Below are 57,671 nucleotides of genomic sequence, written 5' to 3'. Positions count from 1 at the left end.
AGCCCACGCGGGATATTGGGTTTGCAGAAATAATAAATCGCATTTTTCGGGAGCAAAGACAAGATTTCGTCAAGATCTTTGTCGTTGACTACACCTAAAACGATATGCAGTCGGTCACATTTTTCTTCTTGAACCTGCTGCATCACTAAAGCCAAACCTGCGGCGTTGTGTGCGGTATCAGCCACTACTTTTGGGCTGGTTTTCAAGATTTGCCATCGGCCATGCAATCCGGTGTTTTCAATCACATTTAAAAAGCCATCTTTGATCTGTTTTTCGGTAATTTTAAATTTCGATTGCAGCACGCGAATGGTTTGTAGTACAGTTTTCTTGTTGTGTTGCTGATAGTTTCCTTCTAATGCAGATGGATAATCTTCTTGAATTAAATCCGAGGCGTAGAAAATTCCCGCTTGCATTTCTTTGGCCTTAGCGTCAAAAACCATTTTGGTTTCTGGGTTGTATTCGCCAATAACCACCGGAATTTTTTTCTTGATTATTCCGGCTTTTTCTCTGGCAATTAGAGTCAAAGTATTTCCAAGAAAAGCAGTGTGGTCAAATGCGATGTTAGTGATCACCGAAATCAGAGGCGTTACAATATTGGTCGAATCCAAACGGCCGCCCATGCCGACTTCCATGATTGCGATATCGACTTTCATTTTCCGAAAATAGTCTAGAGCCAAACCTACTGTCATCTCAAAAAAACTCAAATCGTGACTTTCAAAAAACGTGCGGTGTTGCGTCATGAAGCTCACGACGAATACCTCTGAAATCATCTCACCATTGATTTTGATGCGCTCGCGAAAATCCTTCAAATGCGGTGAAGTGTACAACCCGACGGTATAACCGGCTTCTTGCAAAATGGAAGCGAGTAGGTGCGAAGTGGAACCTTTTCCGTTGGTGCCGGCTACATGAATGCAAGACAAATTTCGTTCGGGATTTCCCAGATAATCAGCCAGTAACAAAGTATTTGTCAAGTCTTTTTTATAGGCGGTGGCACCTTGCGTTTGATACATTGGCAACTGTGCAAACATCCAATTGACGGTTTCTTGATAGTTCATTACTTTTTTGATAAGTATTTATAGGGCAAAATATTTTCGATTTTTTTTAGTTTAATATTGTGGCATCGCGTGAGCCGATACAAAATTGACAATTATTTATCACAAAAACGAAAAACAAATCATGATGATGACTGCATTCTTACAGATTCCGGCCGATACTTTAGCCCAAGCTGCCCAAACGGCTGAAGTAGCCAACAATCCTTTGACCCACGAGATTTCTGTACTGGAATTTATTTTCAAAGGCGGATTTTTCCTGATCCCGATTGTGATTCTTTGCTGCTATACCATTTACTTGATCTTCGAGAGAATGTTTGTGATTAACAAAGCGGCCAAAATTGACAACCATTTGATGAAAGATGTTCGTGCAAATCTCAACGCAGGGAATCTCAATATGGCCATTACAGCGGCAGAAAGAGCGGGCAACGCGCAAGGGAATGTCATAAAAGAAGGAATTCACACCATCGGTCGTCCGATTTCAGAGATCGAATCCAACATGGAACGCGCTGCCAACATCGAAATCGGTGAAATGGAACGTAAACTAGGGCAACTTGGGCTTATTGCCGGAATAGCACCGACGCTGGGATTCATCGGAACTATTTCCGGGGTAATTAAAATTTTCTACAGCATTTCGGTCACCGAAGACATCAGCATCGGGAATATTTCCGGTGGTTTGTATGAAAAAATGATTTCCTCAGGAGCCGGTCTGATTGTCGGAATCTTGGCTTATACTGCTTACCACTTGTTCAACGGTCGCATTGATGCATTCACGTTGTCGATTCAAAAACAGGTTCTCGAATTTGTAAGTATCATCCAAAGACCAAACAATGATTAAGCGCAACAAACGATTTCATGCAGAGGTAGCGACCTCGTCATTGAGCGACATCATGTTCTTCTTGCTGTTGTTCTTTTTGATTATCTCGACTTTGGCCAACCCCAACGTAATTAGAATGACATTGCCCAAATCGAAAACCAACGAAAAAACCAATAAGCAACTCATTACGCTTTCGGTTACCGAGGAAAAACGATTTTTTGTTGACAAGCAAGAAGTCGCTTTTGAAGAATTGGAAACTACCTTGCTCTCCAAAATGGATCCGGCCAAAGAGCAAACAGTTGTGGTGCGGATTCCGTTTAATATGCAAGTACAGGATTTGGTCGATGTGCTGCAGATTGGCGTGAAGAACAAGCTCAAATTTGTTATCGCCACTAGTCCGAAATAAAGAAATTAACCATGGATTTATCACTCAATAAAGACCAACAGAAATCAGTAGGCTTGACCATTTTAGTGATGGGCTTGCTGATTCTGATTTTGTTTTTCGTTCGGTTCTGGCCACCATCCAATTTAAAGGAATTGCTCGGAGGCGGTGGCGGAGGTGGCGTTGAAATGAACTTCGGCGACAGCGATTACGGACTCGGCGAAGACTTTAAAAGCGAAGTGCTCAACGTGAAAGACCAGCCGCAACAAGCAGCGCCTGCGCCAACTTCCAAAGAAGATAATGTCATTACTGACGATGATGATGCGAGCGATGCCGTAGCGATGACCAAAAACGAAAAAGTCAAAAAACCTACGCCGGTGATTGAAAAAACCGTGACCAAACCGGTGGTGGAGAAACCTAAAGTATCAAAAAACACCAATGACGCCTTGGCCAATTTATTGAACTCTAATAAAGGCGGTGATGGCAATGACAAAACCGGAGGCAACAAAGGAAGGCCCGATGGGAGTTTGTCTTCTAGCGGTTACAGTGGTTCTGGTTCGGGAACCGGCTCGGGAACCGGTTCAGGTTCTGGAAGCGGCAGCGGCTCAGGCAGCGGGAGTGGCTCCGGAAATGGTAGCGGCAACGGTAGTGGTAATGGTTCGGGTTATTTTTTGGGCAATAGAAAGGCATTGAGTAAACCTGTTCCAAATTATACTTGCAACGAAGAAGGAAAAGTTGCCGTCCAAATCGCCGTAGATCAATCAGGCAATGTGATTGATGCCAAACCTGGAGTTCGCGGCACTACCAACGCAGCGAAATGTTTGTTAGATGAAGCTAAAAACGCCGCGATGCGCACCAAATGGCAGGCCGACGGCAATGCACCTGACAAACAAATTGGAATGATTATTTACAATTTCAGTTTGAATTGATATAACTTCATAATTAAACACGAATTTCACGAATTATCACGAATTATCTATTCGTGTCAATTAGTGGAATTCGTGTTAGTTTTTTTAATAGTTTGAAACTGTTTTGTCTCTTGCAGCGAAGCGGTCTTCTTTCTAAACCAACTGTTTCAACGCAATCTCAAAAGCCGTCGCGCTAATATTGGTTTTCGAAGGATTCAGATTGTGCGCTTTCTGGATTGCGTTTTTAATCGTATTTGACGTGTCGGCGAAAATGGCTTCGTCGGTCATTTGTACTTTCTTTTCCATGAAATAGGCGAAAACGCGCGCCATTCCACAGTTCGAGATAAAATCTGGAATCAAGCTGATTTTCTGATCGACTTGTTCCATTATCGGGCCGAAGAAAATTTCTTTATCGGCAAAAGGAACATTCGCACCGCAGGAAATCACTTCTAATCCCGCCGAAGCCATCGCGTCAATCTGATCTTGCGTGACCAACCTTGAAGCGGCACATGGCGTAAAAATATGAGCGCCCAACGACCATATTTTAGCGTTAATTTCTTCGAATGGAATCATGTTAAAAGCCACCAATTTATTGCCGTCTTTGTTCAGGAATAAAGTCCTGATTTGCTCGAAAGTAAAACCGTTTTCGTTGATGACACCACCGTCACGGTCAATGATTCCGACAATCTTAACGCCCATTTCTGCGAGATAGAAAGCTGCCGCAGAACCGACATTTCCAAAACCTTGAACAATGGCCTTCTTGCCTTTAACTCCGTTCAGTTCGCCTTTGGCTCGGGTAGCGGTTCCGCCATAAATCTCGTAATAATGACGAACAGCTTCTGCCACGCCATAGCCGGTAATCATATCGGCAACAGTATATTTTCGGGAAACGTCGGGCGAGAACTTTGGGTTTTCGATTACTTTCACAACGCCTTGACGCAATTGCCCGATGCGATTGATTTTGTCAGCTTCTGTCGGTTTGAAATGCCCGTTGAAGACGCCTTCTTGCGGATGCCAAACCCCACATTCCTCGGTCATGGGAATCACTTCATGGATTTCGTCTACGTTGAGGTCGCCGCCAGTTCCGTAATAGCTTTTTAATAGCGGTGAAACAGCTTTGTACCAACGTTGCAAAACGCCCTTTTTACGTGGATCATTCGGGTCAAAGTTGATGCCCGACTTGGCGCCTCCAATGGCTGGTCCAGAAACCGAAAATTTGACTTCCATGGTTTTGGCGAGCGATAAAACTTCGTTCACGTCTAGGCCTTTGCGCATTCGGGTTCCACCGCCGGCAGCACCACCGCGTAAGGAATTGATGACGGTCCAGCCTTCCGCTTCAGTTTCGGCATCTTTCCAGTTGAAGATAATTTCAGGGGTTTTATTTTCGAATTTGTGGAGTAATTCTTTCATAAGTAATGAGGCTTTTGGGCGCGGCAAATATAGTAAATGCCATGAGAGAATTGGCAATAAACCATCCATTTAAAATAATTGGTACTATAGTGTGAGCAATATCTAAATGTTATTAAATTGTGATTTAGATTTAAAATTATTTTCAATTGCGTGTTAAATTTATAAGAAGTTTTCAACAACAGATGAATAGCAATAAGAAATCAATATATTTGGCTCAGCATCTAATTAACCAAAATCTAACTAATTTTTATAAGTATGAAAAATAAATTACTCCTGATTGCTGCTCTGGCAATCTCAGGTTTTTCTTTTGCCCAAAACGGAAGAATTGCCTTTACAGCGACTACGTCAAAAGCAGGTGAGGTCGTGGTGGCTAACAAAAGCAATTTGCTTACTCCAAAATTATTTTTGCTAGACACGAATTCGTTGCTTCAATCGTTGCGCAATGCCCCGAATCGAGCTGTTGCCGGGAAATCAAATGTTATTGTTTCTTTTCCCAATGCAGATGGTCAAATGGAGCAATATAGGATTAAGGAATCCTCCAATATGGATCCGGCGCTGGCAGCCAGATATCCTGAAATCAAATCGTATATCGGTCAGGGTGTAGCTTCGCCAAGTTCAACCATCTATTTTAGTTTATCACCGTTGGGTTTGCAAACGATGGTCATTAGAGCAGACGAATCGACAGAGTTCATCGAGCCTTACACCACCAATTTAAGTACTTACGTTGTATATCGCAGAACAGATAGGGCTGCTTCGCTTAATCGTTTTGAATGTAAAGTGATCAAGGATGTAAAGAATGATTTGGGCGATGTTATAGCCGCAAGACCTAACGCCGATGATGCAACGCTCAGGACGTACCGTTTGGCGATGTCTGTAACCGGAGAATATACTGCTTATTTTGGCGGGACAAAAGCCTTGGCATTAGCAGCAATCAACAATACGATGACACGGGTCAATGGCATTTTTGAAAAAGACTTTGCCGTTCATTTAAATTTAATTGCCAATACTGATTCGGTCATTTATACCAGCGCATCAACAGATCCGTATTCACCGGCATCGGGCTTAGATAATTGGAACTATCAATTGATGAACACCTTGAGTTCATTGATTGGAAACGCCAATTTCGACATAGGTCACCTTTTTGGTGCTACGGGCGGTGGCGGAAATGCTGGTTGTATTGGTTGCGTTTGCAGCAATGATATGTCCACTTTCGTAGATACGGGTGTTACTTATCCAAATAATTACAAAGGCAGTGGCTACACTTCTCCTTCCGATGGTATTCCTTCAGGAGATAATTTCGATATTGATTATGTTGCGCATGAAATGGGGCATCAATTCGGCGCCAACCATACCTGGACGCACGGCGGGAATGAAGGGACAGGAGTTCAAGTAGAACCGGGTTCTGGCTCAACCATCATGGGCTATGCCGGTATTACAACGCTTGATGTTCAGCCTCATTCCGATGCTTATTTTCATGCTGTGAGCATTCAGCAGGTGACAAATTTTATTAAAACTACCACTTGTCAAGTCAATTCGGCTACAGGAAATTCTATTCCTACAGCCAATGCCGGCTTAGATTACACCATTCCCAAAAGCACTCCGTTTATGTTGACCGGAACCGGAACCGATGCCAATGGAGACGCACTTACTTACAACTGGGAGCAGATGAATTCACAAACTACTGCTACTGCACCGAGTGCTACCAAAACAACCGGAGTGAATTTCCGTTCGTATACACCTACCACTTCGCCAACGCGTTATTTTCCGAAAATGTCTTCAGTATTAACCGGAGCAACCACAACAGCAGGAAGCGAAATCACGGTAGAAGCTTTGCCATCTGTTGCCAGAACCTTCAACTTTAGATTCACCGTTCGCGACAACAGAGCAGGTGGAGCAGGAAACAATAGCGACGATATGATTGTAACCGTCAACGCAACAGCCGGTCCATTTGCCGTAACAGCACCAAACACAGCTGTTTCTTATGTAGGCGGAAGTACGCAAACGATAACTTGGAACGTATCGGGAACGACTGCCAACGGTGTCAATTGCGCCAACGTAGATATCTTGATTTCAACCAACGCAGGAAGCACTTGGAGTACTTTATTAGCGGCTACACCCAATGATGGAACCCAAGCCGTAACGATTCCGAATACACCCGGAACCACCAACCGAATTATGGTCAAAGGAACCAATCATATTTTCTTTGATGTTTCTAATACCAACTTTACCATTACTGCCGGATCATCTGATACCACCGCACCAACTGCGCCAACAAGCCTGTCCGCTTCTGGAACGACGCAAACTACGACCAATTTGTCTTGGACCGCTTCCACCGACAATGTTGGGGTAACTGGATATGATGTTTATCAAGGCGCCACTTTAAAAGGTTCTACCACTACAGCTACTACATTTGCAGTAACGGGTTTAACTGCTTCTACGGCATACAGTTTTACCGTAAAAGCAAAAGATGCCGCCGGAAATGTATCTGTAGCGAGCAATACAGTAAACGTGATAACTTTGGCAGCATCTGACACCACCGCACCAACAGCGCCAACAAGCTTAGCTGCTTCGGGAACTACTCAGACAACTACCAATTTATCTTGGACCGCTTCTACAGACAATGTTGGCGTTACCGGATATGACGTATATCAAGGCGCTTCTTTAGTTGGTTCAACCACTACAGCCACAACTTTTGCAGTTTCTGGTTTGACAGCTTCTACAGCGTACAGTTTTACCGTAAAAGCCAAAGATGCCGCAGGAAATATTTCAGCAGCCAGTAATACCGTAAACATTACCACTTTGGCCAATTCAGGCAGCGCATCAGATTTGATGTTCTCGGAATACATTGAAGGTACTTCTAACAACAAGGCACTGGAAATTGCTAACAACACAGGAGCAGCGGTGAGCCTTTCTATCTACACAGTTAAAAAGCAAACCAACGGAGCAGGAGCATGGTCGACCGGAATTACTCTTTCAGGAACTTTGAATAACGGAGCCAAGTTTGTTTTAGTGAATAGCGCTATCAGTGTGGCTTGTTACAGTGCGGCTTCGGCGAACATTTCAACGGCTGGAAATGAGTTGACTTTTAATGGTAATGATGCGGTCGGGTTGTTCAAAAACGGAGTGCTAATCGACATCATCGGAACTTTCAATGGCGGTACGGCCAACTTTGCCATCGATGTTACTTTGAGAAGAAAAGCTACGGTATTGTCACCAAATACTACCTTTAATTTAACCGGAGAATGGGATTCTTTTGCCACCAATACTTGTGGCGGATTAAACAATCGCCCGGCTGCTGCGATAGATACGAGCAATATCAAATTATTCCCTAATCCGGTTCAGGGTGATTTCTTGAATGTTTCTGAGGCAGAAAATGCGTCGTTCAGAATTATCAATTCGTTGGGTCAAGAAGTTGCTCAGGGAACCGTTCAAAATGGAGCTATTTCTGTTTCTGGATTGGCCGCAAATATGTATATGTTGCAGTTGCAAGTCAACGGACAAATTGTGGTCAAACGTTTCATCAAAGAGTAGATTCCGTTTGATTATAATCAGAAAAGAGCTGCTCATGGAGTGGCTCTTTTTTTATTCTTCGTATTTTTTCAAGAAGACAATTCAAAAAGGAAATTTAATCATGGAAAAATGACACCCGAGCAATGATCGTATTTTGCTCCGGTCACACTCGATAAAACGTTGGTTTCCCCGCGCAGTTTCAGCACGCCGAGCAGCCCAAAAATGAGCGCTTCCTTGAATTCGAGTACTTTGGGTTCGGGAACAACAAGTTCCATTTCCGAGAGTTTCCGTTGTATCTGCCGGATTAGAAATTCATTGTAAGCGCCGCCGCCGGTAATTAGGAGTTGACCGTTTTTTATCGGCAAGGCTTGCGCAATTTGTAGGGCGATATGTTCGGTGAAAGTCCGCATTTTGTCTTGAACTGGAATAGCATAGGATTCCATTAAGGGCAAAACAGTTTCCTTAACATATTCAAAACCCAAAGATTTGGGATAGGGCTGCTGATAAAACTCAAGGGCATTCAAAGCGTCAAGCAATTCGGGACTTAATTTGCCGGATTCTGCGATTTGGCCTTTATCGTCGTAATCAAGGCCGAGTTGGTTCGCATAAAAATTTAAAACGGTATTTACTGGCGAAATATCAAAAGCAATTCGTTGTCTGTCGGCTTCAAAGGAAACGTTTGAAAATCCGCCGAGGTTCAGGCAGTACTGATAGTCTGCAAATAAAATCCGATCGCCAATAGGAACCAGCGGTGCGCCTTGTCCGCCGAGTTGCACGTCTTGAACCCGAAAATCACAAACCACTTTCTGCCTACAATAAGTAGCAATTTCGGGCAAGTTCCCGATTTGCAAAGTAAAGCCGTTGTGCGGTTGATGCAGAATAGTATGCCCGTGAGAACAGACTGCGTCGAGGTTTTTAATTTGGTGCTTTTCGATAAAATCAGCGATGGTTTTTCCGAGTAACATAGTGTAATCGCGGTTAAGTACTGCGAGTTGGTTTTTGTCGTAACTGACAGCAGTCTTGAGTTGGCCCAGCCAAGGTTGCGTGTAAGAAATGGTTTCGGCTTCCAAGATTTCGAATTGCCATTTTTCTCCGACAATTTCAAATTTTAAATGCGCCAAATCGATGCCGTCGAGCGAAGTGCCGCTCATCACACCGATGATGTTGTAGTGGTTTTGATTCATGCGCTAAAAATACGAAACTAATCGTTAGGCTTGTTTGGAGATGGAAAATGGCAACCATCGAATTCTAATTCAAATCAATCGTATTCTAATTTTAATCGACGGTTGCGTTCTTCATAAGGATATGCTTGGGAAACAAATCGAGAAAATCAGCGCAGAAGCCAATGCGCTTCGTCATCTGAGCATCGGTCAAAGTTATCCTTCAGGATTTTACAACCTCAAAGTTTCTCAAGGAGACAAAAGTCAAACGGTTCGGATGGTCAAGCAGTAATTTCCCAGTAAATATTTTAAAAAGCATCTACAGTTGTGGGTGCTTTTTGTTTTGATAGAAATTCCAATATTCACAGTAGCTTAGACAAATTCTAAAATCACGAAAACGTTTGAAACCTTAACTTTTATTTATACATTTGGTGCCATTAAAAACTCACCAAAACATACCTAAAACATGGATTTTAATCTTACCGAAGAACACCTGATGATCCAACAAGCGGCGCGCGATTTCGCCCAAAACGAATTGCTGCCCGGCGTTATCGAAAGAGACGAACATTCAAAATTCCCGACCGAGCAAGTCAAAATGATGGCTGATTTGGGCTTTATGGGAATGATGGTCGACCCGAAATACGGCGGTTCCGGATTAGATAGCGTGTCGTATGTTTTAGCCATGACTGAAATTGCTAAAGTCGATGCTTCTGCGGCGGTAATCATGTCGGTCAACAATTCGCTGGTTTGTGCCGGTTTGGAGAAATATTGCACCGAAGAACAAAAAATGAAATATTTGGTTCCGCTAGCCAAAGGCGAGGTTATCGGAGCGTTTTGTTTGTCTGAACCTGAAGCAGGTTCGGATGCAACTTCACAAAAAACCACAGCCATTGACAAAGGCGACCACTATTTGCTCAACGGTACTAAAAACTGGATTACCAATGGTTCTACAGCTTCGACTTATTTAGTGATTGCGCAAACCGATATCGAGAAAAAACACAAAGGCATCAACGCGTTTATTGTAGAGAAAGGTTGGCCCGGTTTTGAAGTTGGCCCGAAAGAAAAGAAAATGGGAATTCGCGGTTCAGACACGCATTCACTAATGTTTACCGACGTGAAAGTACCCAAAGAAAACCGCATCGGCCCAGACGGTTTCGGTTTCAGTTTCGCAATGAATGTACTCAACGGCGGCCGCATCGGAATTGCTTCACAAGCTTTAGGAATTGCCACCGGTGCTTATGAACTGGCTTTGAAGTATTCGCATGAGCGCAAAGCTTTCGGCAAGGAAATTTTCCACCACCAAGCCATCGCGTTCAAATTAGCCGATATGTACGTAAAAATTACTGCTGCCAAATTACTGGTAATGAAAGCGGCTTGCGAAAAAGATGAAGGCAAAGACATTTCACACTCAGGTGCGATGGCCAAACTGTATGCTTCAGAAGTCGCCCTTGAAGTCGCTAATGATGCGGTGCAAATTCACGGTGGAAATGGCTATGTAGCCGAATACCACGTAGAACGCATGATGCGCGATTCGAAAATTACCCAGATTTATGAAGGAACATCCGAAATTCAGAGAATTGTAATCTCTCGCGGATTGGTTTCTTAAACAATAAAATCCAAACCCTTTTAGAACTTCATCTGAAAGGGTTTTTTATTTACATTTACCAAATGCCTGAGAGCGGTACATACGAAGAATTGAAATATTGGTATTTGCGAGACCATAAGCTTTTCCGCGCTTTGAGTTTTTCGCAGATCAAACAGCTTTGTATTATTGTTGGTTTCAAGAAAGCCAAGAAAGGCGATGTGATTTACTTTTCTTCTTCCGATGTGCCGCGGATTTTCCTACTTAAAAAAGGCCACATTAAAATCGTCTCAATCGATGAACAAGGCAATGAAACCATCAAAGACATCATCCGCAAAGGTGATCTTTTCGGCGAACTCACCCTTGAAAACGATTTACATTCCAACGAATACGCCGTCGCACTCACCGATGAAGTAGCGATTTGCAGTTTCCTGATGTCTGATTTTGAAGATTTGCTGTTGCGCAATCCTTCGCTGGCTTTGTCGTATACGAAATTTGTCGGGTTGAAGATGAAACGCATCCGCAACAATTATGCGAACTTGGTTTCCAAAGACGCCAGAACGCGGCTGCACCATTTCTTGAAAGATTGGTCTGAACGCGAAGGCAAACGCGAAGGCAATCAAGTGACCATCGAGAATTATCTCACCCAAAACGATATCGCGCAAATCATTTGTACCTCGCGCCAAACCGCGGCCCAATTGCTTAGCGAGCTAGAAAATTCAGGGCTGGTGCTCTACAAACGCAAGCAGATTTTGATTGCTGATATTACCAAATTATAAGTTTTTTATCGGTTTTGTCAACCAGCCGACATTTGCTCGGTAGCCGTCAGATTAGTTTTGTCTTGTCAAACTTAAAAAGCTAATCTGATGAAAAAACAAATCCTAATTTTATTACTGATGCTTTCGGGCATTACCGGCTTTGCGCAAAATCTGTCCAAAGAAGCGCAACAATACAACCTTGAGAAGAAATTGGCCCTGCAAGGTTACGATGCCGTAGCTTATTTCAAAGGCAAACCCCAAGCAGGCAAAAAGGAAAATGCTGCTTCTTACCAAGGCGTGACTTATTATTTTGCCAATGCTGCCAATAAAGAAGCTTTCTTGAAGACCCCAACTGCCTATCTGCCGCAATATGGTGGTTGGTGTGCTTATGCGATGGGTTCTTCGGGCGAAAAAGTAGAAGTAGACCCTGAAACTTTCCAAATCCTCGACGGGAAATTGTACTTGTTCTACAACGCTTATTTCAACAACACACTCAAAAGCTGGAACAAAGACCGAGCAAATTTGAAAAAGAAAGCCGACGCAAATTGGAAGAAGTTTGTGGAGTAGTTGTAGGTTGTAAGTTATAGGTTGTAAGTTTTGTACTCTGGAATTATAGTTCAATGGAAACTGAATTCTAAAAGAAACTCGAACTGGAAACCAAGCAGGAACTTTCCGTAAATCAACCAACAACTGAAAACTGATAACCAACAACTCGCTGTAAACCGTTAACCGTAAACTATCAACTAAAAAAATGAAAAACATCTTACTTTGGATACTTCGTCTCACGGCAGCCGTTATCCTTTTGCAAACACTTTATTTTAAATTCACCGGCGCCGAAGAAAGCGTATACATTTTCAGCACTTTAGGCGCAGAACCATACGGTCGCATTGGCTCTGGTGTTATTGAACTAGTAGCTTCTGTGTTGATTTTAATTCCTCGAACCACATGGATGGGCGCATTGCTTGGACTTGGCACGATGATGGGCGCGATTTTCTCTCACTTGTTTATTTTAGGCATTGAAGTACAAAATGACGGCGGCACTTTATTTATACTGGCTGTAATCACTTGGATCTGCTGTGCTTTATTGGCGTTTCAGGAAAAAAATATAATCCGCGATTGGGTCGCATCTAAAATTTAATGCTTAATTTCAGGGCTGAAAAAAGAACTGTTTCCCAAAGTTCGCAGTCTATCAATACTATTTTTATGTTATTGCAATCTATCCAACAAACCTTGGGCGGGCTTTCTGATTTGTTAGCACAACTTTCGCCCGGGCAATACACCCAACCTTGCCAGAGTTTGAGCGGTGCTACCATCGGCGAACATACGCGCCACATCATCGAGTTGTTTCAATGTCTGCAAAATCAATATGAAACAGGTGTTGTAAATTACGAGTTGCGTCAGCGTAATTACGCCATTCAGACCGACATTACCTCGGCACAAAATGCCATTACTCAAATTCTAGACACGCTTCAAAAGCCTGAGAAAAACCTAGAATTACAGCAAACTTTGAGCGGTCAACAATTCAGTATCCCGACCAATTACCACCGAGAATTAGTGTATAATCTGGAGCATTGCATCCACCACCAAGCCTTGATTAAAGTGGCTTTGTTGCCCCTAGAAAATATCTGCGTCGAAGAAAATTTCGGCGTAGCTCCTTCCACTTTAGAATATCGAAAACAATGTGCACCGTAAGTTTTGTTTACTCCCAAAATCAAGTCATTATCACTTCCAACCGCGATGAGCAGCACATTCGTCCGGCACTGGTTCCGCAGACTTACAAAGTGAATTATAAAAAGCTCTGTTTTCCCAAAGACCCGAAAGCCGGAGGCACTTGGTTCGCTGTCGATGAAAATGCCAACGTGCTGGTTTTGCTCAACGGAGCCGCCGAAAAACACCACTGGAATCCGCCTTACCGCCGAAGCCGAGGCCTGATTGTACTGGATTTACTTGGTTCAGCATCGGCCATCGCCACCTGGAAAACCATCAATTTAGACCAAATCGAGCCGCACACCATGGTGTTGTACCAAGACCAAAAACTCTATCAATTGCGCTGGAACGGCACCGAGAAAGAAACCCTCGAACTGAATCCTGAGCAAAGTTACATCTGGTCATCGTCTACTTTGTATGCTCCGGAAATACGTCAAGCGCGCAGAGAATGGTTCAGCCAATTTCTAGATACCCAACCCGAGGTCAGCGCCGAAGAAATGTTTCACTTTCATCGCTACACTGAAAATCAAGACCTTCAAAACGGGCTCGTCATCAACCGCAACGATGCCTTGCAAACCCTGAGTATCACGCAGGCCGTTGTGAAGCAGAACAAAATTACCTTGCACCACCACGATTTGCAACAGCAAAAAGATTTTTATAATACCTTTATCCAGCTCTAGTTTTTGGGCGTGCCCCTACGGGTCGGGCTGTCCGTTATAGCCCTCGCCAGATTCCGCATGCTGCATCTGGCTTCGGGGCTGCCACTGCCATCCCTCACGCATCTCGTCTAAACCATCAACCAAAAAACCCAAAATCATCCACCCAATTGAAACGATTCTTCCACAAACTGCTCCACTGGGAATACTGGCCGATGCACTTGGTCTACATTCCGATTTATTTTCAATGGGCCTACTACTGGCTGCGCTGCGGCACGATTTTCTTTTTCAACGCTGCCAATCCGGGCATCAAGAATGGCGGTTTTTTTATGGAATCTAAGAAACAAATTTACAACCTAATTCCGCCACAGTATTACCCTAAAACCGAACTAATTCGACAAGGCACCCCATTTTCAGAAGTTATGAAAATCACGGAAAAGGCAGGTTTAAGTTTTCCGCTAATCGCCAAACCTGACATTGGGCTGCGCGGTTCGGCCGTAAAGAAAATCGAGAACCTAAAACAACTTCAGTCTTATGCAGAGAAAGCCCACTTTGATTATTTGTTGCAGCAACTCATTCCGTACCCAAACGAAATTGGGGTATTCTATGTGCGTTATCCGCATGAAAAAACGGGTAGAATTACCGGCATCGTTGCCAAAGAATTCCTTATCGTTACCGGCGATGGAAAGTCAAACATCGAAACCTTGATTCAGAAAAATCCGCGTCATGAAATGCAACTCGAAAAACTCCGTGCAGAATACGGGCCAGAGCTTCAAGTTGTTTTAGCCCAAGGCGAACAGCGCAATCTGGTGCCTTATGGCAATCATATTCGTGGGGCAAAATTTTTAGATCATAGTCATTTCATTACTCCAAAACTCAACCAAGTCATCAACGAAGTTTGTTTACAAATTCCGGGTTTTTACTTCGGGCGGCTCGATTTGATGTACAATAATTTAAAAGATTTAGAAGCCGGAAAAAACTTCTCCATAGTCGAACTCAATGGCGCGGCAAGCGAACCTACGCACATTTATGATCCGAGACATTCGATTTTCTTTGCTTGGTGGGAACTCTCCAGACACATTCGGTATATGTTTGAAATTAGTGTGGCCAATCACAAAAGCGGAATACCTTATTTATCGCACCAAGCGGGTATGAACGAATACCGCGAACACCAAAAGCACAACCAAAAAATCCTGAATTTCTAAATGAAAAACCTGCAAAACATTGGCGTCGGTTTTCTGGTGAGTTTTCTGGGCTCGATTCCGCTGGGTTATTTGAACGTGATTGGTTTTGCACTCTATCAATATGCAGGAATTGGCAGTTTAATTCCGTTTTTGTTGGGCGTGATGACCATAGAATCGGTCGTGATTTACGGCAGTTTAGTATTTGCAAACCGCTTGGTGCAACGCCAACAATGGCTCAAATGGATTGAAGCGTTTTCAGTGGTTTTTATTCTGGCTATGGCAGCCGTTTTTTACTTGAGTTCTAAGCAGCCGCAATCGCAAGAGCAACTTTTAGAAAAATACCTGATCTATTCTCCTTATTTCATAGGGTTGATTTTGAGTAGTTTCAACTTCATTCAATTGCCGTTTTGGGCTGGTTGGAATTTGTATGTACTCAACGGGAAGTACATAGACATAGAGCAAGGCAGCAGATTTTCTTATTTGCTAGGTACTTTACTGGGCACTTTTTCAGGCATGTTGGTTTTAATACTGTCACTGGCAAAACTTTCCTCGCAAACCGAATTTCTCTCGCAAAACATGATGCATTATTTGATTCCGGCCGCTTTCGTGTTGCTCGGAATTTATCAAGGTTTTCAGTTTGGGAAAAAGTACTTCAAAGCAAAGTAGTTTCAACTCAAGTTTCCTAAAGCAGCAAGCAAGTTGGCTTTTTTGCGTTGTGAAACCGGTAGTGTGCTTTTATCAGACAAAATTACATAACCGCCGTCTTTGTTCACAAAACTCACCAAATGATCCAGATTGATGATGTGCGAATTGTGAATCCGTTCAAAACCGCTATGGCAAAGCAATTCTTCAAATTCCTTGAGCGTTTTAGAAAACAGCATTTTCTTTCCGTTAGTAAAATAAATACTGGTGTAGTTGCCCTCGGCAGAACATTTCATAATGCTGGCTACTTCAAAAACCGTGATGCCTTCGAGTGTGGGCAAAACAATTTTTTTTCGCACCGGCGATTGACTTTGGTTGTAGAGCAGGTTCTCGATTTTGGCAGTCGAATCTTTTTTGGAAATTTTTTGGGCTTTGTTCACGGCGATAACCAATTCTTCTGCATCAATGGGTTTGAGCAAATAATCTAAGGCACTGAATTTAATCGCTCGAATCGCATATTGGCTGTAGGCAGTAGTGAAAATAACCTGAAAAAACAACCGCTGCTTAAAGTAATCTAGAATTTCAAAACCCAAACCATCAGAGAGTTGAATGTCGAGAAACACCAGTTCAGGTTGTAATGTGTCGATTTTTTCGATGGCCTCGTTTACCGATTTGGCTATCCCAATGATTTGCAGATTTTTACAATGCATCGCAATTTCTGAGCGCAATGCCGAAACCGATTGTTCTTCGTCTTCAATAATTAAAACTTTCATGACCAAATAGAGATTAATGGAATGGTAACTACGACTTGAGTACCGGCAGGTTTGTCGTTTTGAATCAAGTCAATGATTTCAAAGGTTGATGGGCCAATACCTTTACTGAATAATGCAATTCTTTCCTTAGTGATTTCAAGTGCTTTAGATTGGTATTCTCGGTGTTGCTGCTTTTTCTGTGAGGCGATGCGCCCGATGCCGTTGTCTTCGACCATACAATGCAATTGCTTGTCTTGTTTTGCAAATGAAATTTTAAGTAAACCCGTTTTGTTTCGAGGAGATAATCCGTGAATAATGGCATTCTCAACGATAGGTTGCAGCAGCAAGGTAGGAATTTCAATATCGTTCGGGTTGAGATTTTCATCGAGAATGAGTTCGTAAACAAATTTATTTTCATACCGGATTTTAGTCAGTTCAAGATACAGCTCTAACATTTCAATTTCTGTAGACAACGAGATGGTTTTATCGGCATTTTCGAGCAGCATCCGAAGTAGTTTAGAAAACTTTGAAATATAGGTGCTGGCCCGCATCAAATCGCCTTCAGAATAATAACCTTTAATAGTGTTGAGCGCATTAAAAATAAAGTGCGGATTCATTTGCTGTCGCAGTGCTTTCTGTTCTAAATCAATCATTTGTTTCTCTAGGGTGGCTTTGTCACGCTCAAGTTGTATGGCGGCCTTCTCGACGCTGAATTGGCGTTGTTGCTCTTTGAGTCGGTATTTTACAATGGCGTAAATCACCCCGATAATGATCAGCAAGCAAAGCAAAATAAACCACCATTTTTGCCAAAAAGGAGCGAGAATTTCAAATCGAATCACAGCCGTATTGCTTTGTGTGCCATATCCGTCGGTGCAATACACTTTGAAAATATATTCACCGCTCGGCAATGATTTGTAGTTGATTTGCGATTCTTGTGTTTGTGTCCAATCTTGCCCGGAGAGTTGGTAATGGTAAGTGAGATCGTTTTGGCTGATATAGGAAATGCCCGAAAAGTGAATGCTCACTTGGTTGTCGTTGAAATCGAATTCATAGGGTGGTTTTCCAGCGGCATTCCTTTTTTGGGTTTTCAAGGTTTCAATCAGACATTTGGGTCGGCTGTCTTTGCGATTGATTTTAGTGATGTTGAACCAAAGCAGCCCGCGATCGGTAGCCAAATAAACAATTTGGTCTAGATAACCAATGTCGTTGATTTTCTGGTTTTTTAACCCCAGTACCGCATTAATGTTTCGAATGTTTACGCTTTCGTTTTTAAAAGTAACTAGATTCAAACCATTGTTCGAACCCACCAAATAAGTTTGGTTGCCCACCTTTTCAATGGCATTGCAAGTCATGCTGTTCAGACCATTTCTGTGAGAGATCTGGCCGATAATTTTTTCGTTTCTGAGTAAGACAATTCCTTTTGAACTGGTGGCTACAAAAAGCGTTTGTTGTTTCGAGTCGAAATATAAATCTTCAATCGAAGTTTGTAAATTCGGATAGGAATTCCAATTTGTAATAGAATCTTTTACGCGGTATCGGTACAAACCATAATTAGAGCCAATCCAAGTATTTTCACTTTCATGCAACAGAACTGATGTTCTTTTCTGCAACAGCATATTGTTTTTGTTGAGCATGTTTTTGATGCCCGGTTTGATCTTTCGGTGCGGAATTTTATAAACTACGGTATAAGCAAAAAAACCATTTTCAGCATCTAACCAAAGATCATTAGCCCCGCAACCTAAAAAACTTTTCTTGCCCTTGCCATCAATCTTGAGAATCATGTTTTTCCCCGAAACATAGGTGTCTTGACCAAAGAAACGAATCGAGGTAATTTGGTCTGCTTGACCATCCACCAAAGTAGTTTGGCCTGTGAATTCCAATCCGGGTCGTTTGACAAAATAATTATTGGCATCGCCACCGGCCCAAATCTCTTTTTTCTGATTGATGCCGATACAGTTGATTTTCATTGGTTTTTCTGTACTGAGTTTGTTCAATATCACATCAAACGACGGTACATAATAAACACCATTCTTGAGTGTGGCCACCCAATAACCACCTTCGAAATCACGGAGTAGATTTGAGACCATTTCGCCCGAGAAATATTTTTTGAACTGTTGATTTTCATGCAAAAACAAACCTTGGCGCGTGCAAATCCAGATTTTATTTGGGTTTTCTTGATAGAGTTGTAAAATCTCGGCAGGTTCGGGCAGTGACAAGATCTTGGTCAGGTCGCCATTTGGTCTAATCCGATACAGTTGGTTAGCATTGCTAATATAGGTTTGACGATTCACATGAAAAGCGCGAGAGGTTGTTGCGGTTGCCATCGGATTGATTCGCAAGTTTTGCTCTGCATTGTAAATACCCAAAGGTGTAAGTACGCACAATTTGTTTTTGTTTTTCCACATACCCAAATAGGGTTGTGGCGTTTTGCATTTGATTTTGACGACTTTATCATGTGGGGTAACTTGTACGATTTGCCCGTCGCGGAAACAGAAGTAAATTTGGTTTTGAGCATCTTGATAAAAGTCAGACATGAGGCTATTGCCGCAAATTTTTCGCACCAGTGCCGAATTGGTTTCGTTGTAGATTTTGCCGTTTTGGATATAGCATGTTTTTCCGTTGAGCGTTAAGAGCCAAATGCGGCCTTTGTGGTCTTTTTTCATCTGAAAAACCTCGTTGTCCGAAAGGCCGTTGTCTGTATTGAAATCTAGAAAATTGTGGCTGTCGAACCGAACAATTCCGGCATCGGTAGTGAGCCAAATAAATCCATTTTGGTCTTCGAAAACGGCATATACATTTTCAGATGGTAAGCCGTCGTTAATAGAATAGTTAATGCAAAATGGGTTTTGTGCTGGGGCTGCACACCAGAAAAATAAATACAGTAATAAGAAAGGTGTTCTCACGCTGTTAAGTTCATCAGGTAAATGTAAACAATCTGTAAAAACAACTTTCAAAAATACTGGCAGTTAGCCTTTGAGATATATCAGTTAACCTTAAAATGGCTTCAGTTAATAAAAAAAGCGACACAGTTGTATAATAGAAAAAAAACTAAATTTGATTCGCCTAACTTTGATTTTAATCATTGAATCGAGTTATTATAAAAAAGGAGCATAACATGAAAAAAGCGATTACTATTTTGGTTTTAACTACAGTTTTAAATATTCAGGCGCAATTGCGTTTGGTGAAGGATCTCAACACCACCACAGCAAGCAGTAGCAGCAATCCGCTTTCTTTGTATAACGTTAACGGAATGCTGCTCTTTACGGCCAACAATTCAGACACATCTACCAATCGTTATATGTATTACAGTTTCGGCACGCTTGAAGGCACCAATTTCTTGCTCAATGATGGTCAGGCCATTCGCAATCAAAACACAACGATGTATTACAGAGAGAATGGTGATTCAGCGGTATATTTTGACGGAATCGACCCGAATACTTCACACATCAGCTTAATGACCGCGTCCAACTTTTTAGATGTTTACACTTTGATGGATATTTTCAGTAAAACCGCCAACGCCAATTCGCGATTCGGGCCTTCAGCCCAACTGACCAACGCCATGGTTTTTTCTCCGTTGGCCGGGCAAGATGTGGAGCCACTGGTTTATTCCTCGGGTTTTAGCGGAATGCTTAAAGATATTTATATGGGCAATGTAGTGAGTTCTGCTCCGGCCAGTTTTACAGTTTTAGGCTCTAAGATTTATTTTAGTGCTTTTCACCCCAGCAGCGCGCGCGAACTTTGGTCAACCGATGGAACTACTGCCAATACTGCACTTTATTTGGATATTTTTCCAACGCCCACTTCCTCGAGCAGCAATCCGGATCAATTTAATGTCATAGGAAACACGCTCTATTTGGTGGCTACTAATGCTTCTTCCGGACGCGAGCTCCGATCGGTCAATGGGGTGAACAATTCGGTGGTTTTGGTTAAAGACATCAACCCTTCCGGCGATAGCAATCCGAGCAACATGAAGCGAATTGGTGCTACACTTTATTTCAGTGCCAACGATGGAATAAACGGCGCTGAACTATGGAAATCTGATGGAACCAATGCCGGAACCGTATTGGTTAAGAACCTCAATACAACGGCTGGTGTCGGTAGCAATCCGTCTGATTTTACGCCGGTTGGGTCGCTCATTTATTTTTTAGCCGATAATACCGGTGGTGGCAAACAACTCTGGAAAACTGATGGCACCACAGCGGGAACTACTTTGGTCACTACGGTTTCAACCGCTCAAGAAACCCTTTCAGATTTGATTGCTTATAACGGCAAATTGTATTATGTAAAAACTTCCAATGTCGCGACAAAATCGTTATGGGTTAGCAATGGCACTGCTGGCGGCACCACTCAATTACTCTCCGGAGAAATCAATAATTCAGGTTTGGTCGTGATGAATGACGAATTGTATTTTGGCTACAAAGGAACTACGGGCGGTTTCGAACTTCACGCCTATAAAGATCCGGCTTTGGCGAATTTTAGTTTCGAGGCATCGGCTGGGTTTGTTTTAGTTCCCAATCCAGCGCAAGATTATTTTGAATTGACCCGAAACAATTTAGTAAAGACAGTTTCTGTTTTTAACCTTCAAGGGCAATTGGTAGTGACCTACGACCAGCAAACTAAATATGATATTTCAGTATTGGCTCGCGGAAATTACTTGGTAAAAGTAGTAACAAGTTCAGGTTCGAGCTATTTGAAACTCATCAAGCAATAATCCAAACCAACTCGTTTCTGCCGTACGAAAATAGTCGGAATCGCTACACTTATACATTACTTTAGAGCAGTTGCTCATTTGTTTTATGACGCCGAATTTTATTTTATACTTTGGCTTCTCAACAGAGAAACATTAAACAAATGTAACCAAATGCTCCGCGCCGGCACCCGTGTTTTGGTTGGTAATTTTTGAAAGTAATGGTTGGTCAAAGTGGGTGTCGGTCGGCGTGTTTATTAAAAATCAAGATTATATGAAACAGCGTGTTATCGTTTCTTTTTTCTTGCTGGCAACCCTTCTTTTTTTGAGTTTGTTGTTGCTCTATTCGACAAACAATTTTATTGAAATTCTGGCTTCCAAAGAGCTAAAAAAGAATACGCTTTTATTGGTTCCTGAATTTGTACGTCCTTTGTATGCCGGTTTTCCAAGCCCGATTGCGTTATTGTCTTATTGCCTGTTCACTTTGAGCGCTTTTTTGTTACTTAAAGAGCCTAAAGGCAGTTATAAAAGTCTGAGTCTAATTTCGTTTGTATTGCTTTTGATACTTTTGGTATTTTTCTTTTAGTAGGTGATGGAACGTTTTAAAATCTTCCTCGAAGTATATAGGCTGGAGATTCTTTTGGTGTGCATTTATGCTGGCCTCGGATTGTTGATATTTTACTTCATTTTTTAGGCAAGACCATCCTGATAAGCCGAAGCTTTTTTTGCTATTTTTACCGAAAAAAGTTTTGAAGAAAATCATCATCACCGGAACTTCACGCGGTATTGGCTATGCTTTAGCTTTGCAATTGGCTGAGGCCGGCCATGAAATATTAGCACTGTCACGAACGGTTCCGAGCCCTTTGGCACAACACCCGAATATTACTTGCCTTTCTGTAGATTTGGCCCATGCAGACGATTTACAACTGGTAGCCCAATTTTTAGCAACTTCCTGGAAAAGTGTTGATGCCATCGTGCACAATGCGGGCACTTTACTGCTCAAGCCTTTTGTCGAAACCACATACGAAGATTTTGAGCGTATTTACCAAGTGAATGTTTTTGCAGTAGCGGCCTTAACCAAGCTTTGTCTGCCATATCTGAAAAATGGCAGTCATGTGGTCTCAATCAGTTCGATGGGCGGCGTGCAGGGCAGTATGAAATTTGCCGGACTTTCGGCTTATAGTTCGAGCAAAGGTGCGCTGATTACCTTAACTGAATTGCTGGCCGAAGAATACAAAGAGCAAGGCATTGCCTTCAATGTTTTGGCCATCGGTGCGGTGCAGACTGAAATGCTGGCGGAAGCTTTTCCGGGTTACGAGGCGCCGCTGACCGCAGCACAAATGGCGGATTATATAGCCAACTTCACCTTGACCGGAAACCAGTATTACAACGGGAAAATCTTGCAGGTTTCGGCTTCGACACCGTAATTTTCTTGTTTTGGGAATTCGTTCTTTATGCCGGATAGCCATAGCCCTGACAGCAGCGGCATCCTTTTTAAACCTGGAAGGTTTGAAAAGATATAGCGGATGGCAGGTTCCCGGCTTCTAATAAAAACCCAGTACTTTTCATGAATGAAACTTTAGCGAAATACCTGCCGCAACACGCTGTGAAACCGGTTTTCGACTTGATTGTGGCCAATGAAGTGCACCTGAAGATTGTCAATGAGCGCGTGACCCGACATGGCGATTACCGCAAAGGCCCCAGCGGCAAACACGAGATTACGGTGAATGCGAGCCTGAACCAATACAAATTTTTGATTACGCTGATTCACGAGATTTCGCATTTGGTGGCTTTTGAGAAATTCGGACGCCAGATCAAACCGCATGGCAATGAGTGGAAATATACTTTCCAGCGGCTGATGGTTCCGTTTATTCGGCCAGAGATTTTTCCGGCGCAGTTGCTTCCGTTGTTGGCCCGGCATTTTAAAAACCCAAGCGCCAGCAGCGATGTAGACGCGACTTTAACATTGGCTCTAAAACAGTTTGACCAAAGAACCGATAAAAATTATATCTTTGAAATCCCTTACGGAAGCCGGTTTCGGATCCATAATGGTAAGATTTTTCAGAAAGGAGCCTTGCGTACCAAACGTTATGAATGTATCGAGATCAGCTCCGGAAGAATGTACCTTTTTAACCCGAACGCAGAAGTGGAATTGCTTTAAAACACAATTTTTCAAGGGTTTAACGTTTAAATAAAATAAAGAATGAACAAGAATTATTATGCGATATTAATGGCTGGTGGCGTAGGTTCGCGTTTTTGGCCGGTCAGTACGACGGATTTTCCGAAGCAGTTCCACGATATGTTGGGTGCCGGGGAAACCTTAATTCAGAAAACCTTCAGCCGTTTGGCGAAGCTGATTCCGGTTGAGAATATCTTGATTTTAACCAATGAGAAATACAACCATATTGTCCTAGAGCAATTGCCTCAAGTAAAGCAAGACCAAGTGTTGCTCGAACCAGCGATGCGAAACACAGCGCCCTGTATTTTATATGCGTCGATGAAAATCAAGAAGCAAAACCCAGACGCGGTAATGGTCGTAGCGCCAAGCGATCACTGGATTGAAGACGAAGCAGCATTTACCCGGAACTTGCAACAATGTTTCGATTTTTGCTCGGCCGAAAATGCCCTCATGACTTTGGGCATTCAACCGACTTTTCCGAACACCGGTTTTGGCTATATCGAATTTGATAAAACCGACAACAATGCCATTAAAAAAGTAAAACAGTTCCGTGAGAAACCAGATTATGAAACCGCAAAATCGTTCTTGGAAAGTGGCAACTTTTTATGGAACGGTGGGATTTTTATTTGGAGCGTGAAATCGATTACCGAAGCTTTTGAAAAGTTCCAACCGCAGATGAACGCTTTGTTTAATAAAGGCTGGAACGATTATAATACTTCGGCTGAAAAAGAGTTCATTGCCGAGAATTATGCCAACGCGGAAAACGTTTCGATTGATTATGCGGTGATGGAAAATGCTTCGAACGTGTATGTGCTTCCGGCAACATTTGACTGGAACGACCTAGGAACTTGGGGCTCACTACACGAAAAACTCGATAAAGACAGCAACCACAATGCGGTGGTGAATGCAATAGTCTTTCTAGAGAATGCCTCGCATAATATTATCCGATCCGATACTGATAAACTCATCGTAATTGATGGGCTCACGGATTACATCATCGTCGATAATAAAGACACGCTGCTGATTTACCCCAAAAGCAAAGAGCAGGAAATCAAAGGCGTGGTCAGCCAACTCAAACGATAATTCAAGGCGGGAAATTGCTCCCGCTTTTTTTTTGGTTTTTTCGAATTCTCATTCAAAATACTTGAATACTAATTCGAGGTCGTTGTTTTTCAAAAAAAGAATGTACTTTTAAAGAATAAAGTATCTCCCGATTCAAATGACTGCCATGAGAAAAGAACGATTCACCAATAGTTGGCCTTTGTTTTTTGTATTAATGTTCTTTTTTGGCGGGCAAGTGGCTTTTCCCCAACTCAACAATTTTACGCTTTCAGTCACCAAAACCGATGAAAGCTGTACCGCGAACGGAACTCTGAATTTCAATGTTTCCAATATTACTCCGGGTGCAACTGTGGTTTATCAAGTGTACCGATTGCCCGATTTAGTGAACGCCATAGTAGAAACCAACGCAACTGTTTTTACCGGGCTAACCGCCGGAAGTTATCAGGTTGTCGCCACCCAGTTTCTCGGGAATTTAAGTTCGTCGCAGCAACAAACCGTTAGTATTCAGAACACCATAGTGCCGTTGCAATACAATGTTACCAGCGATCCGGTGGTGTGTAATTCGGTCGGAACCATGACGGTAAACGTGACCAGTGGAAATCCGGTAAGCTACGAAATTATAGCAGGTTCGGTAATTGTGCCGCCACAATCTTCTAATGTTTTTGCGAACATGCCCATCGGCGAGTATGATATTAGGGTGATTGATAATTGCGGCGACGGCGTAGTAAAGACCTTCCGGATTTTAGAAGCGCCTTCAACGATATACTTAAGTATAGCACCTGCTCAAGAAGAGTGCGACCTTCTTTCATGTACAACTCGTTTAGTAGAGTTTAGAGCGAATCCTCCAGAGGGATATACGATGAGCTATCCGTTGAATGCGGAACTTACGGTTTTTCCGCCAGATGGGTCAGAGCCCTTTGTCGTGAATCAGGTCATTGAATCGGGAGGAGTGACCTTTTGCTATTTTTCGTTTGAGATTCCTTTTTATGACGTTGAGGTTTTTCAGGTGAATGTTAGGATAACCGATCAATGCGGCGGTACGGTCCAACAGGAGAACATCCCGATTACTAGCATTAGAAGGCACTTCATTGAGGGTCAGTTTCCACGGTCTTGTTTGAACGAATTGAATATTGGCGCGTGTGGCTATTTACCGCCTTATACCGTAGAATTTTTGAGTACTCCGTCGGGGTTTGACCCTTTAATTTATAATGCGCAGCACCCCGGGCCTATGAATTTCATGGGATACCATTCCACACCCGAGCATCAAATGCCGGAAGGCGAATATGTAGTGAGGGTTACCGACCATTGCGGTAGCGTTTTCGAGGAGGAATTAACCGTCAAGAAGTCTGTCACGAAAGCGGAAATGGGATCTGGATATATGGGTTGTGATTTCGTCTCTACCGTGGTTATTGGGCCGGGCGTTTTGCCGCAAACTGTTTTTATAACTGAGGCGCCGCAAGCGTTTGGCCATGATTTACCTTATGATGTGTCTTTTAATATTCGCGAGAATGGTTTTTTTGAAATGGGTTTTACGGTTCCCGGAACTTATGTTTTTCAAGGAACCAATCTTTGCGGTGATTTTTATTCCATTGAGATTATAATTCCGGCTTCATCTCTTAAGCTTTTACTGGGTTACCAGCTAGATTATCGTGGTTGTTTGAATGACCATAATTCAATTTTCTTCACCTTGTTCGACCCCGGAGCAGACGATCAACAACTGTTAACAGCACCCGATTTGAGTACCGTTTTCATTACTCAAGCACCGCCCAATTTTTTGCATGATTTGCCCTATGACGTGAGCTCGTCGATTGATGAAGACGATCAATTTACAGGAACTATTCCGGGAATCGTTCCGGGGAATTACATGGTAGTCGCTACCGATGTGTGCGGAGTGCCTCATCCCCAAATCATTAATGTGCCGTTAGTACCGCCGTCGCCGCCCGACCCAAAAATTTTAAGTGGATGCGATCCCGGAATGGGCTCGGTGGCATTTTCAGGCTCGGGAATCAATCTGGTATCGGTGATTATGCAGAACGCTCCCACCACTTTTTCGCATTCGATGCCTTACGATGTTTCCTTTAATATTGACTTTAATGGCGGTTTTTCGATGAATACGCTACCTGAAGGCGATTATACTTTTTATCTGAAAGATGAATGTGGTAATGAATACACAACGACCGCATTTGTTGTCGGTTTGGCTACCGAAGCCAATATATTTGAACTTCACGGAAATTGCGGCTCGTTTGATGTGCTTTTGTATAACCTGACCAACACCTCCAATATTCAAAGGAATTTTTGGTTGCAGAAGTATAACCCTAGTACGCAACAATGGGTACATCCGTATACGAATTTGGTTTACGCTCCAGGAACGGTGCCCAATGCAAATAATTCCTTATTAATCCAGAACTATAGCACTAATTTCAATATTGCTGCTTTGGGAAAGTTCCGAATTGTACGCTCTCATTTGATCTATCCTAACGCAGCTTCCTATACTTTTAACTACTGCGTCACAGTGATTCGGGAATTCGAGTATACCGGAGAATTGAAATTGACCGATGCCCGGACAATTCCTTGTAGTAATGACAGTTACAATGTATTTGTTTCGGCTGTTGGTGTTGCGCCACTGCATTATTTTATTACTTCTAGAAACGGTCAGGATTTTTTTATTGATAACGGTTCTTCGAATACCTTTGCGAACCTGCAATCCGGGATTTACAATTTCCAAGTACGCGACAATTGCGGCAACATTGTCAATCGGGTGTATGATATTACCACGTTGGCCGAACCTGAAATTACCTCAAGTGTTTTGTGCGAAGGGCGAAACGAATTTCTCTCGGTAGTGGCGTTTTCGTTTTTCAACTATCAATGGTGGAAGGCAGACAATCCGACCCAAATTTTAAGCACGACCAATAGTTTGTCGTTTTCGCCTTTTTCCAGTACACTAACTCCCGGAACTTACTATGTGAGAATATATTCCAACTCAGGGCTCACTTGCCTAGAACGGGTACTGAGTTTCGTAGTCAATCCACCGGTACTTCCCAACGCCGGCGGCAACGGGCAAAGGCATTTTTGTGGAACCGTAGAGAATTTAGACTTGTTCAGTTTGCTCGCTGCGCCTTATGATTCAGGTGGTTCTTGGATTCAGACCTCACCCGGCGGCGCATTGAATGATAATGTATGGTCGTCTGCGGGGCTTTCTACCGGAAACTATAGTTTCAATTATATGGTGCATGATTTATGTGATAACTACGATGTGGCTACTGTTGAATTGCACCTGAGCGAGATTCCGCCCAATCCGATAGTGCAAGTCGATCCCGGATTTTGTAATCTCGACCCGATTTCTTTTAACGTCGATACGATTGAAAATGCCACCTATTCTTGGACAGGTCCTGGCGGATTTACCTCGGAAGAACAAAACCCGACACTTGAAAGTAATACGGTGGCCAATAGCGGAACTTATACCGTAACGGCAACTTTGGCGGGCTGCCAATCGACGACTTCAGTAAATGTTGACCTGTTGCCATCTCCGGATTTCAGTATTGAAACCTCTTGCGTGAATGGCCAATATACGCTGACCGTAAAACCCAGAAATGGAAGTTTTGACCCTCAAACGGCCAGTTATTCCTGGGCCGGACCCGAGCAGTTTGTTCAGTATCAGAACCCAATACAGATTACCGATTTGCCCACCGGAGTTTATCAGGTGACTGTAACCAATACTGACGGTTGTTCCGCATCACAGTCGATTGACGTTACCGGCACCAAATGTACCATCACCAACTATATTTCGGCCAACAACGATTCCTCAAACGACAACTTGAACCTGTCCGGACTCAACGTAAAACGGATAGAGATTTACAGCCGTTGGGGCAGATTGGTTTATGATCAAAATAACTATATCGATCAATGGCACGGCCAAAACAACAGTGGCGACGCCTTGCCTGATTCTACGTATTACTACATCGCCTATTTAGCTTCTGGCGAAGAAAAGCAGGGTTGGGTATTTGTGACGCATTAAAATCATATCTTTGGGTTAAACGATTGAAGAACTATTGTCTATGGGGCAAATAAAGCTAGTCAGGCAAATCATTTTGTGGGGTTTCTTACTCACCAGCCTAATGTTGCGCGCCCAACTCGCCGATTTCAGTTTGCAGGTGACACCGGTTACGGAAAGTTGTACCGCTAACGGGCGATTGAATTTTCAGGTCACTAATACTACGGTCGGCGCAACAGTTTTGTACACGATTTATAGATTGCCCAATACCACGGTGCCTATTGCGGTAACCGACGAGAATACTCTGACCGGTTTGGTTTCAGCTACATATCGTGTAGTGGCGACCCAATCTTTAGGCGATTTGAGTAACAGCCAGCAGCAAGAGGTTTTTATTACCGATACCATTATTGATTTAAGCTATACGCTGCAAACCAAAAACGAGATTTGCGGCAATGACGGTAGGATAACCATAACCATTACCAATAGTGTTGCGGTTTCTTATGAAATATTTGCCGGCCCAGTTATCCGACCATTACAAACCTCCAATATATTCGAGAATCTTCCAGCTGGGAATTATAATGTTCGGGTTTTTGATGCTTGTGGGGAAGGAGTAGCAAGAACAGCCACGGTGACCGCTACACCGCCTGGGTTAGCAATCGGTGGCAGCAGTGCTTCCTTTTCAGGATGTAATAACTTGAGTGTTTCAAATAGTGTTTATAGTACGTCAGGGCATGTTATTGCTTATCCGCTCACGATTCAAATTACTGCTTTTTCTCCGACTGGACCGCCCTTAATTTTCAATGATAGCAATCCTGCTGGATCTGCGATTGCTAACTCTTTTAATTTTACGGTTCCGGTTTCCTACACTTCATATAATGTCAAAGTTTTAGATGGATGTGGTTACCAATATAATCAAAATAACTTGCCCATTACTTTACCTGTTCCTAGGGTTAATCTAACCTCTGCCACGGTGATTTGTGATATCAAGAACCTTAACGTATCAGGAGTCAATATGACGGCCCCGTTAACGATTCAGTTTTTATCAGCCCCCGCAGGTTTTGATCCGTTGGTGTTTAACGCCAATCATCTATTGCCTTTCAACGGTTCGCGAACCTATTATAATGCATCGATACCACTGCCTGAGGGAAGCTATACTGTGAAACTGACCGATGCTTGTGGGAGGACAGCTACAGGATCTAGACAAATCACACCATCAAGTCCTGGAACAGTAGCGGCTATCGTATATCCGGGATGCGAAAGTGATCGGGGCGGAATAATCGTGACGGGTGTTCCTTCTATAGTTAGTGGGGAACTCATTATAGCGCCGGCAGGATATCCCTTCACTTTACCTCAAGATTTGAGTAATTATTTTACCGGAAGTACTATTTCAATGGGGTCTTTAATTCCTGGTACCTACGTTTTCAGGACTGTAAACAGTTGTGGTCAAATAAAAGAGGCTACCGCTCAAGTGGTTGGTTTGACCAGCGGGCCAGCTACAGCTACTATTACTGAGAACTGCGATTCATTCAATATTGCATTCAGACAGCAGACCAATGCCCGAATTGTCTCATATTGGATGCAAAAATTCTATCCAGCTACCAATCAGTGGGGGCATCCAATTACAGGATACATAGGTACTCCGAATCAAGTCAATCAATCGAATGCATATGTACTCAATATTTCCGGAACTAATACCAACATACAATCCAGCGGTCAATTCAGGGTGGTGCGACGCCTATTAGAGGTCGAAGATGGTGAACAACTAACATCTGAATGCCTCGATGTAGTTTATAATTTCGAGTATTATGTCGGCCCTCGGATTCTGAGTGTCTATTCATTCGAATGTGAGAACAGTCTCTACGACGCCGTCGTGATCGCTCAAGGCTATGGGCCGCTCAAGTACAGGATTACTGCCAAGAACGGCCAGCCATTTTTTGTCAACAATAATTTTTCGAATATTTTTCTAGGCTTGGAACCTACAGTGTATAATTTTCAAATTGAAGATGCGTGCGGAAATATTCTCAACAGCTTGTTCGATATTTCCAACCCGAGCCTTTTCCCGATAGCGGCAACACCTTTCTGTGAAGGCCAAAGCGGTTCACTATCTGTTCCGGGCTATGATTTTCTGCATTATGAATGGCGAAAAGGAAATAATCCGACCGTTATCGCTACAACCAATACTTTGAATTTTCCCAACTTCAGTGCCGCAGCAAATAACGGAACCTATTTCGTAAGAGTGTATTATGACGGCAACCCTAATTCCTGTGTTGATTTCACGGTAAATTATCAGATTAATGTGAGCACAACTGCGCCTAATGCCGGCGCTGGCCAAAATGTTGCCTATTGCGGACCACAAGGCGTTGTCGATTTGTTTTCGTTGCTTTCCGGGGATTATGATTCCAATGGAGTTTGGAGTGAAACTAGTAACAGTGGTTCATTGGTTCAAAATCTGTGGGATTCTTCCGCGATAGTCAACGGGAATTTCCTATTTCAATACACGGTCAATGGTTCTTGTGGCCAATCGGATCAATCCAATGTAGGCATTGTAATCCATCCGCAGCCCCAGACACCAATTGCTTCACTTGAGCAAGTCGTTTGTGATTCCCAAACCATTCAATTGGCTGCAAGTGCAATCCCTTTTGGAGATTACTTTTGGACAGGCCCGAATGGTTTTACATCGTCTGAGCAAAATCCGTCGATAACCAATGTTTCTATAGAAAATCAGGGAATTTACACGGTGAACTCCCAGACCGCTGATTGCCAGTCTGGCCAAACCAATATCGAGATTGTTGTTAATGCACTACCGCAATTCACGCTCGAAAAAGGTTGCTTAAGTGGGCAGTATACCCTTAGCGTGAATCCGGAAAACAAATCCTTTGATGGTGCCACAGCCAACTATTCTTGGACTGGGCCCGAAGGTTTTACCAGTTCGGAAAACCCAGTCAGGATTACTGGTTTGCCTGGTGGAACCTATGGCGTGACTGTCACTAATGCAGCAGGTTGCGCTACCGAAGCTTCTATTGCCGTTCTCGGTACCCAATGCAGTATTCCCAATGTGATTACGCCCAATGGCGATACAGTTAATGACGTATTCGACCTTTCTGGTTTGGTAATCAGAAAATTAGAAATCTATAACCGTTGGGGAAGATTGGTTTTTAACCAAAACAATTATACCAATCAATGGCACGGCCAAAACAACAATGGCGACGCCTTGGCTGATTCGACCTATTACTACATCGCCTATTTGGCTACCGGGGAAGAAAAGCAGGGTTGGGTATTTGTGACCGGCAACCATTAGCCTTTGAGGTAGGCTTCCCTGACTTTCTTGAACAGGTTCGAGGAATAGACAAAATCGGTTACTGCTTTATTGTCGGTTCTGAAAATTTCCTCTTTGGTGCCTTGCCAAGCCTTGAGCCCGTTTTTCAAAAAAACGATGTTCTCACCAATTTCCATTACCGAGTTCATGTCGTGGGTATTGATGACGGTAGTAATATTGTATTCTTCGGTGATTTCCTTAATCAGATTATCAATCAAAATGGAGGTGTTCGGATCGAGCCCTGAATTCGGTTCGTCGCAAAAAAGATATTGCGGATTATTTACAATGGCGCGTGCAATGGCCACCCGTTTTTGCATTCCACCCGAAATTTCCGACGGCAATTTTTTATTGGCATCGACCAAATTCACTCTTTTAAGTACAAAATCTACGCGGTCTTGGATTTCCGATTTCGAATTGTGGGTAAACATCTTCAGTGGAAAGCCTACGTTTTCTTCGACCGTCATCGAATCGAACAACGCACTGCCTTGAAATACCATTCCTATTTCTGTGCGCAGTTCGCGTTTTTCATCCTTAGTTAGGTCAGAATAAATCCGGCCGTCGAACGAAATCGTACCTGAATCTGGTGTGTGGATGCCGAGCAAACTTTTAAGCAAAACCGTTTTCCCCGAGCCACTCTGCCCAATAATCAGGTTGGTTTTCCCGGTTTCAAAAACCATCGAAACCCCTTTAAGCACTTTCGAATCGCCGAACGATTTTACAAGATTTTTTACTTCAATCATGATGCGAGTAGCATTTGGGTAAGAATGTAGTTCATCAAAATAATTGTCACTGAAGTCCATACGAACGAAACCGTACTGGCTTTACCAACTTCTAGAGCACCACCTTTCATATAATAACCGTGGAATGATGGAATTGTCGCGAGCAACAAGGCAAACACAAAAGTCTTGATGAACGCATAAGCAATGTGAAACGGAATAAAATCTTTTTGCAAACCGCCAATAAATTCATCGCTCGATCCGAAACCGCCATAAACCGCCGCAATCCAGCCGCCGAGAATGCCTAAAAACATGCTGATTCCAATCACGAAAGGGAAAAGCTGCAAAGCGATGATTTTTGGAAAGACCAAATAATTCAATGAATTGACGCCCATCACTTCCAGTGCGTCGATTTGTTCGGTCACGCGCATGGTACCGATACTTGAAGTAATAAACGAGCCCATTTTTCCGGCCATAATAATTGAAATGAAAGTAGGGGCGAACTCCAGAATCACCGATTGGCGCGTGGCAAAACCGATAAGGTATTTCGGAATCAACGGATTGGTCAGGTTTAGCGCGGTTTGAATCGCGACCACGCCACCCACAAAAAACGAAATAAAAGCCACAATCCCGAGCGAATCAATAATCAAATCATCGATTTCCTTGAGTATCAAAGTGCGCATCACAGACCATTTGGTGGGTTTGTTGAAAATCTCTTTCCACATCAAAAAGTACTTTCCAATCTGCGATAAATAGCGAACGAGCATCATATTTTTTAAATATGCGCTAAAATAGGAAGAAGTTGTCAGTTCTCGGTTATGGGTTGTTGGTTTTTTTGGGCGTGACCACAAGGGTCGGGCTGTTCGCTAGACCCGAGCGATAGCGAATTGATCGAATACCGCTGAATAATATTGTCGCAATGAGATAAGTCCTCGCCGGCTCCGCTGCGCTACGCCGCCTGTGGGCTGCCGCTGCCATCCCTCACGCAATCTTTTCTATCCAAGCACCTTAGCTTTCATTTTTGAGAGGCGGTATTGCCGGATGAATCGGGCTTGTTCCTGTGTTACCATTATCGGTTGGCGCGCTGATTGGGCTTTCCAAAAACCTCGAATATAGTCTAGAAATAATAGCGGCTTTTTCTTCATCAAGGCCAATTTCGCCGAAGCAATGGCCGTAATCCAGAAACCATAACCCAAACGATAGAAAGCTTCCCCTTGCTTGAACCGTGCCGCTTGACTGTAATTGGCACCGGTGGGTTTGAGGTGTTTCACTTTCAAAGTATCGTCGGTAACTACTTTCCAGCCGTAGAATTTCGCGAGCAGTTCGTCAACCGTATCCCAACCCATGGCCGGTTTGAGTCCGCCGATTTGCTCGAAACATTCTTTCCGGTAAGCCTTGAACGCACCGCGAATATGGTCTTTATCGGTCAGGTTTTCTAAAACCCAATCACCGTTTTTTTCTATGTAAGCAAAGCCGCCCACCATGCCGATGCTAGCATCTGACTGAAAATGTCGGGCAATCGTTTCAAAATAATGCTCGGGCAAAATCAAATCCGCATCGAGCTTAACAATAAAATCGTAGGGTTCGTTTAAGTTTTCTATACCTTTTTCAAAAGCCCGAATGACTTTACTTCCGGGTTGGTGCTCGGCTGCAGAAGTACTGTTAATGATTTTCCAAGACGAATATTTTTTTACGAATTCTTCAGCAATAGTTGATGTTGCATCGGTAGAATGGTCGTTCACGATGACCACGGCTTTGGGCGGTAAAGTTTGCTGAGCCACCGAATGCAGCATGGCACCAATATATTGCGCCTCATTGTGCGCCGGAATAATCAAACAGTATTGCATTATCAATTGATTCTGGGCCAAAAGTAGCTAAAACCTTTGGTATAAAATAAGAAAGAGGGATTCCTTTGTCAGAAAATCCCTCTCTCAAGTTCAAAATAGATTTGGTTAATTGGAATCGGCAACAGCGCCTTTTTTCTTAAATGCTTCGATATTGTCATAGACTACTGGAATGACTTCTTTTCCAGTTTTGTCAATAAATCCTAATTTGTCTTTGCGGTCTTTCACGAGTGCCCAGTTTTTACGCACCTTGTCGAATTTCTCGATATCTACGTATTTCACCGGAACAATAATGTTGCCTTCTTTATCTAAGAAACCTTTCATACCGTCGGCTTCTACGAGCATCCATTCTTTGGCATAGTCGCCAAAACCGCCAATTTTATCGTAAATCGGAGGAACGATTTCTTTACCTAAATCATCAATAAAACCGTATTTGCCCTCTTTCTGTACCAATGACCAGCCTTCGTTGAGCGTGCCATAGGCGTTAATCACTTCATATTTTGGTTCTACAATGATTTTTCCTTTTTTGTCGATAAAACCGTAAAGGTTGTTGAGCCCGACTTTCGACCAGTTCAGGTGTACTTTGTCAAACTCATCGACAGAGTTGTATTTGGTCGGGATGATCTCAACGCCATTTTCGTTGATAACCCCAAATTTATCATCAGAGCTGACGATAAATAATTTTTGCCCGAAAGAAACCGAGCATAAAGCCAATGCTGCGTAGGTGTAGATTGCTTTCATAGAATTGAATTTAGTTTTGTTAAATGTTTTGTTCATTATTACGCAGCAATATTACGATGATTTGCCGATGAAAAGCAAATAATATCGATGAAATACACTAATTAACAAAAAATAAGTGTAAAAAACTTACAATTTTAAATTATAAACTAATCATCGAGTTGACTTTGAGAACAGAATCGCAATCACCTCTTAAAGAGAGTAGTGAATATTAAAAAAGTGAAATTAAAGTATTGTCAAAGCTAGAGTTGTTGCCGCTCCGCGTACACCAAATAATATCGATTGGTAAATAGTCTAAGTAAGGGTCGAATCCCGATTTGTTTTACAGGATGGGTCCATTGCTGGCGGTCGATGATCTTCCAGCCGGTTTTCTCCAAAAGCCAATCGAGTTGCCAAGCCTCGAACTCGTGATAATGGCGGTCCCAAGGATCGGTTTTGCTTCTGTAAGCAGGCGAAAACCATAATCTTAACGGAACTGAAATCAGCAGTTTATCGGATTTGATTTCTTTCAGAACAGTATAAGGATTCAATAAATGTTCGAAAATTTCGAAAGCCGTCACCACGTCAGCAGGTTGTTCTGAGAAAACACTTTGGTCTTCATCGAGATCTTCTCCGGTAGTATTCTCCACTTGGTAACCTTCATTTTTCATAAGATCTGAAAACGGATTTTCTACACCCAAATCCAAAATTCTTTCATCGGTAGGAATGTGCTTTTTCAAGAAAGCCAGCGTCAGATTAAAGCGTTTAACGGGGAAACTATTCTCGTACATCTATTGTTGTATTAGTTTATAGGCGACAAATATAAGAAACACGAACAGCGTTTAAATAAAAAAAGGGATCCCAAAATGAAATCCCTTTTAATAGTTAGGTCAATATTTTTCTTAGTCTACGTTGGCTAAAGCTGTTGGTTTCTTCACAAAAGCTTCGATGTTGTCGTAAACCACAGGAATCACTTCCTTTCCAGTTTTGTCGATAAAGCCCAGCTTATCTTTACTGTCTTTCACCAGTGACCAGTTCTTTCTCACGTTGTCGAACTTGTCTACTTGAGTGTATTTAATCGGAACAATTACGTTTCCATCTTTATCTACGAAGCCTTTCAAACCGTTGGCTTCTACGAGCATCCAGTCTTTGGCATAATCTCCAAAGGCGCCCACTTTGTCATAAACCGGAGCCACAATTTCTTTTCCGGCATTGTCGATAAAACCAAATTTACCGTCTTTTTTTACTAATGCCCAACCTTCATGGAAAACGCCGTAAGCATTAATTTCTTGATATTTTGGTTCGATAATAATTTTACCGGTTTTGTCGATAAATCCGTAAAGATTGTCTAATCCAACTTTCGACCAGTTTGGGTGAATTTTATCAAACTCATCGACTGAAGTATATTTAGTGGGGATAATTTCAACACCGTTTTCATTGACAACACCGAATTTGTTGTCAGAGTTCACAATGAATAACTGTTGCGCGAACGAAAAAGTGCATAACGCTAAGGCAGCACAAGTGTAGATTACTTTCATAAAATTGAGATTTAGGGATTAATTCTGTTTTTTAACACACTGCAATACTATGACGATTTGTCGTTTAAAAACAAAAAAAATCGATGAAATGCGTAAAATAAAATAAAAATAATGTATAAATCTTACAAAAAGATATTTTGGCTACAAATTTTTTGTAAAAAGATAAGAGTTGTTTTTCAATACCGATAAACGAAAGCGTTGATGTTCATTCCGGCGCCCACTGAGGCAAAAATGATGATATCGTCTTTATGGATTTCATGGTCTTGAATTTGATTTCTAATCAACAAATCAAATAATGTAGGAATAGTCGCTACACTGCTGTTGCCCAGCAGGTGAATACTCATCGGCATAATGTTATCGGGCATTTCTCGTCCGTAAAGTTTGTAGAACCGACTCACGATGGCTTCATCCATTTTTTCGTTGGCTTGATGAATCAGTACTTTTTTGACATCATCGATCGATATTCCGCTTTTGTCCAGACAGGTTTTCATCGCCATGGGCACTTGGCTAATGGCGAATTCGTAAATTTTTCGGCCTTGCATTTTGATGTATCGCACATCCGGATCCAGATTTTTATTGTAGGAATTCCCGAAATACAGATAGTTCGCTTCCTGATAAGTATAAGAAGCGCTTTCGTACGCGAGCAAACCATCACTATCTTCGCAGCTTTCCAAAATTGAGGCTCCTGCGCCATCCGAATAAATCATACTATCGCGGTCATGAATGTCCACCACGCGAGATAAAGTTTCCGCGCCAATCACCAAACATCTTTTTGCCATTCCAGACTTAATAAAGGCATTGGCTTGCAGCACACCTTCCACCCAACCCGGGCAACCGAAAAGAATATCATAAGCCACACATTTCGGATTCTGAATTTTCAGTTTGGATTTCACGCGCGTCCCCAAACTCGGTAGAATATCAGACTGGATCGCGCCTTGCTTGACATCGCCAAAGTTGTGTGCAAAGATGATGTAGTCGATAGTTTCGGCGTCAATATTGGCGTTTTCAATGGCTTTTTCGGCAGCTAAAAAACCCAAATCTGAAGTCAGCAGATGTGCTTCGGCATAACGCCTTTCTTGAATGCCGGTAATTTCCTGGAATTTTCTAGCAACAATATCATTAGAATAGGGAAATGGGCTTCCGTCTTCATTAAGAAAAACATGCTCGCTGAAATCTGAATTTCTCATTTTGACTTCCGGAATATAGCTGCCAGAGCCGGTGATTTTGATGTTCATGGGTAACGATTTTGAAACGAAGGTATCGATTATAAACAGTCAAAGTTCGAAACCGGCGAAAGAATAAAAGCGAATTGCGGAATCTGGTTTACAACTCAAAATAAATTATTGATGTCATAATTTTCACGCGTTTTTCTGAGCAATCTTAATCTGCATCACCGTCGCAATACTCAAAGCATTGGTTTTAATCTGTTCTGCTTTTTCACCCGCGAAATTCTCATCGACAGCGGCGTAAAAATGATCGAGCCAAATCTTAAAAAGTTCCGGTGATAGATACGATTTCTCGCTCACATCCAAATGGATTTGCGTCAAATTTTTGGTATATCCGCCAGTTCCTAAAACAGCTTGCGACCAAAAGGTAACTAAAATAGGTAAGTGTTCTTCAAGCTTGATTTTGACCACATCAGTGAAAATGTAACTGATTTTTTCGTCAGCTAGTAACTTCTTGTAAAACTCATCTACCAGCAAATACAAATCGTCCTGATTATCTATGTCTTTCATTTTTGACAAAAAAAGAAATCCCAACTTCTGGTTCGAAATTGGGATTTTGATAAGATATTTATTTTTCCATGTAAGCTTCGATTGGCGCACAACTGCAAATCAGGTTGCGGTCGCCATAAGCATCATCTGCGCGTCGAACCGTTGGCCAGAATTTGTTCTCAGCGATATAATCCAGCGGAAATGCAGCTTGTTCACGTGTATAAGGAAAATTCCAGCTATCGGCAGTGAGCATCGCTAAAGTATGCGGTGAATTCTTCAAGACGTTGTTCGGTTCATCGGCTGAAGCAGCTTCAATTTCCTTACGGATTGAAATCATTGCATCGCAGAAACGATCCAGTTCTTCGAGGTTTTCACTTTCGGTCGGCTCAATCATTAACGTTCCTGCTACCGGGAATGAAACGGTCGGTGCGTGGAAACCGTAATCCATCAAACGTTTGGCAATATCAGTTACTTCAATGCCTTTTTGTTTGAACGGACGGCATTCTAGAATCATCTCGTGTGCGGCACGGCCCATTTCACCGGTATACAAAGTATCGTAATGGCCGTTGAGTTTTTCCTTGATATAGTTGGCGTTCAGAATCGCGAACTGAGTAGCTTGGGTTAAACCTTCCGCTCCGAGCATCGAAATATATCCGTAAGAAATCAAGCAAACCAAAGCCGAACCCCAAGGCGCTGCTGAAATAGCAGTAATCGGAGTATTTCCACCGGTCGGAATTACAGGATTTGTCGGTAAAAACGGAACTAACTGCGGTGCTACGCAAATCGGTCCAACGCCTGGGCCACCGCCACCGTGCGGAATCGCGAAAGTTTTATGAAGGTTCAAGTGGCAAACGTCTGCACCAATAGTTGCCGGATTGGTCAGCCCAACTTGTGCATTCATGTTCGCACCGTCCATATATACTTGACCGCCATTTTCGTGAATAATCTTAGTAACTTCGATGATTGATGCTTCGTAAACGCCGTGGGTCGAAGGATAAGTCACCATCAAACACGATAAGTTATCTTTGTGTAAAATCGCTTTTTCACGCAAATCTTCCACGTCGATGTTTCCGTTTTCTAAAGTTTTCGTAACAACAACTTGCATTCCGGCCATCGCAGCAGAAGCCGGATTGGTTCCGTGTGCCGAAGATGGAATGAGTGCAATATTTCTGTGGTGATCGCCACGTGATTGGTGGTAAGCCCGAATGACCATCAAACCTGCGTATTCACCTTGCGCTCCTGAATTCGGCTGTAAAGTCGTTCCGGCAAAACCGGTAATTACGTTGAGTTGCTGCTCTAATTTCTTGAGCATTTCCTGATAACCTTGTGCTTGGTCGAGCGGCGCAAACGGGTGAATGTTGTTCCATTGCGGGTTGCTCAACGGTAACATTTCCGCCGCAGCATTGAGTTTCATCGTACACGAACCGAGCGAAATCATCGAATGGTTCAACGACAAATCTTTGCGTTCCAACATTTTGATATAACGCATCAACGCAGTTTCCGAATGGTGGTAATTGAAAACTTCGTGTTGTAAAAAAGTGGAAGTTCTTTCCAGATTCTTTGGGAAATTCACAGTATCCAGCAAACCATTAATCGTAGTCGCGGGTTTTCCAAGTGCTGAAGCAAATACCGAAACGATATCATTCAAGTCGTCAATCCCCACGGTTTCATTGAGCGAAATTGAAATCGTCTGTGCATCGATATAATTGAAGTTGATGCCATTTTGTTCCGCAATCTGGCGCACTTTAGCAGCATCAGTTTTCACTGTAATGGTGTCAAAGTACGCGGTATTGGTTTGATACAATCCGAGTTTTTCAAGTTCATTGGCCAAAGTCGCTACCGAAGCATGTACTTTCTTAGCGATATACTTCAATCCTTTCGGTCCGTGATAAACCGCATACATTCCGGCCATTACTGCCAGCAACACCTGTGCGGTACAAATATTCGAAGTTGCTTTGTCGCGTTTGATGTGTTGCTCGCGGGTTTGCAAAGCCATTCTCAAAGCACGGTTTCCGTTGGTGTCTACCGTTACGCCGATAATTCTTCCCGGCATGCTTCTCTTGTATTCTTCCTTTGACGCGAAATAAGCAGCGTGCGGCCCGCCATAACCGAGCGGAATTCCGAAGCGTTGCGTAGTTCCCACCACGACGTCGGCGCCCATTTCTCCCGGAGGCGTCAATAAAGCCAAGCTCAAAATGTCAGCGGCTACCGCTACTTTTATTTCATTGGTTTTGGCTTTGGCGATAAAACCGGCATAATCGTAAACTTGTCCGTATTTGCCCGGATATTGCAAGATCGCTCCGAAATAGTCAGCAGAAAAATCAAAGGTTTCGTGGTTTCCAATGACCAATTCTACACCGATTGGCGTCGAACGGGTTTGCAAAACCGATATAGTTTGTGGCAACAATTCCTCAGAAACGAAGAACTTATTCACGTTGTTTTTCTTTTGGTCGCGCGAACGGACGTCGAACAACAGCGCCATCGCTTCGGCAGCAGCGGTACCTTCATCTAGTAAAGACGCATTGGCGATTTCCATTCCGGTAAGTTCAATGACCATGGTTTGGAAATTCAAAATCGCTTCCAAACGGCCTTGCGCAATTTCGGCTTGATAAGGTGTGTAAGCCGTATACCAACCCGGATTTTCAAAAATATTTCTCTGAATGACCGCCGGAACTATCGCTTGGTGATAACCCAAACCAATATACGAACGGAACATTTTATTCTTATTTCCCAACTCGTGAATATGGTTGGCGAACTCGTATTCGGTCATCGCCGGATCTAAATTCAGCGGCGCTTTAAGCCTAATATCGTCAGGCAAAGTTTCGTAGATGAGCTGGTCAATCGAGTCGGCCCCGATGGTTTTCAGCATATGGGTCACATCTTCTTCTCTGGGCCCGATGTGGCGTAAGGCAAAAGCGTCTGTTTTCATAAAATGTAGCTAGGAATAAAGCGTGTTTTTTCGATGCACAAATTTATAGATTATTCTCAAAAAAGCGCTGTCTTTAACCTTTCGTTTTAGGGAATTTTTTAACCAAATCGGCTTCTTATTAACAGTTTGGTTTAAATTTGTGTTATGGGTATTTTCAAACGGCTTTTCGATTTTTACCTGCAAAGCAGCATGCATGTGGCGCTTTCAGTTTTGGCGTTGATTCAAATCACCGGCTTCGTACTTGATTTGCCTTCAGATTGGGCGATGTCCGGCTTCGGGTATTTCGGAACCATTGTCGGTTACAATTTCGTCAAATACGACGCATTGGCCCGTATCGGAAAGCCGCCACTCAGCTTGAATTTGAAACTGTTTATACTGGTTAGTGCGGTTTCTTTTCTAGCTGCTGCTTACTGTTTTCTAAAATTGCAGCCCATTACACAAATCATTTCTGTGGTTTGCGTATTAATAACGGCTTTGTACACTTTGCCTTTTTTTCCGAACCACAAAAGCGCGCGCAGTTGGGCCGGACTCAAGATTTATATTGTCGCGCTTTGTTGGGTGGGCGTAACGGTTGTTTTGCCGGTCATCAACGCCGGAGCAGCATTGACTACTGATTTTTACATCGTCTGTGTCAAACGTTTTCTATTGATAGTAGTCTTGCTTTTTATCTTCGAAATTATTGACCTCGCTTGGGACGATCCGCACCTGAAGACCGTTCCGCAGCAAATAGGCGTAGTCAATACTAAGAAACTTGGAGTGCTTCTATTGGTAATTTTCCTGATGCTCGAACTTTTGCAAGTCGGAAAAAGTGGGCCGCACTTCATGGCAAGCATCATGCTGATTGGGCTGACTACAGCTTTTTTGCTTTTCGCCCACCAGCGCCGTTCTCGCTATTACACCATGTTCTGGGCAGAAAGTATTCCCATGGTTTGGTGGCTGGTTCTGGTTTTGATGGATTGTTTTTATTAGGGCGTTTCCCTCTGGGCCGGGCTGTCCGCACTCGCTTTTTTGGCTCCGCTGCGCTGCTCCAAAAAGAGCTCAAACAAAGCTCCCATCCCTAACGCAACCTTTAGTCTGCGATATAAGCCTTTTCAATCAAATCCAGTTTCGGATAAGTTGTATAAAACTGCCCGCGGTTCTGGTAAAGGTTTTCATCATCCATAGAATCTTCGCCATAACCGGAATACAGTTTTTCGACATTTTCCATTCCCGAAGTGACTTTTCCAAACGCAGGAAATCCTTTCACGCCTTGATAGTTCAAGGTATCCAAAACCGAATTGTCTTTCAAATTGATAAACAAGTCCAAATCGCGGGTTTCTTTGCCATCGCGCGCAAAGCTCACCGTTCCTTTGAGGTTGCCCAAACGCACCGGCTCGTCGGGAATCTTAATTTTCCGCCACTGGTTCATCACCAAAGTATCGGTATTGCCGAATTGCGCCACAAAATCTTTTACTACGCGATAAAAAATGCCATTGTCATAATAGCCGTGCTTCACTAGTTGATAAAATCGGTCAGCGGCTTTAGGCGATAAATGCCGCTCCACTGTAATGGTAAAGTCGCCTTTCGTGGTTTCGAATTTCGCAGTGAAAACCTCAGGTGCCACTTCGCGAGTCCATTCGGTTTTGAACTTAGTTTGCTCACAAGCTGCAAAAAACACTAGAGTTAATAAAAGAATCAGTTGGCGCATCCTCAAGATTTCATTAGATCAATCCGGCTCTTTTAAGTAAAGCCTCTGGTTTGGGCTCTTGTCCGCGAAAACGCTTATACAAAACCATCGGTGGTTCGGTGCCACCTTTTGATAAAACATTCTCCTTGAATTTCGTCGCGATATCTTTGTTGAAAATCCCATTTTCCTTGAAGTATTCAAACGCATCGGCATCGAGCACTTCTGCCCATTTGTAGCTGTAATAACCTGAAGAATAACCGCCTTGGAAAATGTGTGAGAAAGCCGTACTCATGGCATTTTCGGGCACATCAGGATAAAGTTGCGTGTCGGCAAATTGCTCCAGTTCAAATTGTTTGACATCGTTAATGTGCGTCGTGTCTTGTCCGTGCCAGCCCATATCGAGCAAGCCGAAACTCAGTTGCCGCAAAGTCGCCATGCCTTCCTGAAAACTCGCGCTTTCCCTGATTTTCTCCACTAATTCCATAGGAATCATCTCGCCGGTTTGGTAATGTCTGGCGAACAATTCCAAGGCTTCGGCTTCGTAGCACCAGTTTTCCATGATCTGGCTCGGCAATTCGACAAAATCCCAATAAACAGACGTTCCTGAAAGGTTCGGGTAAACCGTGTTGGCCAACATGCCGTGCAAGCCGTGTCCAAACTCGTGGAATAAAGTCGTGACTTCGTTGAAAGTCAGCAGCGACGGTTTGGTTTCGGTAGGTTTGGTAAAATTGCAAACGTTCGAAATATGCGGACGCTCGTTCACACCGTCTTTTACATACTGCGATTTGAACGATGTCATCCAAGCGCCGTTGCGTTTTCCTTTGCGCGGGAAAAAGTCGGCGTAGAAAACAGACACTAAATTTCCGTTTTCGTCTTTGACTTCGTAGGTCATGACTTCTTCGTGGTATTTGTCGATGTCGAAAATTTCGGTAAAGGTCAATCCGTAGAGTTTGTTGGCTACCGTGAACGCGCCTTCGAGTACTTTCTCGAGTTGGAAATAAGGTTTGAGTTGTTCGTCATCGAGTGCAAAAAGTTGTTGTTTGAGCTTTTCCGAATAATAAGCGCCGTCCCATTTTTCGAGTTTTTCAATGCCGTGCAAATCTTTGGCAAACTGCGAAAGTTGCTTGAATTCGCGTTCGGCTGCAGGTTTGGCTTTGGCGAGCAAATCGGCTAAAAATAATTTCACTTTCTCGGGGCTTTGGGCCATGCGTTCCTCGAGCACGAAATGGGCGTGGGTTTGATAGCCTAGCAATTGGGCTCTTTCAAAACGCAACTTGGCAATCTTGAGCACGATTTCTTGGTTGTCATGCTCATTCTTTTGGAAACCTTTTGCACCGTAAGCCAATGCCAGTGTTTTGCGCAAATCGCGGTTGTCGGCATACGTCATAAACGGCACATAGCTCGGGAAATCCAGCGTGAAAATCCAGCCGTCTTTGTCTTGGTTTTTGGCGAGCAATCTGGCGGCTTCAATAGCGCCTTCGGGCAAACCGGCCAAATCTTGATCGTCGGTCAAGTGCAGTTGGAAGGCGTTGGTCTCGGCCAAGACGTTTTCGCCGAATTGCAAGCTCAGCATCGAAAGTTCTTTGTCTATTTCGCGCAGTTTTTCTTTTTTGTCTTCGGGCAAATTGGCTCCGTTTCTAGAGAAGCCTTTATAAGTTTTATCTAAAAGCGTGGTTTGTTCGGGCGTGAGTTTTAGGTTTTCCTTCTGTTCGTATACGGCTTTCACTTTAGCAAACAAAGCGGCATTAAGCCTGATGTCGTTGCTGAATTCAGACAATAACGGCGAGACTTCCTGCGCAATTTGTTGCAACTCGTCATTGGTTTCGGCCGAATGCAGGTTGAAGAAGATATTCGAAACGCGGTCTAAAGTATCGCCGCTGAATGCTAAGGCTTCTATGGTATTTTCAAAAGTGGGCGTCTCAGGATTGTTCACGATCGCATCGATTTCTGCACGCGCCATTGAGATTGCTTCCTTAAAAGCCGGCATGAAATCTTCGTTTTTGATTTTCGAAAAAGGCGCTGTATCGTATTTGGTGTGGAATTTTTGTGTGAGGATATTCATTTGATATGGGAAATAGTATTTAGGGTTTAGTGGTTAGTGTCTGATTGTGATTTTGCTTTTAAATGGGTGTAAAGTTCTTGAAGTTTTTTCTCGCAAAGGCGCAAAGGCGCAAAGTTTTTTGGAAACGAAATTTTAATGGTAAAATAAAGTTCTTATATATTCGGAAGCCCTAGCCCCGGTTGCAGCGGCATCCTTTTGTGTAGCTTAAGCGGAGCAAAAGATAGAGCGAAAAACGGGAAACAGCTCCTAAAAAAAGGCAAAATTATTTCCGGAGTTTTTTAGACGATTCATTGACCGCAGCCTTCAGGCTTTCCTTATAGGCGACGATCTGTTGCTGCACGTTCGCATCGTGGCTGCCGATAATCTGAGCTGCCAGAATTCCTGCATTTTTCCCGCCATTGAGCGCCACCGTAGCGACCGGAACACCACCGGGCATTTGCAGAATCGACAACACGCTGTCCCAACCGTCGATCGAATTGCTTGATTTGACCGGAACGCCAATCACCGGAAGCGGCGACATTGAAGCCACCATACCGGGCAAATGGGCCGCGCCACCGGCTCCTGCGATAATCACCGCGATGCCTTTTTTGTGCGCATTCTGGCTGAAATCAAACAGTTTTTCGGGCGTTCGGTGCGCCGAGACGATGTCGGTTTCGGTCTCAATCCCGAAGCTTTTCAGGATATCAATGGCTTCCTGCATGACGGGCATGTCAGAAATACTTCCCATGACAACAGCTACTTTCATTTAATGAATAATTAATAGTTAATAATTAATAATGGCGTTGCCTTTTCACACCTGCCAACGCACCTGCTGGCTCCTCGCTAAAACAGTCCACTAGACTGTTTCTTTACGCTCGGCCCGGCCCGGGCTGTCCGCACTCGCTTTTTTCCGCTTTGGTCAGCGCAAAAAGAGCTCAAACAATGCTACCATCCCTAACGCGGCCTCAGTGCCTTTATTCACTGACGACGCGGATGGTATTCTTCACTTCCTCAGCAATCTTCCTGGCGCGCGCCATGTCTTCGTTCACGATCGTCACATGCCCCATTTTCCGAAACGGGCGCATTTGCCTTTTGCCGTATATGTGTGGCGTGACGCCATCAATCTTTAAAATATTTTCTATGTTCTCGTATTTCACGTTGCCTGAAAATCCTTCGGCACCTACCAGGTTCACCATAATTCCTGCGACTTTGCTTTCTGTATTCCCGAGCGGTAAGCCTAAAATCGCGCGCAAGTGGTTCTCGAATTGCGAAGTATAACTGGCCTCAATCGAGTAATGCCCTGAATTGTGCGGTCGTGGCGCTACTTCGTTCACCAGGATTTCGTCATTCTCGGTTTGGAACATTTCCACGGCGAGCAAGCCGACGGGTTCAAAAACATCGGCGACTTTCAGAGCGATTTCTTTTGCTTTTTGGGCTACATTTTCGTCAATCCGCGCAGGGCAAATCACATATTCGACTTGGTTGGCTTCGGGATGGAATTCCATTTCCACGACGGGATAAGTTTTGATTTCACCAACTGCCGAGCGCACGACAATCACCGCGAGTTCGTTTTTGAACGGAACCATTTCCTCGGCGATGCATTCTACATTAGGCAAATTCTTCAGGTCGTTTTCAGAGCGAATTACTTTTACACCATAGCCGTCGTAACCGAATTCGGTGCATTTCCAAACGAAAGGCAAGGCTAGCGCCTTATTTTGAATGTTGAATGCTAAATGTTGAATGTCGGCAAACCGTAGAAATTTTGCGGTGGGAATCTGATGTTTTATGTATTGTTCTTTCTGCACGCCTTTGTTCTGGATTTTCCTTAGCGTTTTCGGAGATGGAAAAACTTTTTTGCCTTCACTTTCGAGTTGTTCCAAAGCTAGAAGATTCACGAGTTCGATTTCGAAAGTGAGTATATCGACTTGTTTTCCGAAATCATAAACGGTATCGAAATCCATCAAATCACCTTGAAAGAATTGGTGACAAGCAATTTTACACGGTGCATCGGCACTAGGATCGAGCACGAAAGTTTGGATGTCCCATTTTCGAGTTTCCGCCAGCAGCATTTTACCGAGTTGGCCGCCACCGAGAATTCCGAGGGTGAAATCGGAAGAGAAATATTGCATGGTGTTGTTGTTGCGTTTTTGCAAAGATACTCAGTAAAGCACTATAACGCCATGGTGTTTCTAAATAAATTTAAACACTACTTTCTGTAGTAGTGGCTTATCTGCGAATGAATATTTTTTTGGGATAATTCCCTTGAGAAGTGCTAACGATAAGATTGTACAAGCCGATAGAAAGTTGATTCACTGCAATTGTGTAGTCGTTGGTGGTGAGTGGATTAGTGAATTTTTTTACAAATTTTCCATCGATAGTATAGACGGTTATTGAGAAAATAGCATCCATAGAATGTACACTAATGGTTTCCGATTTCGGATTGGAATATACAATAATATCGTTGTTGGTATTGAATTCATTGGCGGTTAAAACGGCATCGGAATAACAGGAAATTGGAATGAGATTTTGAGCGTTAATCAAAGCGTCGATTTTATTTCCAGAAAAACCAGTCGCTTGTGTGTAATCGTAAAAGGTTAAGTCTAGCACAGAATTTCCGGCGCCCAACCAATCTTGTAAAATCGTGCTAAATACCCTTCTGTAGTCATGCTGAATGGTTTGAACTTGGTAGTTGTTCTCAGAGGTGGCTTCGCTTAAATTGATATTCGTTCCTGAAACTCCCGGACTTACAGCACTTCCAAAAACAAACATCGGTGCAATTTCGCCATGATCTGTTCCCAAGCCTCCATTTTCTCCCGCTTTTCTGCCAAATTCTGAAAACGTTACAGCAAGAATATCGTTGTTCAAGCCTTGATTATTCATGTCATTAATAAAACTCGAAATAGCTCCGGAAAGCTCAGACAACAAATCAGCATGCTTGCCTAAATGAGGTGTCGCTGTATCGGCAACTTGTTGATTGTGCGTGTCAAATCCGCCGATTTTGACTAGGTAAACTTTGGTTTGCAAACCTCCGGAAATGAACTTGGCTACCGTTTTTAATTGGTTCGATAAGCCATTGTTGGCGTAAGTTACGGTATTGGTTCCGCTGTTGAATGCAGTCGAAATGGTTTGGGCGTAGGTATTGGTAGAAGTATCATTGTTTAAAATGTATTGAATCAAATCACCATATTCAGAGTCGGGAATTACCGATGGAGCTGGTCCACCCAATCCGTTTACAATCGAATAGAACCCTGAAGGATCTTGGCCATTGATGTTCAATGACATTCCATGCTCGGTTTCGCCATGAAAACCTAGAGAGTTTTCGCTACTGCCCAACTGAATTCCCAATGGGAAATTAGCAGATAAAAAATCGGCATAATAATGTTCTAAAAAACGACCCATCCAACCGCTCTGAAATGCATTGTTTGCTGGTGTTCCATCGCCTCCGGTTAACCATAAATCAGTAGATTTAAAATGAGATTTGTCTTGGTTGGGATAACCCACTCCTTGAATCAATCGCATGAAGCCGCTGTCGTACAAGCTCTTAAAACCAACTAGAGCAGGGTGCAATCCTACTTGGTTTTCAAGTGCCAAGGTAGTATCGAGGTTGATGACGCTATTGGCTCCTGTATTGTCTAATTTTATAGTTGGACGCAATGCCGCATAGGTGTCATATTGGTTCAACGGAACGACTGTGTTAATCCCGTCATTGGCACCAGAGAGTTGAATTAGCACTATTTTTTTGCCGCTGATATCCGGACAAGTACTCATTCCTGCAGATTGAAACAGCGCAAAAACTTCAGTAGGCAAAAGCGATAAAACACTTGTTGTTGCGCTTAACTTGATAAAACTTCTTCTTTTCATTTTTTTTAGTTTGAAATGGTATGGTCAAGGATCTAGTGCTCTATTTAAAAAATCTGTGATTCCGGTGCGCTTAAAAGTTTAGTCACCAAAAGCTTAAGTCTAGGCTCAACCACTGAATTATCTGCGCTCGAGAGATAAGTGCTCCAAGCATCCGTCCAATAGTAGTTTGCCGAACCTTGTAACAAAAAGGAGTTCATGAAATACGCTACTCGTTCTGCATCAGGTGCTTGTGCAAATAAAGCGTTACACAATTCGGTAGTTAAACCCACAGGATCTGAGGCATCTGTAACCAATCCGCCATTTTGGATTACTGCTGAAATATTGATTTTTGCCGCTATATTGGTATTGCCGCTAATCCGATTTACACCATCTAATAAAGATTCACCCAATCGGTAACGTGCAATTAGGGTAGAGGAAGAAATCCAGTTTTTATCAAAATCAGGCGCTTGATGATAAGCCAAATGTCCGGCTACATTTTCAGGATCAAACAAAATCATATTCGATCCGGTCAAGAAAGTATCATGGGCAAACTTGTTCCAAAACTGATGGTAAAAATTCAAAGCATCTGTAGTCGGATGGGGAATTGTAGCTTGCAGATAAGTGCAAATTTCAGAGAGTTGTTGCAGCGGAGATTTTATGATCGCTCCTAGGGTTTCGTCTGTGGCATTGCTGTCGTCTAAGTCATAAAAATGCTGACTTTCTAGTAGTTTCCTGACCGTAGGCGCAATCTCATAATTGTTGTTGTATAGAAATTGGGCCAGAGGTGTGATGATGTCGGCTTCAACTTCTTCAGTAATGGTTCCTTTGACAAAGTAAATGTAGAGTTTACGGCAAATGTTTTTAGCTGTAGCCATCTGATTGAAAACCATCTCAACAAAATCGCTCAATTCGATATCCATGGTGGCGGCATCGGTAGCCGGATTGATGGTGGTATTGTTGAATGCACTACTGAATACTTTTGGGCTCAAATGATGTTGCGAAAACACATTATATCCTTTCGGAATTCCGGTGATTGGGTCAATGACTGTTCGGTCATTTTTGCGTTTAAAACCCGTTAAAACTCTTGCGGCTTGTACTATATCGGCTTCGGTGTAATTGGTATAGTTTCCTTCGGCGATTTGCGGACCTTTTCCTATGGTAAAAAGTTCTAGAAATTCACGCGCATAGTTTTCATTAGGAGCATTTTTATTGTTTGTAGTGTTGTTGAGGTAGTTTAACATCGAGTTGTCTACAGTTACTTTTTTAGCCAAAGTTTTGTAGTTGCCGAAAGCATAAAAAAGAAGCAGTCTAAGGTGATCGTAAAACTCGGTGGAAGTGCCCGCGCCATTAGATTTTTCAACCGTAAATCGAGTAGATAGAAAGTGCGAAAGCTTGAACTTTAAAGTAGGTGTATGTATCGCATTGTACCACCACCAACCTGATGTAACCGAAGCCTTTCTGGCTTGGCCTGTAAATGTGGCCGGAAGTGCTGTCGATTCTGTCCAGAAACCATCTGGGGCAGCGGTTGGGAGCGGGTCATATGGTAAAGCCAATACCAAAGGACTGTCTTGCAGCAATAAATCCAAGGCTTGCGAAGGTGTTAGGAGTGAGAATTGGTCGACTAAAGTTTTTGAATAAACAAAAGTGCTTCGTTTCAAAAGATGTTTCGCAAAAACAGCTCCGAGCGGATTCGTGTACGGATTCAGTGATGCCATAGTTTTTTGTTTTTTTAGATGGAATTTGGGCCTTAAGGTTTAATGGTATTGTTAAAGAAATCTAAAAATAATATTTTTAATTGATATTCAGCAGCTTACCAAAAAAATATTTTCAGAATTTCAACCAATCAATCGGATTTTTTTTAAAACTTCTTTAGCGGCTGCTTTGTAACCGGCCGATTGCTGGGTGTAGTCTTTATCAATAATGTTTTGTAGTTCTTCCTTGAGCCAAGTTTGCTTTTTGGCATAGTGCGCTAAAGTATAAAGTGCGTTGGCTTTCGGGGCGATTTTGATTTCGTCTTTAATGAGCCAATCCAGTGCGATTTCGATGCATTGTTGTTGTTGCACTTCGGTTAGGAAAGCAGGTTTTGCTAGCGTCATAAAAAGAACAATGCGCGAAGAACCCCGAATGGCTGATTCGTGGCGGTATTGCGGAATCATTTCTAATAGTTTCGAGGCAAAAGGTTGCAAAGTTGCCGCTTTCTTTTCGGCTAGCATTTCTAAAAGCCAAATGCCTTTGTGGTGATTTTTGTTTTTAAGGTTAGTGCCAAAGGCAATCAAATCCGGCATTATTTCCGGGTTTTCGAGTAGGAAATCAAACAAGGCATTGCGGCATTTCAGACCGGCGTTGGCCTTGGCTAATCGGTTAAAAAAAATCGGTTCCATCAGGTAAATATATCAAATTTGCAAAAAAGTCTGGGTGTGTAGGGGTTAATCCTTTGAGACTTATTAAATTTGTGCCTTATTTTAAAACCGATTCCATGATACAACTGCACGACAAACAGTTTGTTCCGTTCATTTCAGCGGAAGAGATTGATTTTGCTATCGCCAACATGGCCAAACAGATGGACGATGATTTCTTCGACGATGTGCCGGTGTTCATCGGGGTGCTCAACGGCGCTTTCATGGTCATGGCCGATTTAATGAAGCATTACCGCGGCATGTGCGAAGTGAGTTTCGTGAAAATGGCTTCTTATGAAGGCACGCAATCCACCAACGAGGTCAAGCAGCTTATCGGCCTGAACCAAAACCTCGAAGGCAAAACCGTTGTAGTAGTAGAAGATATCGTCGATACAGGCAATACCATCGAAGAACTCAAAGCGATTTTCAAACAGCAGAAAGTCAAGCATTTCAAGATCGCGACTTTGTTCTTGAAACCTGACGCCTACAAAAAAGATATCAAGCTCGATTACGTCGGCATTAGAATCCCAGACAAGTTTATCGTGGGCTATGGCCTAGATTACGACGGCCTCGGACGCAATTTACCAGACATTTACCAACTAGCAGAATAATCACCTAACTCAGTCACTCAGCCACTTAGCGACTTAGCAACTTAAAAAAAATGATCAACATCGTTCTTTTCGGAAAACCCGGCGCCGGCAAAGGCACCCAAGCCGAATTTTTAAAAGGGAAATACAACCTCACGCATCTGTCTACCGGCGATATTTTCAGGTACAACATCAAAAATGAAACGGCATTGGGCCAACTCGCCAAAACCTACATGGACCAAGGCGATTTGGTGCCCGATGAAGTCACCATTCAAATGTTGCAAAGCGAAGTCGACAACAACCCACAATCGAGCGGTTTTTTATTCGACGGTTTCCCGAGAACCATTGCGCAGGCCCAAGCTCTAGACGCGTTTTTAGAATCGAAAGGCCAGAAAATTACCGCGACAATCGCCCTAGAAGCCGACGACGAAATTCTAGTGCAACGCTTGCTAGAAAGAGGCAAAACCTCGGGCCGCCCAGACGATCAAGACGAGGAAAAAATCCGCAACCGTTACGACGAATACAACCAGAAAACCGCGCCGCTGATGCAGTTCTACCAAGAGCAAGGCAAATTTCACGCGGTCGACGGCATTGGTTCGATTGCCGAGATTACTGAGCGTTTGAGTAACGTCATCGATCGTTTATAACAATTTTCTATTTTTTTAGAAGCTATTCCGGCTGTTCGTTCCTACCTTTGCCGCTGAACCCCAGCGCCAAAGGGTAACCACTTCCATCCGGGCTAGGGCATTTCGTTGGCCCATACGTTTAACCAATCATTCAACTTTTGGAAATACTCATTATCCTTTTTCTAATCTTGCTCAACGGCGTTTTCTCGATGTCTGAAATCGCTTTGATTTCTGCGCGCAAAAGTCGTCTGGAAACCGCAGCCAAGAAAGGCCAGCACAACGCCAAAACTGCACTGGATTTGGTCAATTCGCCAAACAAGCTGCTCTCGACTGTACAGATCGGGATTACCTTGATTAGCATCTTGACGGGTATTTATTCCGGTGATAAAATTACCGAAGATGTGCGCCTTTTTATTGAAGGTTTTGCTTTTCTCAAACCCTACTCACATTCGCTTTCGGTGGGTGTTGTTGTCGTGATTCTGACTTACTTTTCATTAGTACTCGGCGAATTATTGCCTAAAAGAATTGGGCTCAACTATCCAGAAGCCATAGCCAAATCGGTAGCGATTCCGATGAAGTTTATCTCGCAAGTGACCGCGCCGTTCATTTGGTTATTGACTATGTCTACCGACGGTTTGCTCAATTTGTTCAACATCAAACCCACCGCCGACGGAAAAGTCACCGAAGACGAAATTAAAGCCATTATCAAAGAAGGAACGGAAGTCGGTGAAGTACAGGAAATCGAGCAAGACATCGTGGAGCGCGTGTTCCATATCGGCGACAGAAAAGTCAACTCGCTAATGACGCACCGCAGTTCTGTAGTTTACTTATCACTTGAAGACAGCGTCGAGGAACTCAAAGCCAAAGTGCTTGAAGAACTGCATTCGGTGTATCCGGTTTGTGGCGAAACCCTTGATGAAGTGATTGGCGTGGTCTTGCTCAAAGATTTATTCGTCGGTTTTGAAACTGGCAAATTCAATCTGAAGAAAATCACCAAAGATCCGGTCTACTTGATCGAACAAACATCAGCTTATAAAGCGCTAGAGAATTTCAAACGCTCGAAAGTGCATTACGCTTTTGTGATGGACGAGTTCGGGGTTTTTCAGGGCATCATCACCCTGAACGATATTTTGGAAGCACTCGTGGGCGATGCCTCGGATTTCGATGATGATGAATATAGGCTTGTTGCCAACGACGACAACTCCTGGACGATTGATGGGCAATATTCACTGCATGACTTCCTGACTTATTTCGATCTGGATGAACTCACTAGCGATTATGAAGTGACCACTGTGAGTGGTTTTGTGATTACCGAATTGGGCAACATTCCGAAAAAAGGCGAGAAACTGATCTGGCAGAAATTCGAACTCGAAGTGCTCGAAATGGACGGCGTTAAGATTGGTAAAGTAGGTATGCGAGCCATAAAAGAATAACGGTTGTTTGACCAACAACCAACAACCATCAACCAGCAACTAAAATGACAGAAGGCAATTTCGTAGACTACGTTAAAATATATGTTTCTTCCGGTAAAGGAGGGAAAGGTTCCACGCATTTGCATCGCGAGAAATTTATTGAAAAAGGTGGCCCTGATGGCGGCGACGGCGGACGCGGTGGCCATGTATATCTCGTCGGCAACAGTGGCCTCTGGACTTTGTTCCATTTGAAGTTTGCGCGTCACGTGAAAGCGGGTCATGGCGGCGATGGCGGTAGTTCTCGCAGTACGGGTCACGACGGTGAAGACAAAATCATCGAAGTACCACTGGGCACCGTAGTACGCGATTTTGAAACCAACGAAATTTTGTTCGAAATTACCCAAGACGGAGAAAAGAGAATTCTTGCTCCCGGCGGGAAAGGCGGTCTAGGAAACTGGCATTTCAGAAGCGCTACGAATCAAACCCCACGTTATGCGCAACCTGGTTTGCTTGGCGTTGAAATGGATGTAGTTTTGGAGTTGAAAGTCTTAGCCGATGTAGGCTTGGTTGGTTTTCCGAATGCAGGAAAATCTACGTTGCTTTCTGTGCTGACTTCCGCTAAACCGAAAATTGCCGATTATCCGTTTACGACATTGAAGCCGAATTTGGGCATTGTGGCTTACCGCGATTTTCAGTCGTTCGTGATGGCGGACATTCCCGGAATCATTGAAGGCGCTGCGGAAGGAAAAGGATTAGGGCATTACTTTTTGCGCCACATTGAACGGAACTCGACACTTTTATTTTTAGTTCCCGCCGATGCACCCGACATCAAAGCAGAATATGATATTTTAGTGAATGAACTTGCGCAGTACAACCCTGAATTGCTTGATAAAGAGCGATTGCTTGTGGTTTCCAAATGCGATATGCTCGATGACGAACTGCGCGCCGAAATGAAAAAGCAACTCGACAAAGACTTCAAGAACATTCCTTATTTGTTTATCTCGTCCGTGGCTCAGCAAGGGCTAACTGAACTGAAGGACAAACTTTGGAAGATGTTGAATGATTGATATTCAGCACTAGATAAAATTGAAGTGTTTCTGCAAAGGAGCACTTTTTTATTTTGTTCTTGTTGGTAAAGATGATTCGCGACAGGGATAGCAGCGGCAGCCCACAGCCGCGCAGCACAGCGGAGCGGCGAGGACTTCAGCGGATAGCCCGGCCGTTCGCCATACAATCAATTAATAATGAATAATGAATAATTTTCTTTGAAAAATGCGCTATATTCGCAGGCGCAATTCTGGTTTTTGTTGAGGGTTGTAACAAATTTTATAACCATCAGACTACTAGCTCGCTTTATTAACTAATTCAATTTATTACCCATGAAAAAAATGATTTTATCCCTAATCGTCGGGATGATGCTTTTGCCAATGAGCGTGAAGGCCGACGAGGGAATGTGGTTCTTGATGTTTATCGAAAGACTCAACCACCGCGACATGCAAAAAATGGGGTTGCAGCTGACTGCAGAGGAAATCTACAGCATCAACCACCACAGTTTGAAAGATGCCATTGTGCAGTTTAACGGCGGTTGTACCGCAGAACTGATTTCGAAAGACGGTTTGGTTTTAACCAACCACCACTGCGGCTACGATGCTATTGCAGAATTGTCATCGGCAGAGAAAAATTACCTTAAAGATGGCTATTGGGCGGCCAATCGTAAAGCCGAGATGAAGCCTTCGAGTTTATTCGTGCGTTTCTTCGTCAGAATGGACGATTGCACCAAGCGAATCTTAGCCCAGCTCAACGACAAAATGACTGAGCAAGAGCGCGAGAAAGCCATCAATGCTGAGATTGCCAAAATTGAAAAAGAAAATAACGAAGGCGGGAAATATGTAGTTTCTGTGCGTCCGTTTTTCCAAGGAAACGAGTTCTACTATTTCGTTTACCAAGATTATAAAGATGTGCGTTTGGTAGGAACACCACCAGAGAGTTTAGGGAAATATGGAGGTGACACCGACAACTGGGAATGGCCACGTCACACCGCAGATTTTTCGATGTTCCGCGTTTACGCTGACAAAAACGGAAATCCAGCCGATTATTCAGAAAACAATGTGCCGTTGGCTCCGAAACACTATTTGCCAGTGAATTTGGGCGGTGTAAAAGAAAACGACTTCGCGATGATTTTGGGCTATCCGGGCAGAACCAACCGTTGGATGCCGGCTGCCGGAATCGAGCAAAACGTAAAATATTCTTACCCTGCTTGGGTTGAAGGCGCAAAAACCGGAATGGACGCCATGAAAAAATACATGGATCAAAGTGCTGACTTGCGTTTGAAATACGCTTCAAAGTATGCCTCAACTGCAAACTACTGGAAAAACCGTCAAGGAATGATTGATGCGCTGACCAAATTCGGAACAGCCAAATCCAAAGCGGCTCAAGAAGCGAAATTCGACAAATGGGCGAACAAGGCTGAAAACAAAGCCAAATACGGAAGTGCGGTAACCAATATCAACAAATTCTACGGCATGACCAACGAAAAGGCACGTCATGACAACTACCTTCAACAATTGTTCAGAACCACTGCATTCGGTACTATCGGAAGAACTATCGGAAGACAACTCGATACTTACGCCAAAGCCGATGCGGCCAAGCGTGCTGAAATGGCTCCAGAAATTCTAGCTGGTGCTGAAGAAATGTTCAAAGAAGTTCATATTCCGGCAGAGAAAGATTTATTGGCAGCCCAATTGAAATTGTACGCGACCAAATCAACCGGTTACGCGATTGCGCCGATGGTAGAGAAAATCGGAAAAGAGAACAACAACGATTTTTCTAAATACGCCAGTGCTGCCATCGATATGAGTATCCTGACTTCTGTAGATAAAATCAAAGCATTCCTTGATTATCCGATGCAATCTGTTTTAGACAATGACCCGATTTACACTTTGTCGAACGATATGGTTTCGCATTTCAGTTCAAAATCTGATGCAATTGCCAAGGCTCAAAACGAATACGGAGCTGGTTTCCGTGCTTTAGTGCAAGGTTTGCGTGAGTCTAAAATTGCTTCCATTCAGTATCCGGATGCGAATTCTACTTTGCGTTTGACTTACGGAAAAGTACGTGCGTTGCCAGCAGACAAACGCAATGATGCTAAAATCAACAACTACACGACCATGGACGGTATGGTGAAGAAATATAAAAAAGGCGACGAAGAATTCGATATGCCAACGCGAGTGTTAGACATGAATGCGAAAAAAGACTACGGTCGTTTTGTTGACAAAGATGGGTCTATGCACGTGAACTTCCTTACTGACAATGACATTACCGGAGGAAACTCAGGTTCTCCAGTACTCAATGGCAAAGGTGAGCTTATCGGTTTGGCTTTCGACGGCAACATTGAAGCCATGGCTGGCGATGTAATTTTCGACAAGAATTTGCAGAGAACCATCAACGTCGACATCCGTTATGTTTTATGGGTAATTGAAAATTACTCAGGCGCCAAACATATCGTAGATGAAATGACTTTGGTAAAGTAATCTGAAAATAAAACCAATAAGAAATCCGTCTTGCGCAAGTGAGACGGATTTTTTTATGGCGTTGCGGTATTTCAGGAGCCGGGAACCTGCTGTACGCTGTATCTTTTTAAACCTTCCAGGTTTTCAAAACCTGGAAGGTTTAAAAAGGATGCCGCTGCCATCAGGGCTAGTACATTAGTGAAAATCAAGAAAAATTGTTTTAAAATAAAACTAGGCCTTATACCTGAAGTCCACTGGACTTTTATTCCACTACGTTCCATACAATTCGCCCGTTGGGCTCGGGTCTCCTCTTAATATGCTCCGCCAGTTCGCAATACTCGTGTCACCCGAGGCTTTAGCCGAACAGAGCGAAGCTAAATCAT

General features: G+C 43.1%; 47 protein-coding genes (1 of these 47 running past the window's edge). 26 read left to right on the top strand and 21 right to left on the bottom strand.

Annotated features, from left to right (window positions below; all coding sequences use genetic code 11):
* Nucleotides 1-1,055: the 5' portion of a bifunctional folylpolyglutamate synthase/dihydrofolate synthase gene (locus G4D82_RS13225; RefSeq protein ID WP_166337774.1), read on the bottom strand. It extends 160 nt beyond the left edge of the window; the window shows 1,055 of its 1,215 coding nt (coding positions 1-1,055); the start codon lies at nt 1,053-1,055; its stop codon lies beyond the left edge, outside the window.
* Nucleotides 1,056-1,182: 127 nt separating this feature from the next.
* On the opposite strand from G4D82_RS13225, the gene G4D82_RS13220 reads away from it, so the two are divergent.
* From G4D82_RS13220 to G4D82_RS13210, 3 genes are read left to right on the top strand one after another with little or no spacing between them, the layout of a single operon-like run.
* Entirely contained in the window at nt 1,183-1,887 is a 705-nt protein-coding gene (locus G4D82_RS13220; RefSeq protein WP_166337793.1) for a MotA/TolQ/ExbB proton channel family protein, read from the top strand.
* Entirely contained in the window at nt 1,880-2,272 is a 393-nt protein-coding gene (locus G4D82_RS13215; protein ID WP_166337773.1) for an ExbD/TolR family protein, read from the top strand. The genes G4D82_RS13220 and G4D82_RS13215 overlap by 8 nt, the downstream gene beginning before the upstream one ends.
* Nucleotides 2,273-2,283: 11 nt before the next feature.
* Nucleotides 2,284-3,177, top strand: coding sequence for an energy transducer TonB (locus G4D82_RS13210; RefSeq protein ID WP_166337772.1), 894 nt, complete (start codon nt 2,284-2,286; stop codon nt 3,175-3,177).
* Between the two features lie 132 nt (nt 3,178-3,309).
* Here the strand turns inward: G4D82_RS13210 and G4D82_RS13205 are convergent, their stop codons facing one another.
* Complete coding sequence (locus G4D82_RS13205) at nt 3,310-4,566, bottom strand: Glu/Leu/Phe/Val dehydrogenase dimerization domain-containing protein (RefSeq protein ID WP_166337771.1); 1,257 nt, start codon at nt 4,564-4,566, stop codon at nt 3,310-3,312.
* Between the two features lie 255 nt (nt 4,567-4,821).
* On the opposite strand from G4D82_RS13205, the gene G4D82_RS13200 reads away from it, so the two are divergent.
* On the top strand, nt 4,822-8,097 hold the full coding sequence (locus tag G4D82_RS13200) for a zinc-dependent metalloprotease (protein WP_166337770.1): 3,276 nt from the start codon (nt 4,822-4,824) through the stop codon (nt 8,095-8,097).
* 98 nt (nt 8,098-8,195) lie between these two features.
* Here the strand turns inward: G4D82_RS13200 and G4D82_RS13195 are convergent, their stop codons facing one another.
* Nucleotides 8,196-9,260 (bottom strand): anhydro-N-acetylmuramic acid kinase, encoded by a 1,065-nt coding sequence (locus G4D82_RS13195; protein WP_166337769.1) that lies wholly within the window; start codon nt 9,258-9,260, stop codon nt 8,196-8,198.
* A 40-nt stretch (nt 9,261-9,300) separates the two neighbouring features.
* On the opposite strand from G4D82_RS13195, the gene G4D82_RS13190 reads away from it, so the two are divergent.
* The 9 genes from G4D82_RS13190 to G4D82_RS13150 all read left to right on the top strand — a co-directional run bounded on the left by G4D82_RS13190 (nt 9,301) and on the right by G4D82_RS13150 (nt 15,789).
* Nucleotides 9,301-9,528: a T9SS type A sorting domain-containing protein gene (locus G4D82_RS13190; RefSeq protein WP_235924360.1), complete on the top strand. Its 228-nt coding sequence runs from the start codon at nt 9,301-9,303 to the stop codon at nt 9,526-9,528.
* Nucleotides 9,529-9,702: 174 nt separating this feature from the next.
* Nucleotides 9,703-10,842 carry an acyl-CoA dehydrogenase gene (locus G4D82_RS13185; protein ID WP_166337767.1) on the top strand — a complete coding sequence of 380 codons (1,140 nt, stop codon included), beginning with the start codon at nt 9,703-9,705 and terminating at the stop codon, nt 10,840-10,842.
* Nucleotides 10,843-10,904: 62 nt separating this feature from the next.
* A complete protein-coding gene (locus G4D82_RS13180; RefSeq protein WP_166337766.1) occupies nt 10,905-11,597 on the top strand; it encodes a Crp/Fnr family transcriptional regulator in 693 nt (230 codons plus the stop codon).
* Nucleotides 11,598-11,684: 87 nt separating this feature from the next.
* Nucleotides 11,685-12,143 (top strand): YHS domain-containing (seleno)protein, encoded by a 459-nt coding sequence (locus tag G4D82_RS13175; protein ID WP_166337765.1) that lies wholly within the window; start codon nt 11,685-11,687, stop codon nt 12,141-12,143.
* A gap of 184 nt (nt 12,144-12,327) precedes the next feature.
* Nucleotides 12,328-12,714 (top strand): DoxX family protein, encoded by a 387-nt coding sequence (locus G4D82_RS13170; protein ID WP_166337764.1) that lies wholly within the window; start codon nt 12,328-12,330, stop codon nt 12,712-12,714.
* A 65-nt stretch (nt 12,715-12,779) separates the two neighbouring features.
* Nucleotides 12,780-13,268, top strand: a complete 489-nt coding sequence (locus G4D82_RS13165) for a DinB family protein (protein WP_166337763.1) — start codon at nt 12,780-12,782, stop codon at nt 13,266-13,268.
* Complete coding sequence (locus G4D82_RS13160) at nt 13,256-13,963, top strand: NRDE family protein (protein WP_166337762.1); 708 nt, start codon at nt 13,256-13,258, stop codon at nt 13,961-13,963. Before G4D82_RS13165 ends, G4D82_RS13160 begins: the two co-directional genes overlap by 13 nt.
* 146 nt (nt 13,964-14,109) lie before the next feature.
* On the top strand, nt 14,110-15,144 hold the full coding sequence (locus G4D82_RS13155; protein WP_166337761.1) for an ATP-grasp domain-containing protein: 1,035 nt from the start codon (nt 14,110-14,112) through the stop codon (nt 15,142-15,144).
* Nucleotides 15,145-15,789: a hypothetical protein gene (locus G4D82_RS13150; RefSeq protein WP_166337760.1), complete on the top strand. Its 645-nt coding sequence runs from the start codon at nt 15,145-15,147 to the stop codon at nt 15,787-15,789.
* Nucleotides 15,790-15,791: 2 nt separating this feature from the next.
* On the opposite strand, the gene G4D82_RS13145 is transcribed toward G4D82_RS13150, so the two are convergent.
* Both G4D82_RS13145 and G4D82_RS13140 read right to left on the bottom strand, forming a co-directional pair.
* On the bottom strand, nt 15,792-16,538 hold the full coding sequence (locus G4D82_RS13145) for a LytR/AlgR family response regulator transcription factor (protein WP_166337759.1): 747 nt from the start codon (nt 16,536-16,538) through the stop codon (nt 15,792-15,794).
* Nucleotides 16,535-19,420, bottom strand: coding sequence for a sensor histidine kinase (locus G4D82_RS13140; RefSeq protein ID WP_166337758.1), 2,886 nt, complete (start codon nt 19,418-19,420; stop codon nt 16,535-16,537). Before G4D82_RS13140 ends, G4D82_RS13145 begins: the two co-directional genes overlap by 4 nt.
* A 212-nt stretch (nt 19,421-19,632) precedes the next feature.
* On the opposite strand from G4D82_RS13140, the gene G4D82_RS13135 reads away from it, so the two are divergent.
* The 7 genes from G4D82_RS13135 (at nt 19,633) to G4D82_RS13105 (ending at nt 31,734) form a co-directional block, all read left to right on the top strand.
* A complete protein-coding gene (locus G4D82_RS13135) occupies nt 19,633-21,228 on the top strand; it encodes an ELWxxDGT repeat protein (RefSeq protein WP_166337757.1) in 1,596 nt (531 codons plus the stop codon).
* A 250-nt stretch (nt 21,229-21,478) separates the two neighbouring features.
* Nucleotides 21,479-21,790 (top strand): hypothetical protein, encoded by a 312-nt coding sequence (locus tag G4D82_RS13130; RefSeq protein ID WP_166337756.1) that lies wholly within the window; start codon nt 21,479-21,481, stop codon nt 21,788-21,790.
* Nucleotides 21,791-21,953: 163 nt separating this feature from the next.
* Nucleotides 21,954-22,631, top strand: coding sequence for an SDR family NAD(P)-dependent oxidoreductase (locus tag G4D82_RS13125; RefSeq protein WP_166337755.1), 678 nt, complete (start codon nt 21,954-21,956; stop codon nt 22,629-22,631).
* Nucleotides 22,632-22,771: 140 nt separating this feature from the next.
* Nucleotides 22,772-23,365, top strand: coding sequence for a SprT-like domain-containing protein (locus tag G4D82_RS13120; protein ID WP_166337754.1), 594 nt, complete (start codon nt 22,772-22,774; stop codon nt 23,363-23,365).
* 42 nt (nt 23,366-23,407) lie between these two features.
* Nucleotides 23,408-24,466: a mannose-1-phosphate guanylyltransferase gene (locus G4D82_RS13115; protein WP_166337753.1), complete on the top strand. Its 1,059-nt coding sequence runs from the start codon at nt 23,408-23,410 to the stop codon at nt 24,464-24,466.
* Between the two features lie 145 nt (nt 24,467-24,611).
* The gene (locus G4D82_RS13110; protein WP_166337752.1) at nt 24,612-28,460 is read left to right on the top strand and encodes a T9SS type B sorting domain-containing protein; all 3,849 of its coding nucleotides are present in this window, start codon (nt 24,612-24,614) and stop codon (nt 28,458-28,460) included.
* Nucleotides 28,461-28,500: 40 nt separating this feature from the next.
* A complete protein-coding gene (locus G4D82_RS13105) occupies nt 28,501-31,734 on the top strand; it encodes a gliding motility-associated C-terminal domain-containing protein (protein ID WP_166337751.1) in 3,234 nt (1,077 codons plus the stop codon).
* Here G4D82_RS13105 and G4D82_RS13100 read toward each other — a convergent pair.
* From G4D82_RS13100 to gcvP, 9 genes are all read right to left on the bottom strand, one after another.
* Nucleotides 31,731-32,492, bottom strand: a complete 762-nt coding sequence (locus G4D82_RS13100; protein ID WP_166337750.1) for an ABC transporter ATP-binding protein — start codon at nt 32,490-32,492, stop codon at nt 31,731-31,733. The two genes, G4D82_RS13105 and G4D82_RS13100, sit on opposite strands and share 4 nt — an antisense overlap.
* On the bottom strand, nt 32,489-33,238 hold the full coding sequence (locus G4D82_RS13095) for an MlaE family ABC transporter permease (protein WP_166337749.1): 750 nt from the start codon (nt 33,236-33,238) through the stop codon (nt 32,489-32,491). The genes G4D82_RS13100 and G4D82_RS13095 overlap by 4 nt, the downstream gene beginning before the upstream one ends.
* Nucleotides 33,239-33,463: 225 nt before the next feature.
* Nucleotides 33,464-34,315 carry a glycosyltransferase gene (locus tag G4D82_RS13090; protein ID WP_166337748.1) on the bottom strand — a complete coding sequence of 284 codons (852 nt, stop codon included), beginning with the start codon at nt 34,313-34,315 and terminating at the stop codon, nt 33,464-33,466.
* Between the two features lie 105 nt (nt 34,316-34,420).
* Complete coding sequence (locus tag G4D82_RS13085; RefSeq protein WP_166337747.1) at nt 34,421-35,053, bottom strand: WG repeat-containing protein; 633 nt, start codon at nt 35,051-35,053, stop codon at nt 34,421-34,423.
* Nucleotides 35,054-35,292: 239 nt separating this feature from the next.
* On the bottom strand, nt 35,293-35,820 hold the full coding sequence (locus G4D82_RS13080; RefSeq protein ID WP_166337746.1) for a class I SAM-dependent methyltransferase: 528 nt from the start codon (nt 35,818-35,820) through the stop codon (nt 35,293-35,295).
* A gap of 111 nt (nt 35,821-35,931) precedes the next feature.
* On the bottom strand, nt 35,932-36,567 hold the full coding sequence (locus tag G4D82_RS13075; protein ID WP_166337745.1) for a WG repeat-containing protein: 636 nt from the start codon (nt 36,565-36,567) through the stop codon (nt 35,932-35,934).
* Nucleotides 36,568-36,743: 176 nt separating this feature from the next.
* Entirely contained in the window at nt 36,744-37,802 is a 1,059-nt protein-coding gene (locus tag G4D82_RS13070; RefSeq protein ID WP_166337744.1) for a 3-oxoacyl-ACP synthase III family protein, read from the bottom strand.
* Nucleotides 37,803-37,925: 123 nt separating this feature from the next.
* Complete coding sequence (locus G4D82_RS13065; RefSeq protein ID WP_166337743.1) at nt 37,926-38,303, bottom strand: group III truncated hemoglobin; 378 nt, start codon at nt 38,301-38,303, stop codon at nt 37,926-37,928.
* 58 nt (nt 38,304-38,361) lie between these two features.
* Nucleotides 38,362-41,211 carry an aminomethyl-transferring glycine dehydrogenase gene (gene gcvP / locus G4D82_RS13060; RefSeq protein WP_166337742.1) on the bottom strand — a complete coding sequence of 950 codons (2,850 nt, stop codon included), beginning with the start codon at nt 41,209-41,211 and terminating at the stop codon, nt 38,362-38,364.
* A gap of 144 nt (nt 41,212-41,355) precedes the next feature.
* On the opposite strand from gcvP, the gene G4D82_RS13055 reads away from it, so the two are divergent.
* A complete protein-coding gene (locus G4D82_RS13055) occupies nt 41,356-42,180 on the top strand; it encodes a UbiA prenyltransferase family protein (protein WP_166337741.1) in 825 nt (274 codons plus the stop codon).
* A gap of 100 nt (nt 42,181-42,280) precedes the next feature.
* On the opposite strand, the gene G4D82_RS13050 is transcribed toward G4D82_RS13055, so the two are convergent.
* The 7 genes from G4D82_RS13050 to G4D82_RS13020 form a co-directional block, all read right to left on the bottom strand.
* A complete protein-coding gene (locus G4D82_RS13050) occupies nt 42,281-42,898 on the bottom strand; it encodes a peptidylprolyl isomerase (protein ID WP_166337740.1) in 618 nt (205 codons plus the stop codon).
* Nucleotides 42,899-42,911: 13 nt separating this feature from the next.
* Nucleotides 42,912-44,939: a M3 family metallopeptidase gene (locus tag G4D82_RS13045; protein WP_166337739.1), complete on the bottom strand. Its 2,028-nt coding sequence runs from the start codon at nt 44,937-44,939 to the stop codon at nt 42,912-42,914.
* A gap of 262 nt (nt 44,940-45,201) precedes the next feature.
* A complete protein-coding gene (purE, locus tag G4D82_RS13040; RefSeq protein WP_166337738.1) occupies nt 45,202-45,684 on the bottom strand; it encodes a 5-(carboxyamino)imidazole ribonucleotide mutase in 483 nt (160 codons plus the stop codon).
* Nucleotides 45,685-45,892: 208 nt separating this feature from the next.
* Nucleotides 45,893-47,047, bottom strand: coding sequence for a 5-(carboxyamino)imidazole ribonucleotide synthase (locus tag G4D82_RS13035; RefSeq protein ID WP_166337737.1), 1,155 nt, complete (start codon nt 47,045-47,047; stop codon nt 45,893-45,895).
* Nucleotides 47,048-47,144: 97 nt separating this feature from the next.
* Nucleotides 47,145-48,779, bottom strand: a complete 1,635-nt coding sequence (locus G4D82_RS13030; RefSeq protein ID WP_166337736.1) for a DUF1501 domain-containing protein — start codon at nt 48,777-48,779, stop codon at nt 47,145-47,147.
* Between the two features lie 44 nt (nt 48,780-48,823).
* Nucleotides 48,824-50,473 carry a DUF1800 family protein gene (locus G4D82_RS13025; RefSeq protein ID WP_166337735.1) on the bottom strand — a complete coding sequence of 550 codons (1,650 nt, stop codon included), beginning with the start codon at nt 50,471-50,473 and terminating at the stop codon, nt 48,824-48,826.
* Nucleotides 50,474-50,593: 120 nt separating this feature from the next.
* Nucleotides 50,594-51,139 carry a hypothetical protein gene (locus tag G4D82_RS13020; protein WP_166337734.1) on the bottom strand — a complete coding sequence of 182 codons (546 nt, stop codon included), beginning with the start codon at nt 51,137-51,139 and terminating at the stop codon, nt 50,594-50,596.
* A 95-nt stretch (nt 51,140-51,234) separates the two neighbouring features.
* Here G4D82_RS13020 and hpt point away from each other — a divergent pair, with 95 nt between their 5' ends.
* The 5 genes from hpt to G4D82_RS12995 all read left to right on the top strand — a co-directional run bounded on the left by hpt (nt 51,235) and on the right by G4D82_RS12995 (nt 57,309).
* Nucleotides 51,235-51,765: a hypoxanthine phosphoribosyltransferase gene (hpt, locus tag G4D82_RS13015; RefSeq protein ID WP_166337733.1), complete on the top strand. Its 531-nt coding sequence runs from the start codon at nt 51,235-51,237 to the stop codon at nt 51,763-51,765.
* A gap of 50 nt (nt 51,766-51,815) precedes the next feature.
* Nucleotides 51,816-52,388 carry an adenylate kinase gene (locus tag G4D82_RS13010; RefSeq protein WP_166337732.1) on the top strand — a complete coding sequence of 191 codons (573 nt, stop codon included), beginning with the start codon at nt 51,816-51,818 and terminating at the stop codon, nt 52,386-52,388.
* A gap of 137 nt (nt 52,389-52,525) precedes the next feature.
* A complete protein-coding gene (locus G4D82_RS13005; RefSeq protein ID WP_166337731.1) occupies nt 52,526-53,800 on the top strand; it encodes a hemolysin family protein in 1,275 nt (424 codons plus the stop codon).
* Nucleotides 53,801-53,844: 44 nt separating this feature from the next.
* Nucleotides 53,845-54,846: a GTPase ObgE gene (gene obgE / locus G4D82_RS13000; RefSeq protein ID WP_166337730.1), complete on the top strand. Its 1,002-nt coding sequence runs from the start codon at nt 53,845-53,847 to the stop codon at nt 54,844-54,846.
* A 312-nt stretch (nt 54,847-55,158) separates the two neighbouring features.
* Nucleotides 55,159-57,309, top strand: coding sequence for a S46 family peptidase (locus tag G4D82_RS12995; protein WP_166337729.1), 2,151 nt, complete (start codon nt 55,159-55,161; stop codon nt 57,307-57,309).
* The last annotated feature ends 362 nt before the right edge of the window (nt 57,310-57,671 follow it).

The sequence above is a fragment of the Flavobacterium lotistagni genome (genome assembly GCF_011392125.1).
Taxonomy (GTDB): Bacteria; Bacteroidota; Bacteroidia; order Flavobacteriales; family Flavobacteriaceae; genus Flavobacterium; species Flavobacterium lotistagni.
The sequence above is the reverse complement of the archived record's forward strand: the minus strand, read 5'-3'. Positions and strand labels throughout refer to the sequence as shown.

What these genes read in the sequence shown, in the direction of transcription:
- G4D82_RS13220 (WP_166337793.1), top strand. Translation starts at nt 1,183, where the DNA reads ATGACTGCATTCTTACAGATTCCGGCCGATACTTTAGCCCAAGCTGCC.
- G4D82_RS13215 (WP_166337773.1), top strand. Translation starts at nt 1,880, where the DNA reads ATGATTAAGCGCAACAAACGATTTCATGCAGAGGTAGCGACCTCGTCA.
- G4D82_RS13210 (WP_166337772.1), top strand. Translation starts at nt 2,284, where the DNA reads ATGGATTTATCACTCAATAAAGACCAACAGAAATCAGTAGGCTTGACC.
- G4D82_RS13205 (WP_166337771.1), bottom strand. Translation starts at nt 4,566, where the DNA reads ATGAAAGAATTACTCCACAAATTCGAAAATAAAACCCCTGAAATTATC.
- G4D82_RS13200 (WP_166337770.1), top strand. Translation starts at nt 4,822, where the DNA reads ATGAAAAATAAATTACTCCTGATTGCTGCTCTGGCAATCTCAGGTTTT.
- G4D82_RS13195 (WP_166337769.1), bottom strand. Translation starts at nt 9,260, where the DNA reads ATGAATCAAAACCACTACAACATCATCGGTGTGATGAGCGGCACTTCG.
- G4D82_RS13190 (WP_235924360.1), top strand. Translation starts at nt 9,301, where the DNA reads ATGGAAAATGGCAACCATCGAATTCTAATTCAAATCAATCGTATTCTA.
- G4D82_RS13185 (WP_166337767.1), top strand. Translation starts at nt 9,703, where the DNA reads ATGGATTTTAATCTTACCGAAGAACACCTGATGATCCAACAAGCGGCG.
- G4D82_RS13180 (WP_166337766.1), top strand. Translation starts at nt 10,905, where the DNA reads ATGCCTGAGAGCGGTACATACGAAGAATTGAAATATTGGTATTTGCGA.
- G4D82_RS13175 (WP_166337765.1), top strand. Translation starts at nt 11,685, where the DNA reads ATGAAAAAACAAATCCTAATTTTATTACTGATGCTTTCGGGCATTACC.
- G4D82_RS13170 (WP_166337764.1), top strand. Translation starts at nt 12,328, where the DNA reads ATGAAAAACATCTTACTTTGGATACTTCGTCTCACGGCAGCCGTTATC.
- G4D82_RS13165 (WP_166337763.1), top strand. Translation starts at nt 12,780, where the DNA reads ATGTTATTGCAATCTATCCAACAAACCTTGGGCGGGCTTTCTGATTTG.
- G4D82_RS13160 (WP_166337762.1), top strand. Translation starts at nt 13,256, where the DNA reads ATGTGCACCGTAAGTTTTGTTTACTCCCAAAATCAAGTCATTATCACT.
- G4D82_RS13150 (WP_166337760.1), top strand. Translation starts at nt 15,145, where the DNA reads ATGAAAAACCTGCAAAACATTGGCGTCGGTTTTCTGGTGAGTTTTCTG.
- G4D82_RS13145 (WP_166337759.1), bottom strand. Translation starts at nt 16,538, where the DNA reads ATGAAAGTTTTAATTATTGAAGACGAAGAACAATCGGTTTCGGCATTG.
- G4D82_RS13135 (WP_166337757.1), top strand. Translation starts at nt 19,633, where the DNA reads ATGAAAAAAGCGATTACTATTTTGGTTTTAACTACAGTTTTAAATATT.
- G4D82_RS13130 (WP_166337756.1), top strand. Translation starts at nt 21,479, where the DNA reads ATGAAACAGCGTGTTATCGTTTCTTTTTTCTTGCTGGCAACCCTTCTT.
- G4D82_RS13120 (WP_166337754.1), top strand. Translation starts at nt 22,772, where the DNA reads ATGAATGAAACTTTAGCGAAATACCTGCCGCAACACGCTGTGAAACCG.
- G4D82_RS13115 (WP_166337753.1), top strand. Translation starts at nt 23,408, where the DNA reads ATGAACAAGAATTATTATGCGATATTAATGGCTGGTGGCGTAGGTTCG.
- G4D82_RS13110 (WP_166337752.1), top strand. Translation starts at nt 24,612, where the DNA reads ATGAGAAAAGAACGATTCACCAATAGTTGGCCTTTGTTTTTTGTATTA.
- G4D82_RS13105 (WP_166337751.1), top strand. Translation starts at nt 28,501, where the DNA reads ATGGGGCAAATAAAGCTAGTCAGGCAAATCATTTTGTGGGGTTTCTTA.
- G4D82_RS13100 (WP_166337750.1), bottom strand. Translation starts at nt 32,492, where the DNA reads ATGATTGAAGTAAAAAATCTTGTAAAATCGTTCGGCGATTCGAAAGTG.
- G4D82_RS13095 (WP_166337749.1), bottom strand. Translation starts at nt 33,238, where the DNA reads ATGATGCTCGTTCGCTATTTATCGCAGATTGGAAAGTACTTTTTGATG.
- G4D82_RS13090 (WP_166337748.1), bottom strand. Translation starts at nt 34,315, where the DNA reads ATGCAATACTGTTTGATTATTCCGGCGCACAATGAGGCGCAATATATT.
- G4D82_RS13085 (WP_166337747.1), bottom strand. Translation starts at nt 35,053, where the DNA reads ATGAAAGCAATCTACACCTACGCAGCATTGGCTTTATGCTCGGTTTCT.
- G4D82_RS13080 (WP_166337746.1), bottom strand. Translation starts at nt 35,820, where the DNA reads ATGTACGAGAATAGTTTCCCCGTTAAACGCTTTAATCTGACGCTGGCT.
- G4D82_RS13075 (WP_166337745.1), bottom strand. Translation starts at nt 36,567, where the DNA reads ATGAAAGTAATCTACACTTGTGCTGCCTTAGCGTTATGCACTTTTTCG.
- G4D82_RS13070 (WP_166337744.1), bottom strand. Translation starts at nt 37,802, where the DNA reads ATGAACATCAAAATCACCGGCTCTGGCAGCTATATTCCGGAAGTCAAA.
- G4D82_RS13065 (WP_166337743.1), bottom strand. Translation starts at nt 38,303, where the DNA reads ATGAAAGACATAGATAATCAGGACGATTTGTATTTGCTGGTAGATGAG.
- gcvP (WP_166337742.1), bottom strand. Translation starts at nt 41,211, where the DNA reads ATGAAAACAGACGCTTTTGCCTTACGCCACATCGGGCCCAGAGAAGAA.
- G4D82_RS13055 (WP_166337741.1), top strand. Translation starts at nt 41,356, where the DNA reads ATGGGTATTTTCAAACGGCTTTTCGATTTTTACCTGCAAAGCAGCATG.
- G4D82_RS13050 (WP_166337740.1), bottom strand. Translation starts at nt 42,898, where the DNA reads ATGCGCCAACTGATTCTTTTATTAACTCTAGTGTTTTTTGCAGCTTGT.
- G4D82_RS13045 (WP_166337739.1), bottom strand. Translation starts at nt 44,939, where the DNA reads ATGAATATCCTCACACAAAAATTCCACACCAAATACGATACAGCGCCT.
- purE (WP_166337738.1), bottom strand. Translation starts at nt 45,684, where the DNA reads ATGAAAGTAGCTGTTGTCATGGGAAGTATTTCTGACATGCCCGTCATG.
- G4D82_RS13035 (WP_166337737.1), bottom strand. Translation starts at nt 47,047, where the DNA reads ATGCAATATTTCTCTTCCGATTTCACCCTCGGAATTCTCGGTGGCGGC.
- G4D82_RS13030 (WP_166337736.1), bottom strand. Translation starts at nt 48,779, where the DNA reads ATGAAAAGAAGAAGTTTTATCAAGTTAAGCGCAACAACAAGTGTTTTA.
- G4D82_RS13025 (WP_166337735.1), bottom strand. Translation starts at nt 50,473, where the DNA reads ATGGCATCACTGAATCCGTACACGAATCCGCTCGGAGCTGTTTTTGCG.
- G4D82_RS13020 (WP_166337734.1), bottom strand. Translation starts at nt 51,139, where the DNA reads ATGGAACCGATTTTTTTTAACCGATTAGCCAAGGCCAACGCCGGTCTG.
- hpt (WP_166337733.1), top strand. Translation starts at nt 51,235, where the DNA reads ATGATACAACTGCACGACAAACAGTTTGTTCCGTTCATTTCAGCGGAA.
- G4D82_RS13010 (WP_166337732.1), top strand. Translation starts at nt 51,816, where the DNA reads ATGATCAACATCGTTCTTTTCGGAAAACCCGGCGCCGGCAAAGGCACC.
- obgE (WP_166337730.1), top strand. Translation starts at nt 53,845, where the DNA reads ATGACAGAAGGCAATTTCGTAGACTACGTTAAAATATATGTTTCTTCC.
- G4D82_RS12995 (WP_166337729.1), top strand. Translation starts at nt 55,159, where the DNA reads ATGAAAAAAATGATTTTATCCCTAATCGTCGGGATGATGCTTTTGCCA.